Here is a 54,030-nt window from a genome sequence, read left to right on the forward strand (position 1 = left end):
CTACTTGCCATTTCGGCAATAGTGTAGGAAAGAGAAAAACCGATTTGGTTAGGGAAGCTTCTTTGTCAGACCTTCGTTTTCGCTCAGGCGCGGCACCGGCCCACTCCCCCTCCCGGCCTCCCACAGGGTACACTTATTGGGAGGTCGGGAGGGGGAGTGGGCCGGTGCGGCGCTCGACCGCCAGCTCGAGTCTGACGAACTAAGCCGCCGGCGTGTTCGTAAACATGCGCGGGAAGGTCGCGCGCAGGTCTTCCACCTTCTCGACGTCATGCGCGAGAATATAAGGGTGGCGCGGGTTCCGGTTCATGAAATCCTGATGATAGTCTTCCGCGCGGTAGAAGCGGCCGCTTTCGAGCCGCGTCGCGATCGGGCGGGAGAAACGGCCGGATTCGTTGAGCAGCGCGATATAGCGCCGCGAGACGCTGCGCTGGGCGGCGTTTTGCGGGAAAATCGCCGAACGATAGTCGGGGCCGACATCCGGACCCTGCCGGTTCACCTGGGTCGGATCGTGCGCGACGGAAAAATAGATCCGCAAAAGCTCGCCATAGGTCACGACGCTCGGATCATAGACGATGCGCACCGCCTCGGCATGGCCGGTCCGGCCCGTGCCGACCTGTTCATAGGTTGCGGTTTCCGCGCTGCCGCCGGCATAGCCGGAGACGACGCTGCGCACGCCGCGCACATGCTGGAACACGCCTTCCATGCCCCAGAAACAGCCGCCGGCGAACACGGCGACCTGATTGCCCTCGGTCACCACGACATTGGTGCGGGGCGGTGGGATCGTCACGGCCGCTTCGACCGTCTGCTGTGTGGTCGGCAGGGAAATCGCGGCCACCGCGGCGATCACGGCGGCGGCGCCAATGGCGAAGGAAACGCGCTTTTTCATAATCATGACTACTAACTCCTCGCGGGGACGAAATCCATCGCCACGCCATTCATGCAGTAACGCAGACCCGTAGGACGCGGGCCATCGCGGAACACATGGCCGAGATGGCCGCCGCAATCGGCGCAATGGACTTCGGTGCGGACCATGCCGAGGCTGCGGTCCATGCGCGTGCCGATCGCGCCGGGCAGCGGGCGATAGAAGCTCGGCCAGCCCGTCCCGCTGTCGAACTTGGTCGCCGAGCTGAACAGGCGGTTGCCGCAGCCGGCGCAGGTAAAGGTGCCGCGGCGGCTCTCATTATCGAGCGGGCTGGTGAAGGGCCGTTCGGTGCCATGTTCGCGCAAGATGCGATATTCTTCCGTCGTCAGCCGCGCGCGCCATTGCGCGTCGGTGTAGCGGACCGGGAAATTGCCGCTGTTGGTCGCGTCGGCCCGGCTGCCACAGCCGGTCAGCGTCGCCAGCGCACCAATCGCACCGCCTGTCAAAATCGTTCGTCGATCAATCGTCATACGCATACCTCTTCCATACACTCGAAGCTTTCCCGTCCGGCCACACTGCAAGGCAAGCCGGACATCGGCACCTCATGCCGTCATTCGGCACAATGGCGCTTTCCGTTACACGCAGCGGCCAATTCCATTTGCATTTAGCATGCGGACCGGCTTTTGTGCAGTGCAATGCAGCACGGAAAATCTTCATGAGCGCGATGAACGCGCCCGATTTCCAGCGGATCGGACTGGTTGGCGCCGGCCTGATCGGCGGCTCGATCGCCGCCCGGCTTGCCCATAGGCTGCCGGACAGTGCGCTACGCGTGCATGATGCAAGCCCGGGCAATGCGGCCTATGTCGCCGAGCGCCACCCCAAGGCCGAGATTGCGACCACGCTGGCCAAACTGGCGGATTGCGATGCGATCTTCGTCGCAACGCCGGTCGCGACGATTGCGAAACAGGTCGTAGCGCTACTCGAACTGCCGGACAGCGACGCGCTGATCATCGATACAGGATCGGCGAAACGCGCAATCGTCGAGACTGTCGCCGAAGCCGATGTCGACGCGGCGCGCTTCGTGCCCGGCCACCCGCTGGCCGGCGGCATTTCGGCCGGGCCCGGGCGATCCAGCGGCGATATCATTGCCGCTCGGCCGTTCGTGCTGACGCCGACCGATGCCACCGATCCCAACGCTGTCGCCGCCGCGAAAACGCTTCTGGAGACGCTTGGCGCGCGGGTCGTAGAGATGGTGCCGGACGCGCATGACCGGTTGCTCGCAACGGGTTCCCATCTGCCGCATCTGATCGCCTATGCGTTAGCCGGACTGAGGACCGATGAGCCATCCGACCTCCTCCCCGCTTCGTATCGCGGGATCGCCTCCTTTGCCGGATCGGACGCGCAGATGTGGGCCGATATCTTTCGCGCCAACGCTGCGGAGCTGACGGCGGCGGTGGCGGAATTCAAAAAACGGCTTGATCTGATCGCCGCCATGGCCGACGAGCCTGTGCCCGCCGTTTTGCTGGAGACGCTGGTCGAAGCGAAACGCCGGGTCGACGCGCTGGAGAATGAGGAATGACCGCAGAGACAATCGCCTATCTGGGTTCGCCCGGGACTTACAGCTATCAGGCGGCGATCGGCATGTTTCCCGATGCCGAGCATGTCGGCCTGCGCACCTTTGGCGAGATCATGGAAACGGTCGAGGCGGGCGCGCACAAGACGGCCGTGATCCCGATCGAGAATTCCACGAGCGGCCGCATCCCGGACGTCCACCGCCTGATGCTCTCGACCGAGATGGCAATCGTGCAGGAGCATATGCAGCGGATCGAACATTGCCTGATCCAGGCGCATTCCGGCCCGCAACCCGTGTCCGAACCCGGCAGCATCACGCGCATCCTCAGCCATCGCCAGGGTTTCCTGCAAAGCTCGGGCTTCATCGAAGCGCATTGCCGGGATGCCGAGCAGGTGGAAACGGTGGATACGGCAACGGCCGTCAAGCAGGTGGCGGAACTCGGCGATCCGCATGTCGCGGCGATCGGATCGTCGGTCGCGGCGCAGGTGTTCGGCGGGGTCGTGATCGAGCGCGATATCGCCGACCAGAAGAATAATTACACGCGCTTTCTGGCGCTCGAAAAACCGGCGCTCAATCCCGACTATGCGGGCGCGAATATCACAACGCTGATCTTCCAGATCGATCACCAGCCCGGCGCGCTGATCGAAGCGCTCGCCGTGTTCCGCGACGCCGGCATCAATATCACCACGCTCGAAACCTATACGATCTCCGAAGAGACCGCTCTGCCGACCTTCTATATCGACATCGGTGGCGGGCTCGAGGACGAGGCCGTGCAGGCCGCTCTGCGCGCGCTCGAAGAGAAGGCGCGTTACGTCAAACTGCTGGGCAGCTATGTCGCGAGCGACGTCCGCAACGCCAATTCCGGTTTCCTGCCCGTTAAATCGGTAAGCCCGTAAGGATCAGCCATGTTCGACCAAGCCGTCGCCCGCCCGATCGACCAGATCATCGCGATCAGCCGCGCCTATCAGGAGGATCCGCGCGACGACAAGGTCGATTTCGGCATCGGCGTCTACAAGGACGCCACCGGCCTGACGCCGGTCATGCGCGCCGTGAAAGCGGCCGAACAGCGGCTGATCGATACGCAGATGACGAAAACCTATGTCGGCGTCGGCGGCGATCAGAAGTTCGTCGAGCTGCTCGCCAATGCGGTGCTGCCGGATCATGCCTATGGCACCGATATGATCGGCATCCAGTCGATCGGCGGGTCCGGCGCGGTGCGTGTGCTGGCGGAGCTGGCGCTCAGCCTCAATCCGAAGGCGACCTTCTGGATGCCCGATCCGACATGGCCGAATCACCGCGCGATCTTCGGCGCGGTCGGCGCGGCGATGGCGACCTATCCCTATCCGAAATTCACGGCGGAAGCGGATGTCGACGCGATATTGCAGGCGCTGGACGCGGCCGCACCGGGCGATGTCGTCGTCATCCATAGCGGCTGCCACAACCCGACCGGGATCGACCCATCGCCGGACGATCTGGGCCGGCTGACCGAGGGCGTGGTCGCGCGCGGGATGATCCCGTTTGTCGACTCTGCCTATATCGGCTTCGGCCAGGGCTGGGAGGAAGATGCCGCGCGCGTCGCAACCATCGCCGAGCGTACGCCGGAAATGCTCCTCGCGCTCAGCTGTTCGAAGAATTTCGGCCTGTACCGCGAGCGCACGGGCGCCGCACTGCTCGTCGGCAAGAGACATGCGAATCTGGCGGCGGCCAATTCCGCATTGCTCTCGCTCGCCCGTGCCAATTATTCGATGCCGCCCGATCATGGCGCAGCCATCGTCCGCACGATTTTCGAAGACCCCGAACTCAAAGCCGCCTGGCTCGCCGAACTCAAGGAAATGCGCGAGACGATCAATCACAGCCGCACGGCCCTCGCGCTCGCGCTGGCCCGCGCGAAACAGGATCGCGACTGGACGTATATCGATAAGGGCCATGGCATGTTTTCGCTGATCGATGTGACGCCCGAGGCGGCGCAGCAACTGCGCGAGGAGCATGGCGTTTACATCATTCCCGACGGGCGCATGAATATCGCCGGCATCGATCTCTCCAAGATCGACGAGATCGCCGCCAAGCTCGTCACGGCTGTATAGGAGCGCATCATGGCTTCGCTTCCCAATGTCCCCAATCTCTTCCTCGACAGCGAGAAGGCCGAGTTCGACGCGGCCGTCGCCGATATCGCATCGGGCGAGGCGAGCGTTTTCGCGCTGCGCTGCCACAACCTGCCGGCCAGCGCCGAGCTGACCGAGACGCTGGCGACGGCGTTCCTGTTCACCAACGCGATCCTGATGGCGCGCTCGCAGCGCAAGATCGTCAAGCTTGTAACCCTCGACGTCGCCGACGAAGCATTGCGCTACAGCTATGCCAACAGCTTCCGCGCGCTATTCGACAGCGAATTTTCGAGCCTCGAAAATGTCGAACGCTGGCACGGTTATCTCGAAGCGCGCCAGCATGTCGCCGTCGGCGCGCTCGAAGACACGCAAAAAGCGATCGAATTCTTCCGCCATGCCGGAATCAGCCGCTCGGCCAGCGCGCTGCACCGGGCGGACGTCTATATGGGCATCGAAAATGTGCCCGCGACGGATAGCGCCGGCGGGCAGTTCGCGTTCGACGATGCGAATATCTACGCCCCGAAACTGGCCGGCGCGCACAGCGATACGGCTATCGCGCTCAAAAGCGTGTTTCTCGCCGATGGCGTGAAAGTGCGCACCGGGCGGCGCGGCCAGAATGTCGTGATCGAGCTGGACTGCGCGGAGGCGGATACCGGCATTCGCGAATGGCTTGCGCATATCGAACGCATCCTGGCGCTCGATTTTTACCGGCTCGGCGTCTAGGCGAGCCGCGCCTTCAGCAGGCCGCGCACGGCATTGCCGACCAGGAAACCATTGGCAAGATCCGTGCGCGTCAAATCCTGTTCGACGGCCCGGCCCTCTTCAAGCAGCGTCTGGCGGAGGATACCGGGCAGCAGGCCCCGCGCGGCGGGCGGCGTGAGCAGCGTGCCCTCTCGCTCGACGAACAGGTTGGTGAAACAGCCTTCGGTAAGGCACCCGTCCGCATCTTCGAGCAGCGTATCGAACGCGCCGGGTACGAAGGCGTCGGTATAGATCGACCGTGCCGTCGTCTTGTGATTGAGACGAAAATCCTCGGCGACCGCCGTGCGCGCCGCAATCGCGAGGGGCACCGGCTCGTCGGGCGCATCGGGCAACGGCCGTATCTCGATCGCGAGCCCGCCCCGCCGCGACGCCAGCAGGCGGACTTTCGACGGCGCATCGACCCGGAAAGTCGCCGCCTGTAGTTCGTTACGCGCGGCATGGCGGTCGAACTCGAACCCGAACAGGCGCGCGCTTGCCTTCATCCGGTCGAGATGCTTTTCGAGCCAGGCGATGCCGTCCACCGGATCGAAGCGCATCGTCTCGATCAGATCGAACCGGTCTTGCCCCTCAGTCACAAATGCGCCCTTGGCCAGGCATTCGCGCCATTCGTCCCCCGCATCGCTGTCCGCGACAACGCCCGAACCGAGCCCGAGCGTCGCGCTGCGGGCGCCATCTTCGAGGACGAGCGTGCGAATGGCAACGTTCAACGCCGCATCGCCCTGGGGATCGAGCCAGCCGATCGAGCCCGTATAGGGCCCGCGCGGCGTGCTCTCGAGCGTATCGATAATCTCCATCGCGCGGATTTTGGGCGCGCCCGTGATAGAGCCGCAGGGATAGATGGCGCGGATCAGATCGAGCGCCGAACTGCCCGGCGCGAGATCGGCGGTGACCGTGGAGGTCATCTGGTGCACGGTTGGATAGGATTCAACGTGAAAGAGCGAGGGCACGGCCACGCTGCCCGGCGCTGCCACGCGGCTGAGATCGTTGCGCAGCAGATCGACGATCATCAGATTTTCGGCGCGCTGCTTCGGGTCCGCGACAAGATCGTCCCGCGCCGCGCTATCGGCGGCCGTATCGGCGTGACGCACCGCCGTACCCTTCATCGGCCGCGCCGTGACCTTCCCATAGGCGAGCGAGAAAAAGAGTTCCGGCGAGAGCGACAGCAACCAGTGCGTGCCGGTCCAGACCACGCCGCCATAACCGGCCAGCGATCCGGCACGCAGCCGTGCGTAGATGGCAAGCGGATGCCCGGCGAGCGGGACATCGCAGGCGAAGGTCAGGTTGGTCTGATAGATATCGCCGGCCGCGATAAAGCGCTGCGCGGTTTCGAACATCGTGCCATAGCCGCTCTGCGTAACGCGAGGCCGCGGCGCGCCCGCCCAGGCGCCGTCCGGATCGGGCAAGTGCGCGAGTATCTCATCGGCCGGAATACGCTTTACGTCTTCGAACAGCCCGAACCAAAGCAGCGGCGGTTCGCTATCGGCCGGATCGCCGCGCAAGGGCGCGAGCTTCTCTTCAAGCGCGAAGCCTGCCTCGTAGCTCAGGAAACCGGCGGCATGCAGTCCGTCCGCCTGCGCCTCAGCCAGCCGATCCAGCGCGGCATCGACCGCATCGTGCGATCTTGCCTCTATGGTCTCGACCGGTCCCGCAAAAAGTCGTGCGGCCGCGCCATCGGGCCTGGCATCGTCGAGGAGCACGAAGGGCGTGTCGGAGGAAATATCGCCAGTCACCCCCGCCCCATGCCAAGCCTTGGTCCGTTTCGCCAGTTGCAAGCGTGCGGCGCAATTGCCATGTCACCGGACATGACTGACACTGCCCCTCTCAAGGCGGCGATCATTCCGGTGACGCCGCTCCAGCAAAACTGCACCCTGATCTGGTGCACCAAAACCATGCGCGGCGCGTTCACCGATCCCGGCGCCGATCTCGACAAGCTCAAGGATGCGGCGGCCAAGATGGGCGTTACGGTTGAGAAATTGCTGATCACGCACGGTCATCTCGACCATTGCGGCCAGGCGAAAATCCTTGCCGACGAACTCGGCGTGCCGATCGAGGGGCCGCACGAGGCAGACCGCTTCTGGATTTCGCGGCTCGAGGATGATGGGCGCAAATGGGGTTTTGCGGGCAAGACATTCGAGCCCGATCGCTGGCTCGACAATGGCGACCAAGTGACCGTCGGCGAGCTGACACTCGACGTCTATCACTGCCCCGGCCACACGCCCGGTCATATCGTCTTCCACCATCCCGAATCGAAGCTCGCCATTGTCGGCGATGTGCTATTTCAGGGGTCGATCGGACGGACGGACTTTCCGATGAGCAACCATCAGGACCTGATCGACGCGATCACGCAGAAGCTCTGGCCGCTCGGCGATGAAACGGCCTTCGTGCCGGGCCATGGGCCAATGTCGACCTTCGGCCGCGAGCGCCAGACCAACGGCTTCGTCGCCGACCGGATATTAGCGTCGGCTTGAGTTTGTCTGTCAGACTCGACCTGACGGTCGAGCGCCGCACCAGCCCGCTCCCCCTCCCGACCTCCCAACTAGGGTACACTCATGGGAGGTCGGGAGGGGGAGCGGGCCGGTGCCGCGAACTTCCGATAGGAAGTTTCTGACAAACTACGCCGAGCCGTCGGTCGGGATATCGAGGCTTTCGAAAACGGGCCCGGTATAGGCGATAACCAGCGCGTAGATCGCGAGGCCGAGCAGGACGAGCAGGGTCGAAACGGTCCCGAATGCGCGCAGCTTGTCATTGCCGTCCATGCCGAAACCATGGGCGATCCGGCCGAGAATATAGATAATCGCAGCGCCCCAGAGCCAGATATTCGCGCCCCAGGCCAGCTCGACAAGGGCGAGCAGGATCAGGAAGAAGGGTGTATATTCGGCATAGTTCGCATGGGCGCGCATCCGGCGCGTCAGCATCTCGTTGCCGCCATCGCCGACCGAAACTTTCGCCGATGTGCGTACGCGGCCGACCCGCACGGCCAGCCAGATATTGAGCAGCGCGGCGGCTGCGGCGATGATCAATGTGATTTCGAGTTTCATGATGCGTCCCGTTTTTCGGCCCCGATGACCGTCATTTTGGCCCTCGCATGCGCGCACAAAGGTTGCAAGCGCGCGCAAATTCGCTATATGCGCCCGACTTCACCGCTAATCGGATCGGGACCATGCGGCAGCCTTGATGGCCGCCGGAGAAGCTCGTAATGCCGGTAGCGACAGAGTTTTTTGGCAATTGCTAGCAATTAAGGTGCCGACATGGCCGTTCCGAAGAGAAAAGTATCGCCCTCCCGCCGTGGCAACCGCCGCGCGCATGACGCGCTGAAGGCCGAAGCCTTTGTGGAGTGCCCCAATTGCGGGGAACTGAAGCGTCCGCATCACATGTGCCAGGCATGTGGCTATTATAACGGCCGCGAAATCCTGCCGATCGACGCCTAAACGAGGGCCGGAGCGGATCGCATGAACCGAGCCCCCCGTATCGCCATCGATGCGATGGGCGGCGATGTGGGGCCTGAGGTGATGGTGGGAGGCGCAGCCGCCTCCCGCGCCGATTTTCCCGATCTCTGTTTCACCTTTTTCGGCGACGAAGCCGCGATCCGCACCGAGATCGCGAAGCACAAATCGCTCGCCGGCAATGTCGAGATCGTCCACACCGACGGCGTCATCGCCGGCGAGGACAAGCCGAGCCAAGCGCTGCGCCGATCGAAAGACTCCTCCATGGGCCTTGCTATCGCGGCCGTTAAAGCGGGCGAGGCCGAAGCTGCGCTCTCCGCGGGGAATACCGGCGCGCTGATGGCAATCGCCAAGGTCGCGCTGCGCACCATGGAAGGCATCGAGCGCCCGGCCATTTCCGCGCTCCTGCCGACGCTCGGCGATACCGATGTCGTGATGCTCGATCTCGGCGCCAATGCCGAATGCGATGCGGAGAATCTCGTTCAGTTCGCGGTGATGGGCGCCGCCTATGCGCGCACTGTGCTCGATATCCCGAAACCGCGCACGGCGCTCCTCAATATCGGCACCGAAGAATTGAAGGGCACGGGCATCCTGCAGGATGCGGCCGCCCAGCTGCGCGCGGCCGATACGCTGCCGCTCGAATTTACAGGTTACATTGAGGGCGACCGGCTGTCGCGCGGCCATGTCGATGTGATCGTCACCGACGGATTTTCGGGGAATATCGCGCTCAAGACCATCGAGGGCACGGCGCGGTTCGTGGCCGATTTGATCCGCCGGGCCTTTACGAGTTCGCTGCGCTCCAAATTCGGCTTCCTGCTCTCGCGCCCCGCCGCGCACTTGCTGCGCCGGACACTCGATCCGAACAACCATAATGGCGGCGTGTTTCTCGGCCTCAATGGCCTCGTCGTGAAAAGCCATGGCGGCGCGGATGCGAACGGCGTGCGCAATGCGATCGGCGTGGCGGCGAAGATGGCGATGGCCGATATCACGCGCAGGATCGCCAACGATCTTGAAAATTTCCCCAAACACGCGATCGAGGACGCGGCCGAATGACCCTGAGATCGGCGATTCTGGGAACGGGGTCAGCGCTCCCCGCCCGCCGGGTCAGCAATAACGAGCTGTCCGAAACCGTCGACACGTCGGACGAATGGATCATCGAGCGCACCGGTATTCATTTCCGGCATATCGCCGATGACAGCGAAACGACCGCAAGTCTCGGTACGCTGGCGGCCGAACGCGCGATCGCGGCGGCGGAGCTCGCGCCAAGTGATATCGACCTGATCGTCCTTGCGACATCGACCCCGGACCAGACCTTTCCGGCATCGGCAACCATCATCCAGACCAATCTCGGTATCGACGATTGCATCGCCTTCGACGTCCAGGCCGTCTGTTCGGGCTTTCTCTATGCGCTGACCGTGGCCGACAATATGATCCGCAGCGGCAGCGGGCAAAAGGCGCTGGTCATCGGCTCCGAGACGTTCAGCCGCATCCTCGACTGGGAGGATCGCGGCACCTGCGTGCTGTTCGGCGATGGCGCGGGCGCGGTCGTGCTGGGCACCGAAGAAGGCGAGCGGGGCATCCTCTCGTCCAAGCTCCACGCCGACGGACGGCATAACCAGCTGCTCTATGTCGATGGCGGGCCGTCTACGACCGGCACGGTTGGCAAACTGCGCATGAAGGGCCGCGAGGTATTCCGGCATGCGGTCGTCAATCTGTCGGCCGTCCTGCACGAGGCGCTCGGCGCGGCCGGCCTGACCGCGGCTGATGTCGACTGGATCGTGCCGCATCAGGCCAATCGCCGTATTCTCGACGCCACGGCGAAGAAACTCGGCCTGCCGCCGGAGAAAATCGTGGTGACCGTCGATCAGCATGCCAACACATCAGCGGCGTCGGTGCCGCTCGCGCTCGATACGGCGGTGCGCGACGGCCGGATAACGCGCGGCGACGTGCTAGCGCTTGAGGCGATGGGTGGCGGCTTCACCTGGGGTGCTTCGATCGTGCGTTACTGATATGCTGGGTGTTCCTGGCGATTGCCCGATGGACTACAGTGAGTTAAAGATTGTTACAGAAAAACGACAAGTTGGGGGAAGCAGATGAGCGAAACAGGAACATTGACCCGGGCCGATCTGGCCGAACAGGTACATGACAGCCTCGGCCTGTCGCGGGCGGATTCGGCGCAACTGGTCGAATCGGTGCTCGGCCATATGTGCGACGCGCTTTCGGATGGCGAAAATGTGAAGATTTCGGGCTTTGGGAGCTTCGTGCTTCGCGACAAGGGCGAACGGATCGGCCGCAATCCCAAAACCGGCGTCGAAGTGCCGATTGCGCCGCGCCGTGTGCTGACCTTTCGGGCGAGCCAGTCGATGCGGGAAACGATCGCGCAGCCGAGCTGAACGGGAGCGTTATGCCCAAAGACGCCGATGCTTTTCGCACGATCGGGGAATTGTCCGACCAGCTTGGCGTCGCCCAGCATATCCTGCGCTATTGGGAAACGCGCTTTCCGCAGCTCCAGCCGCTGAAACGCGCGGGCAACCGCCGCTATTACCGGCCCGAAGACGTGGCGCTGGTCGAGCGGATCAACCGGCTGCTCAATGACGATGGCTATACGATCCGGGGTGTCCAGAAGGTGCTGGCGGGGAAGACCGACGAGCGGCCGGCGCCGAAACCGGTCGATAAAGCGCCGCAACTGGCGCTGGAACCGGGTCTGCTCGCCGATTTGAAACAGCTTCGGGCGAAGCTCGCCGACGCGCTGAGCGCCTAGGCTATTCGGCCAGCGCCTCGGCGATCAGCGTGCGGACATTGTCGATACCGTACAGCGCGGTGAAGCTGCCCATGCGCGGGCCCTGGCTTGCGCCGAGCAGCGTTTCGTAAAGCGCCTTGAACCAGTCGCGCAGCGGCTCGAACTCGTGGCGCTTGCCGACTTCGAACACGGCATTCTGGATCGTCTCCCCGTCCGCATCCTCGGGCATATCGGCAAGCGCCGCATCGAGATCGCGCAGCGCATCGACCTCCTTGCCCTCGGGCGCGCGCCGTTCGAGCGTATCGGCCACAAAATCGCGGAAATAGGCGAGCGCATAGTCGATCCGCGCGTCGAGCGCAGGATGGGTTTCGGGCGAGGCGCCGGGCGCATAGCGCTGCACGAAACCCCAGAGCAGCGCCTTGTCGTCCGTGTTTGCCACGCCGACCAGGTTGAGTAGCAGCGCGAAGTTGATCGGCATATCGACCTGCGGCGGATCGCCGGCATGCACATGATGCACGGGATTGGGCAGCTTCTGCTCGATCGGCTGATCGGGATAGGCGTCGAGGAACCGCTGATACTCGTCGACCGCCTTGGGGATGATCCCGAAGCTGAGCTGCTTCGCCTTTTTCGGATCGCGATAGATGTAGAAGCTGAGGCTCTCCTCGGGCGCATAGGTCAGCCATTCGTCGATGGTGACGCCATTGCCCTTGGTCTTCGAAATCTTCTGGCCATTCTCGTCGAGGAAGAGCTCATAGTTGAACCCCTCGGGCGGCTTCGCGCCGAGCACGCGCGTGATCTTCGAACTTTGCGTCACCGAATCGATCAGATCCTTGCCGGCCATCTCATAATCGACGCCCAGCGCCACCCAGCGCAGCGCCCAATCGACCTTCCATTGCAGCTTGGCCGCACCGCCGAGAATGCAATGCTCGACCGCCTCGTCGGTTGCCGGATCGACAAAGCGAACTAGGCCCTTACCCGGATCGACCACCTCGACGGGCACCTGCAGCACCTTGCCGCTCACAGGCGAGATCGGCAGCACCGGCGAATAGGTCGCGCGCCGTTCCTCCCCGAGCGTCGGCAGCATCACGTCCATGATCTTGTCGTAGCGCGCGAGCACTAGCTTCAGCGTGTCGTCGAACCGGCCGGAACCATAGCAATCCGACGAGGCGAGGAACTCGTAATCGAACTCGTAACGGTCGAGAAACTGACGCAGCATCGCATTGTTATGCGCGGCGAAACTCTCATGCTCGGTGTCGAACGGATTGGGCACGCGGCATAGTGGCTCGTCCAGATGCTCGGCCAGCATGTCGCGATTGGGCAGGTTTTCGGCGACTTTGCGCATACCATCCATATCGTCGGAAAAGGCGATGAGCTTCGTCGGAGTATCGCTCATCTCGCTGAACGCATGGCGCACCATCTCAGTCCGCGCGACTTCCTGGAAGGTGCCGAGATGCGGCAACCCGCTCGGCCCGTAGCCGGTTTCGAACAGGATCGGCGAGCCGTCCGGCTTGCCGTCCGGATAGCGTTTCAAGAGCTTGCGGGCCTCCTCATAGGGCCAGGCCTTGGACTGTAATGCGGCGTCGCGCAGCGCGTTCATGTTGCTCTTTCGTTCTCTTTGGGCGAAGGATGAAAACCCGTGTCGAAACCCGCTCCTCTACCCTATCGCGCGCTCCATGCCACCCATGGCGGCATATGGATAGCCTCGGGCGATGGCGAAATCGGCGAAGTTGCGCGCGGCGAAGCGATATCGGCGGCGGCGGAAACACCGATGATCGTTCTGAACGCGCCGATGACGGGCCAGCGGCTCGGCTATCCCGAACTCTCCGGCCTCGACCTGCTCGAGCTGTTCGCCTTCGTCCATCCGGCGCGCTTCACCGTACCGACACCCGCCGGCATCGCCCGCACGCTCGGCCTGCACGTGCCGGACAGCGACGAGGATGCGGCGATGCTGCTGCTCGAAGCCGCGAAGCATCTGCTCGATACGCTGCAATGGGAGGGCTGGGGCGAGCGCGAGGGCGCGTGGAATAGCGCACAAAGCTTGTTTCGCCTGCGCTGGCCCTGGGCCGCCGCAGTCGCCGAGCGGATCGCCAAGCCGGCGAAGGCCGAACGCTGGCTGTTCTCGCGCCTGCCCGAATGGGAGGACCAGCCGCCCCGCCCGGCTCCGCGCACCGTAACGATGGACGAACACCGCGCGGTCGACCGTCTGGAGACGCTGGTTGGAAAGGATGCCGAGCGACGCGAGGGTCAACGCGATTATACGCGCACCGCCGCCCGCACATTCGATCCGCGCCCGGCGGCGGGCAAACCCAATATGCTGATCGCCGAGGCGGGAACGGGGATCGGCAAGACGCTCGGCTATCTCGCGCCTGCCTCGCTCTGGGCCAAAGAGGCGGACGGCACGGTGTGGCTCTCGACCTATACCAAGGCGCTGCAACGCCAGCTCGACCGCGAGACGGAGAAGCTCTTTCCCGATCCCGCCGAGCGCCGCGAAAAGGTCGTCGTCCGCAAAGGGCGCGAAAATTATCTCTGCCTGCTCAATCTCGAGGATGCACTGCAAGGCGGCTTTGCAGGCCGCGCGGCGGTGCTCGCGCAGCTGGTCGCGCGCTGGGCTGTGTACACCAAAGACGGCGATATGGTCGGCGGCGACCTGCCGGGTTGGCTGCCCACACTGTTCCGGCGCGCGGGCGCGACGGCGCTCACCGACCGGCGTGGCGAATGCGTCTATGCCGGTTGCCCGCATTATCGCAAATGCTTCATCGAACGCTCGGCGCGGTCCGCCGAGGGCGCGGACCTCGTCATCGCCAATCATGCGCTGGTGATGATCATGGCCGAGCGGCGGCGCGAGGACAGCGCAGCCCTCTCCCGCATCGTGTTCGACGAAGGCCATCACCTGTTCAACGCCGCCGATTCGACCTTCTCTGCTGCATTGACCGGGCAGGAAGCGATCGAGCTGCGCCGCTGGATCATCGGACCCGAAGGCAAGCATCGCGGGCGGCGGCGCGGCCTGTCGGCGCGGCTGATGGATGTCGCCTCCTACGACCAGGCGGGGAGCGATGCGATCGAGGCGGCCAATGCGGCGGCCGCCGCGCTCCCCGGCGATGGCTGGCTGGGCCGCATCGCCGAGGGCATACCGCTCGGGCCGATTGAGAAACTGCTGGCCGCCGTGCGCGGCACGGTGTCCGCCCGCGCCAAGGCGCAGGACGCGGGATACGGGATCGAAACCGAGGTCGCGGAGCTGGACGGCGCGCTGATCGCCGCCGTCGGCGCGGCCACCGAAGCGCTCGAAGCACTGCACCGGCCGCTCGCGAGCCTGCGGCAGAGGCCCGAGGCGGTGCTCGAAGACGCGCCGGATTGGGTCGATAGCCAGGCGCGCGCGCGGATTGAAGGTGCGATGATGGGGCTGACGATGCGCGGGCAGATGCTGGCGAGCTGGATCGCCCTGCTAGCGCGGCTCGGCGGCCCGGCCGATCCCGATTTCGTCGATTGGCTGGCGATCGACCGTTATGAGGGGCGTGAGTACGACATAGGCCTGCACCGCCACTGGCTCGACCCGACCAAGCCGCTCGCGGAAACCGTGATCAAGCCCGCGCACGGCCTGATCGTCACCTCGGCGACGCTGAAGGGTGGCGAGGATTGGGATGCGGCCGAGGCGCGCGCCGGTGCGCCCCATCTCGATTTCGCGCCGGAACGGTTCGAAGCGCCGAGCCCGTTCGACTATGCGGCGAACAGCGAGGTGCTGATCGTTACCGACATCAAGAAAGGCGATATCCCGGCGCTGGCCGGCGCCTATGCGCGGCTGATCGAAGCGGCGAATGGCGGTACGCTCGGCCTGTTCACCGCCATTGCACGGCTGAAAGCCGTCCATGCGCGAATCGCGGACCGGCTGGCGCGCGGCGGCCTGCCGCTGTTCAGCCAGCATGTCGATCCGATCGATACCGGCACGCTGATCGATATCTTTCGCGACGACGCGCGCGCCTCGCTGCTCGGCACGGATGCCCTCAGGGACGGTGTCGATGTGCCCGGCCATTCGCTCCGGCTCGTGCTCTTGGAGACGGTGCCCTGGCCGCGGCCGACGGTGCTGCATGCGGCGCGTAAGCTCGCCAATGGCGGCAATGCCTATGTCGACCGGGTCGTGCGCGCCCGGCTCGCCCAGGCCTTCGGCCGCCTCATTCGCCGCAAGGACGATAGCGGCATGTTCGTCCTCCTGTCCGCGGCCACGCCCTCCCGGCTACTCACCGCCTTTCCCGAAGGTACGCCAGTATCGCGGGTGCCGCTCGACGAAGCCGTTGCGCGGATAGAGGCCCGTCTTTTTTCTGTCACGGAATTGGGGCAACAAGGGGCGCAGTCGAGTCCTGCGGAGACTTCATGAAGCGCCTCATTCTTCTGCGCCACGCCAAATCGAGCTGGGACGACCCGGTGAAGCGCGACTTCGACCGCCCGCTCAATGAGAAGGGCAAGCGCGCGGCGAAGATGATGGGCGAACATATGCAGGAAGACGGCATCATGTTCGACGCTGTGATCGCCTCGCCGGCGATCCGCGTGGTCGAAACGCTGGAGAGCGTCGCCCAAGGCTACGGCGAACCGATCGAGCCGGAATGGGATCGCCGCGCCTATCTCGCGTCCAATATGACTTTGCTCGACATCCTCCACGAGGCGGACGATGCGGCAAGGTCGCTATTGATGTCGGGCCATAACTCGGGGCTCGAAGACCTGGTGTTGCTGCTCGTGCCGGACAGCAAGGGCGACAAGGCGCGCGCCAAGGTCGAGGAAAAATTCCCGACCTGCGCGCTGGCGGAAATGGAATTCGATGTCGATAGCTGGGCCGATATCGCGCCGGGCACGGGAAAGCTCCTCCGCTATGTCCGGCCGCGCGATCTCCACGCCGATCTCGGACCCGACGACCCGCAATAGGCATCTTCAATCATCGGCGATTTGGGAATATTCCCATTGCCACGGAATGCCGGTACCGCCGAGCAACGCTTCGAAAATCTGCGGAAAAACCAAATGCCCGTTCGGCGCATTGGCCATCGCCAACACGCAGATATCCCGGTCCAGCAAGCAAACCAGCATGTTGTCGCCGCCGCGATCATGCCCGCCCTTGAAAAAACCGCGGCCCTGCGGACCATCCCAGAGCACGACTCCCAGCCCGGCCGAAAGATTGACGGCTGCGAGGCTCTCGTCGCGCTTGTCGGACCAGGGCGGGAACTGATGCGCCGACCGAATTTCGATCTGCGGCGACACGAGCTCCGCGCGCGCAGCGTCCGAAATCAGATCACCCTCCATGAAGGCGGCAACCAGTTGCGCGAATGCGCGGGGAGAGCTGTTCAGCGAACCGGCCGCGTCGAATTCGCGGCGCACCGGATGGCCGAGCGGCGCGCCATCCGTGTCATGGCCGGCATCGTAATCGTCTTCAAAGGAATCGCGCCAGGATAACCCGATATCGCTATTGCCGAGCGGCGCGAACAAGCGACGTTCGAGATCGGCGGCAATATCGATATCGAGCGCCTCGGAGACGATGAGCTGCGCAATTTGGAAGCCTTCGCCCGAATAGGCGTACGAGGTACCCGGATCCTGGAAAAAGGCGAGCGGCGCCTCGGCATCATAGTCGCTATTCGGCGGGAAGAAACGGAAATTGGGAAAGCCGCTCTGGTGCGACAGCAGCAGACTAAGCGTCAGCGCACGCCAGCGATCATCGCCTTCGAGATCGGCATAATCTTCGTAAGCGGGAAGCGGCTGCGGCAGATAATCGCCGATCGGCCGGTCAAGATCGATCCGGCCCTCCGCCGCCAATTCAGCAACATAGGCCGCGAAGACGAATTTCGTCCATGACATGCCCGACATGACGCTATCGGCATTGAGCGGTGCGCCGGTCCGCATATCCCGGATGCCATAGGTCGCAAGGCCGGCAAGCTCGCCGTTCCGGACGACGGAAAGGGCAAGGCCGGGTACATGATGTTCGCTCATGAGCCGCTCGACCAGCGGGTCTATACGCGCGAGATCAGCACCTGCGGCGACAACGGACATTTCGGATGGAGGTTCAGCAGTGCCGGCGCTTGCCGCCAGCAGAACTGCTGAACCCAATAGAAACAACGGAGTGGAAATCGCTCAGTCGCCCGCCACCTCATAATCATGCACGGCCATCAAATCGATGCCGCCGGGGCGTGTCCCGCCATTCGCTTCGATCCAGTCATAGATCTTGTCCTCGAGTACAGCCATCGGCAGGGCACCGGTATCGAGTACCTGTTCGTGGAAGCCGCGGATGTCGAAATTATCGCCCAGCGCTTCCTCGGCTTGTGCGCGCAGCGCCTGGATCGTGAGCGAACCGATCTTATAGGCCAGCGCCTGGCTTGGAATCGCGATATAGCGCTCGACTTCGCTCGTCGCCTCGACATTGGTCATGCCCGAATTGTCGAGCATATACTGGATCGCCTGTTCGCGCGTCCAACCCTTGGCGTGCAGGCCCGTATCGACGACAAGCCGCATCGCGCGCAGCATCTCATCATTCAGATGCCCGAAGCGCTGATAGGGATCGGTAAAGATGCCAAGTTCCGGCCCGAGCGTCTCGGTATAGAGCGCCCAGCCCTCGACATAGGCGGTGTTGCCGCCAAAACGCATGAAGTTCGGCAGGTCCGCATTTTCCTGCGCAAGGCTGATCTGGAAGTGATGGCCGGGTGCCGCTTCATGTAGATACAGCGTCTCCATGCCCGGCGTCAGCCGCTCGTCGAGATTATAGGCGTTGTAATAGAACACGCCCGGGCGCGAGCCATCCGGCGTGCCGGGCTGATAGGAGCCGCCCGCAGCCGTCGCCTCGCGGAACGGTTCGACGGCGCGGATTTCGAGCGGGCTGTTGGGAATCGTCGAAAACAGCTCGGATATGCGCTGATCGACACGCTCGCCGATCCGATAATATTCCTCGGCCAGCCATTCGCGCGATTCCGGCTTGAATTGCGGGTCGGTGCGGATGTGTTCGAAAAATTCCTGCAGCGTGCCCTCAAAGCCGACCTCGTCGCGAATTTCCTCAAAACCGCGGGTGATCCGCGCAACCTCGGCGAGGCCGAGATCGTGAATGAAATCGGGTGTCAGATCGAGCGTCGTCGTATCGCGCACCATCTGGGCGTAGACCACATCGCCGCCCCGCATATGGACAAGACCGACGCCTTCGCGCGCGACGGGCAGATATTCGTCGCGCAGGAAATCGCGCATCCGCGTATAGGCATCGAAAATCGCCTGGGTGGATTCGCGATAGGCATTCGTCAGCCGCGCCTGATCTTCCTCGGAAAAACCCTCGGGAAAATTGAGCGCCGGCCGGAAATAAGGCGAATCCGCGATTTCCTCGGCGAGCTGGGTATCGAGCTGTTCGACCACGCGGCCGATGGTCAGCTGACTTTCGAACACACCCGACTCCATGCCTTGGCGAAAGCGTTCGATCGACCGATCGCTGATCGTGATGAAATCCTGATGGCGGCTGAGATTATTCTCATAATCCTCCACCGTGTTGAACGGCGCCGCGCCTTGGCCGGACGCGAACGTCGGATAGAAGGTGTGAAAGCCGGAGAAATGGTTGACCGGGCGGACGACCGTCAGCGCCATCAGTTCGGGCGATACGTCGCGGAGATTTTCCTCCTGCTGCAGCCGGAAGATGTCATAGGCGATCTGGTTGGTCTGGCTCAGCGCGGACCGGTCGATCTCGGCTAGGGCCGCGAGATTGGCTTCGGCCGCCGCACGTTCGCCGTCGAAATATTCATCGCTGATGAAATCGCCGATCCGGTCAGCATAGCGCATATCGCCGCGGAACAGCGCCATGATCGGATTGCGGCGCAGATTGTCCTCGTCGCTCGCCGCGAATAGCGCGCGCAGGCGCTGGTCTTCGGTCATTTCAGCTTCGGCCGCCGGGGCCTCGGCATGGTGATCGGCATAGGCCGGCGTTGCAAATAACGGCAGCGCGGCGGCCGAGGCGAGCATGAGGAGCTTACGTTTCATGGGTGGTTCTCTCCGAAGGAAGTCTGATGCACCTAGTGTATTATTACACTAATACAGAAGATGGTGGATAGCAATCCTTGGCTTCATCGCCGCTGTCCATCGCTTTTGGACAAGCCGCTATCGCGTTTCTGCCAAATGCAGATCGCTGAACGATCAATATTGGCTGGGCTGACCGCCATAGGCCCAGGGAAGTTCCCGGAACCATTTGGTGATGATATATTTGACGCCCTTGCGCACTTTCATGCCCTGATGCAGCGACCATTCATTGGGTACGCCCTCATGGGTGAGGTTGTTCCAGCACAATAGCTTGCCCTTTTCGGCGTGGAACATCTTGCCCAGCCGCTTGAAGCGTGTCGCGCCGCCGACCTGCGTATCGTTGAGAAAGACCATGGCGGTCCAGGTGCGCTGTCCGCCCTGATCCTTCTCCGTCTTCCAATAATCCTGATTGTCGTAGAACCAGTCATTATGCGGCTTGAACTGCTGGCCGACTTCGTAGCGCTGGCCCTGGATGGTTTCGCCATTCTCCTTGGGAATGCCCATGAAGCGGACGATCTTCTCCTCGATCGCATCAATGGCCGGTTCTTGGCGATCGAAATCCGTGCTGGAGCTTGTGCGGAACTCGGTATCATCCGTGGTCGACAAAAGCGTCGATGGACGAGCGTCGCGGTCGATTTTCTCGACCAGCAGCTGGCATTCCGCATCGTTCAGAAAATCGCGGCACTGATAGATATCGATATTGCGCGTTGGCACACGCTGAATATTGTCGTGGCTCTCGATATGCGCCATGATTTCGCGGTTGCGCGCGGCAAGAACGGACGGTTCGGTGAGACTCATGCGCGCTCCGCTATCAAATCGCGCGATTCGTGCAAAGCCGTTTCATATGCGCCGGGCATAAGAGAAGGCGGCCCCGGGCGCGATGCCCGGAGCCGCCTGATGCTTCGCTTCCGTCCGGCTTTACCAGAAGAAGTCGTGGATCACATCGACGACATAGCCGTCCCGCGTATCGATCAACAGAACATCGTCGAAATAACGGATCCAGCGATACGGGCCATAGGCCGCCGGCAGCCGGTACCGCCACGGATCGTTCAGCCAATAGCGCGATCCGAAGAAGGCGGCGCCGATCACGAGACCGACATCGAACCGGCGATAGCGATAGCCGCGATAGGGCGCATAATAGCGTCCGAGCCGGAAGATATTGCGGTTGTAACTGCGGTGGTGCCGCCAGTTATACCGACGGTCGGCCCGCCAGGCCTGGCGATTCCACCGCCGCCAGTCGCGACGCGCTTCGCGGCGATCCCAGCGACGTTCGGCACGACGATCCTGGCGCCTGTCCCACCGGCGCTCTGCCCGACGGTCTTGACGCCGATCGAAGCGACGCTCCGCTCTGCGGTCCTGACGCCGATCAAACCGACGCTCGGCGCGACGGTCCTGCCGACGATCGAAACGGCGCTCCGCCCGGCGATCCTGCCGGCGGTCGAAGCGGCGTTCGGCACGACGGTCCTGACGCCGCTCGACGCGACGATCCGCCCTGCGGTCCTGACGACGGTCAGCCCGGCGCTCCTGCCGCTGCGCGACACGACGCTCGGTCCGGCGGTCCTGCCGGCGATCGGCGCGGCGTTCTTGCCTACGTTCCGCACGGCGCTCGGTTTGGCGCTGGGCGCGACGTTCGGTCCGGCGCTCGGTTCGGCGTTCGGCACGGCGGTCCTGGCGGCGGTCGATCCGCGCCTGGCCGCGATTGTTGCGATTGGCGGCCCGGTTGGCCCGTCGCTCGCTCCGGTTGGCGCGGCGTTCCTGCCGGTTCGCCCGGTTGCCGCGATTGGCGCGCCGGTCCTGCTGCTGCATGACCATCGCCATCTGCACCGGCGCGGTGTTCGCGCTGGACATTGCGCCTTCTCGGAAATTTTGTGCCTGTGCCGGGGCAACGAGGGCTGGTGTTCCCGCAGTCGCCGCCAGCAACAAAGCGATCAGTTTGATACGCACTGTTACATCTCCATCTGTGGCGGCTCGGGAATGGCCACCGGTGCAGCCCTTCTAGAGAGCCCGCGATGAGGCGAGCCTGAACTTGCGAGTCAGGAAACAGCAAGATTTCATTAACACGTACATTTCGGACACCGGAACGCTGTCATTCACTGACGATCCGCCCCGGTTCGTCGCCCTCGCCATCTTCTGGCGGCGTCAGCGCTTCGACATTGGCGGCCGCATCTTCCGGGTCGATACCGGGCGGCGGGGCCGACGCCAGGCGCTCCTCGCCGCGCGACACACGCGCTGCCAGCCGGATCGCTTCGCGCATGCGCGGATAGGTTCCGCAGCGGCAGATATTGGTAATCGCCTCGTCAATCTCTTCGTCGCTCGGGTTGGCGTTACCGTCGATCAGCGCGGCAGCGGCCATGATCACGCCCGACTGACAATAGCCGCATTGCGGAACCATATTTTCGATCCAGGCCTGCTGAATGGGATGATCCCGCCCGCGCGACAGCGCTTCGATCGTCGTGATGAAGCTCCCTTCCGCGTCCGCGATGCTGAGCTGGCAGGACCGCACGGCCCGGCCATCGAGATTGACCGTGCAGGCACCGCACACGCCGACACCGCAGGCATATTTGGTGCCGGTCAGATTGGAGGCGTCGCGCAACGCCCATAACAGCGGCGTACGCGGGTCCATGCGGTAATGGACGGGCTGGCCGTTAACGGTCATCCGGGTCATGGCGCGGCTTTAGCGCGGTTTCGGAGAAATGGCAGGGGTTTATTCGTCAGACTCGACCTGATGGTCGAGCGCGGCACCAGCCCGCTCCCCCTCCCGGTCTCCCACAGGGTACACTTAATGGGAGGCCGGGAGGGGGAGCGGGCTGGTGCCGCGATTTTCCGCGAGGAAAATTCTGACAAACAGAATCTACCCTATTCCCGCCAGCTCGTATCGATCCGATCGACCTGCCGCACCCAGGCGTCGAATTCCGCGCGGCCCGGTTCGGCCGAGGCTTGGGTCTGCGAGATATCGCGCTGGTGCACATCGATCACCTCTTGCGGGATAACGATCGGATCGCCGGCATTCATGGTCGCGACCTGGATTTCGCAGGCGCGTTGCAGCGCCCAATATTGGATGAGCGCGATCGGCAGCGTACGCCCGATAACCACCGGACCATGATTGCGCAGCATCAGTATCCGGTTCTTGCCGAGATTGGCGAGCAGCCGTTCGCCTTCTTCCTCGCGCACGGTCACGCCTTCGAATTCGTGATAGGAGAGCCGGCCGATGAAGTTACACGCGTAGAAATTCACCGGCTGCAATCCGCCCTCCATTGAACAGACGGCCATGGTCGCGGTCGTATGCGTGTGGATGATGCAATGCGCATCGCTGAGATGCCGGTGGAACAGGCTGTGCTGGACGAAGCCTGCCTTGTTCACCGGAAATTCGCTGCCATCCAGCTTGTTGCCGTCGATATCGATCTTGACGAGGTTCGATGCTTTCACTTCCGAGAAGTGCAACCCGAACGGGTTGATGAGAAACGCACCCTCCTCATTCGGCACCTTCACGGTGATGTGATTGAAGATCGCCTCGTCCCAGCCCATCATCGCGAAAATCCGGTAGCAGGCGGCAAGCTCCTGCCGCGCCGTCCATTCCTCTTCGGTCATCTGGTCGTTCGAGGACGCGAGTGTCGTGGCCATTATTGTCTCCATGGATAGCGGATTTGCCGGTATTTTCGCCCAAGGACGGGCGAAAGTCGAGTGCGGCACGGGGCGCTTTTTGCTTGAAATCCCGCCAATCCAGCGCTAGTTGCACCCCCGAAGCGCTGCGGAATGCGATTCTGCGGTGAAATCGCTATTGTGAGAATATTCGCTATCCGCCGGCTATATACGGCCTGCGGGACAAGATGGTTCGATTGGAGACAGACGGGTTTATGCAAGTTTCAGTCCGCGATAATAATGTCGATCAGGCGCTCCGCGCGCTCAAGAAGAAGCTGCAGCGCGAGGGTGTGTATCGCGAAATGAAGCTGCGCCGGCATTATGAAAAGCCGTCCGAAAAACGCGCGCGCGAACGCGCCGCCGCCATCCGCCGCGCCCGCAAGCTGGAGCGCAAGCGCATGGAACGCGACGGCATCTAAACGAGATCGAACAATCGATATGCGAAAAGGGCTGCCTCCGGGCGGCCTTTTTTGTGGGAGATTCCGTTTGTCAGAATTTCGCTAACGCGAAATCGCGGTGCCGGCCCGCTCCCCCTCCCGACCTCCCAATAAGTGTACCCTGTGGGAGGCCGGGAGGGGGAGCGGGCTGGTGCCGCGATTTTTCCGCTCAGGAAAAATTCTTACAAACAAACCCCCTACCCCCAGGCGATAATCCGCCAGCCATTTTTCCGCGCGATTTTGCGCAGCTTCGAAGTGGGGTTGGTCGCGACCGGTTGGTCGGACCATTCGAATACGGGGCGATCCGTTGGGCTGTCCGAATAGAAGCGGACGGCGATATCGTCCTTCGCGAGGCCGTTCTCCGTTGCCCAGGCCTCGACGCGGGCCAGTTTCGCCGGGCCATAGCAATTCTCGCCATCGATCTCGGCGAGGATGCGATCCTCTTCGTCGCGCTTGACCAGAGTGCCGATCACATCGTCGAAGCCCAGCCGGCGGGCGAGCGGCTCCACGTAAAAAGCGTAGGAGGCGGTGGCGAGGACGAGCCGGTTGCCCTGCGCCTTCTCCGCCGCGATCTGCGCGCGCGCCTGCGGGTGAACATTGTCGTCCAGCGTCGCCGCCGCGAAGCTTTCCGCGATCTCGGCCATCTTGTCCGCATCGATCGGCGAACCGAGCAGCATGTCGTGCATACGCTCCTTCAACGTCGCGCGGTCCAGCGCCCGCAACAGATAGCCGCCGAAGAGGAATAGCAGGCCGGGCAGGAAGAGCAGCCGCCAGCGCTCATGCCGCCATGCCGCGTGCAAAAGAAAGGGCATGAAGGTCGGCCGTTTCGTGATCGTCTTGTCGAGATCGTAGAGCGCGATTTTCGTCATCGGCCCGTCTCATAGCATGAAGCAACGCCTTGCCGAGCGTGGATTTTCGCCGCACAAGGCACGCCGATGACTGTCGAGGCGGATTTCATCGAATTGGAGGAGGGAGGGGAGCGCATCATGCGCTTTTCCGGCCGTCTGACCATCGCCCGTATCGGGGATGTACCGCAACGCCTTTCCGAATTGCCGTATAGCCCGGCCCGGATCGATATCTCGAATGTCGAACGCGTCGACACGGTCGGCGCCTGGGTCGTCCACAAACTCGCGCGCGATCACGGAGCGCAGATCGTTGGAGCGAGCGACCATGCCGACCGTCTGCTCCGTCAAGTGAGCATCGCCGACGATCCGGCCAAGAGCTTTGACGAAGATGAAGGGCGCCTTCACCGCATTATCGCACGGATCGGCGCCTCGACGTTGGAAGCGCTGTCGGGCCTCAAAGGCCTGCTCGCCTTTTTCGGCGGCCTTCTGATCGCGACGGCCAGCGTCATCCGGCATCCGGGCCGCATGCGCTTCAACGCGGTCGTGCAGCGCTTCGAAACGGTCGGCGTTTCGGCGCTCGGCATCATCGGGCTGATGAGCTTTCTGATCGGCATCGTGATCGCGCAGCAGGGCGCGGTGCAGCTGCGGCAGTTCGGCGCCGAGGTCTTCACGATCAACCTGATCGGCCGGATCACGACGCGCGAACTGGGCGTGTTGATGACCGCGATCATGGTCGCGGGCCGCTCGGGCAGCGCCTTTGCCGCGCAGATCGGCTCGATGAAACTTGCCGAAGAAGTGGACGCCATGCGCACGATCGGCGTGCCGCCGATGCAGGCGCTCGTCCTGCCGCGCGTTCTGGCGACGACGCTGCTGATGCCGCTGCTCGGTTTCTATTCGACCTTCCTGATGATCGTCGGCGGCGGGCTGTTGTGCTGGATCGGCCTCGGCATTCCGCCCGAAACCTTCATCCTGCGTTTGCGCGAAGTCGTCCCGATGACCGATCTTTGGGTCGGGCTGATCAAGGCGCCGGTCTTCGGCATGATCATCGGGCTCACGGGCTGCTATCAGGGCATGCAGGTGCGCGGCAACAACGAGGAAGTCGGCAACCGTACGACCACGGCGGTGGTCCAGGCGATCTTCCTCGTTATCGTGCTCGACGCCTTTTTCGCCGTCTTCTTCTCATCGGTGGGTTGGGGCTGAGGCCGATATGAGCGACGAACCCATCATCTCGATCCGCGGGCTGCGCAACAGCTTCGGCGACAATGTCGTGCATGAGAATCTCGATCTCGATGTGCGGCAGGGCGAGATATTGGGCGTCGTCGGCGGATCGGGCACGGGCAAATCGGTCTTGCTGCGCTCGATCATCGGTCTGCAGGAGCCCGATACGGGCGAGATCAGTATCTTCGGCGAGCGTATTGACTGTGCGACGGCCGAGGAGAATCTCGACCTGCGCCGCCGCTGGGGCGTGCTCTTTCAAAATGGCGCGCTCTTTTCGACGCTGACCGTAGCGGAAAATGTCCAGGTGCCGCTGCGCGAATTCTACAAGAATATCGACGAGGATCTGCTTTGCGAAATCGCGACCTTCAAGATCGTGATGAGTGGGCTGAAGGCGGAGGATGCGCCCAAATATCCATCGGAACTGTCGGGCGGCATGCGCAAGCGCGCGGCCCTCGCCCGGTCGCTGGCGCTCGATCCGCTGCTGCTGTTCCTCGACGAGCCGACGGCCGGACTCGACCCGATTGGGGCGGCCGCGTTCGACAATCTGATCCTCGAACTCAAGGAAGCGCTGGGGCTCACCATCTTCCTGATCACGCACGATCTCGATACGCTGCACACGATCTGTGACCGGGTCGCCGTGCTCGCGGACAGGAAAGTGATCGCCTGCGCGCCGATCGAGGAATTGCTTGCGCTCGATCACCCATGGATACAGGAATATTTCAACGGGCCGCGCGGGCGTGCTGCGCTCGCTGCCGGCTAGGAGGGACGGATGGAAAACCGATCGAATCAGATATTAGTCGGCAGTGTCGTGCTCGGCCTGATCCTGCTGGTCGTTATCTTCACCGTCTGGCTGGCGCGCATCGGCGATGGCAGCGACAATGCCTACGACATCTATTTCGCCCAGTCGGTGGATGGTCTGGCACGCGGGTCCGGCGTCACCTATTCGGGCGTACCCGTCGGCCAGATCGAGGATATCGCGCTCGTGCCCGACAATCCCGAATTCGTGCGTGTGCGCATCCGCGTCAACGAGGATGTGCCCATCCTCGAAGGCACGACGGCTACGATCGCTGGCATCGGCTTTACCGGCGTCTCGCAGATTTCGCTCGATGGCGGCGTCCAGGGCGCCGATCCGATCGACGATGCAGGACCCGAGGGCGCACCCGTCATCCCGACCCGCCCGGGCGCGTTCGGCGAATTGCTGAACAGCGCGCCACAGCTGCTCGAACGGCTGACGACGCTGACCGAGCGTTTGACCGAACTGTTGGGCGACCGGAACCAGAATTCGATCGCCGCGATCCTCGAAAATACCCAGCGCCTGACCGAAGAGCTCTCGGCCCAGGGCCCGGAAATCACGGCGACGCTCACCGAGAGCCGGATCGCGATCCGCGAGGCAGGCATCGCGCTCAACGAAATCGGCGAACTTGCCGATACCACCGACAATCTGCTCGGCACCGAAGGCGAGGCGCTGATGCGCGACCTGCGCTCCGCCGTACGCTCGGCGGAATCGAGTATGGAAGCGCTCGACCGCACAATCACGGCCGCCGAGCCCGGCCTCAACGCCTTTTCGCAACAGACCATCCCCGAGATCGGACAGCTGGTGCGCGATCTGGGCGAAATGTCCGAGGCGCTGACCGCCGTATCCGCGCGTATCAATCGCGAGGGTGCCGGATCGCTGGTCGGCACGACGCGCCTGCCTGAATATGAGCCGCAATAGGAGCCGATGATGAAACGGTTTTTACCATTGGTAGCGCTGGCCACCTTGACCGGCTGTGTGAGTTTCGGATCCGAACCGCCGCCCTTTCTGATGGCGCTGAGCGCGGATGAGCAGGTCGCCGGCGGATCGAACCGCAGCGCATCCATCGGCCAGGCGATCACGATCCAGCGGCCCGAAGTGCCGCAAAAGCTGATCACCAACCGCCTGCCCGTGCAGACCGGCGAGACGACGATCGCCTATCTCGCCGATGCGCTCTGGGTTGATACGCCGAACGAACTGTTCCGCGCGTTGCTCAGCGAGACGCTGGCCGCGCGGACCGGACGCGTCGTGCTCGATCCGGCGACCTATTCCGCCGATCCCGGAACCATCGTCAACGGACAGCTCCACGAATTCGGGCTGGACGCCCGCACTGGCGAGGCAGTCATCGTCTATGACGCGGCGATCACCGATGCGAACGGCGTGCGGACGCGGCGCTTCGAGCAGCGCGAACGCGTCTTCGCGCAGGACGCTCAAACCGTCGCGCAGGCGCTGAACCGCGCCGCCAATCGTATAGCCGTTGAGTTTTCCGACTGGGTGAGCGCCTAGGCTACCAGGGCTTGCCCATCAGATCGATGGTCCCGGATCGCGGGGCGGGCTGGGCGCCGTCCCGCACCATGGCACTGCCATCCGGAAAAGCGATCCGCTTGCCATGCTGGTCGACCATGACCGTGCCGGCGAAAACCCGCCAACCGCGTTTTTCGTAAAATGCACGGTTATGGGTTTCGACGAAGATCAGAGTGAAGTCCGGCGCCATCTGGCCGTCGATCAACGTACATGTCACTTCGAGGATATGCGATGCATGGCCGCTTTTCTGATGATCGGGATGCGTCTTCACCCCACCGATGCCAGCAATGTTTGCGGGCTTGCCGTCGACATGAACCGCCCGCCGATGAATGCCGGCGCTGGCCACGAGATCATCGCCCAAATATCCAAGGACCCAATGCTCGGCGTCCGACCAGTCGACATCGTGAAACTCGCTATGCGCGAGCATTTCCGGCGTATAGACCGCTTTTCCCAAGGCTTCGACGGCGGGCCACACGGCATCGCCATCGTGCCGCTCGATGCGTAGCGTCTCAGTCAAGGCTTTTCGACGCCTGTTCGAACACGTCTTTAGACAGGTTCGGCGCGGCGAGGATGCGTTCGAGCTCGGCGCGCATCATTACGCCGCGATCCTCGTCGAAGCGCCGCCATTTGCCGAGCGGCGGCAGCATGCGCGCGGCGGTTTGCGGGTTGATCGCATCCGCCTTCAAGATGAAATCGGCGAGGAAGCGATAGCCCCGGCCCGAGGCCGCATGAAAGGCCCGCTGGTTCGCGCCGAATGCGCCGATAAGCGAGCGAAAGCGGTTCGGGTTTTCGATACTGAAATCCGGATGCTTGGCGAGCGTCTCCACGGTATCGACCGTGTCCTCGCGGATCGACAGGGCCTGCACCGTGAACCATTTGTCGAGCACGAGCGTGTCATCCCGATAGCGCGTGTAGAAATCCTCGATCGCCACATGGCGCTCGGGCCAATCGCTGTTGGAGAGCACGCCGAGCGCGGCCTGGCGGTCCGTCATATTGTCCGCATCGCCATATTGGCTCGCCGCGAGCCGCGCCGCATCCTCGGCCCCGCTGACCGCGATATAGCCAAGCGCCACGCCGCGCAGCCGCCGCAACGCTTTCGCCGCCGGGCTATACTCATAGGCATTACCGCTCGACGCCGCATAGGCGGCGCGCCAGTCGGCTTCCAGCGCCGTCGCCAGATCGGCGCGCAACGCCTCGCGCGCTTGGTGGATCGCCTCGGGGTCGACGACGAGCATCTGGTCTCCGACGAAGCTCTCGGTTGGCAGCAACACGGTTTCGGCGATGAACGCCTTGTCGAGATCGGCATCGGCCAGCGTCTTGCGCACCGCCTCGATCACCGGCGCATGATCTGCATCGCGACCGGACACCGCATCGATGATCGTTTCGACCATCAATTGCTGCATCGCCTCGTAGCGCGCGAAGGGATCGTCGTCATGCGCGGAGAGAAAGGCGAGCGTTTCGGGATTCTTCTCGCTGTCGATGGTGACCGGCGCGGTAAAGCCGCGATTGAGCGACAGAACCGGTCGTTCGGCAATCCCTTCGAAGGCAATCTCCTGCGATTCGTCCGTCAGCATGAGGAGACGTTCAGGCGCTATCGGCGCGCCGCTTTCCGAACCGAGCAGCGCGGCTTTGAGCGGGATCGCCATCGGCTCTTTCTCGAGCTGGCCCGGAGTCGCCGGGACCTCCTGCTCCAGGCGCAGCACAGCGCGCGCCGCCTCCGCGTCATGGTCCAGCCGGGCCGTCACCTTGGGGGTGCCGGCCTGGCTATACCAGCGGCGGAATTGCGTGAGATCGACGCCGCTCGCATCTTCCATCGCGGTCACGAAATCTTCGCAGGTCGCTGCTTCGCCGTCATGCCGGTCGAAATAGAGGTCGGAGCCCTTTCGGAAATCCTCCGCGCCCAGGATCGCCCACATCATCCGGATCAGCTCGGCGCCCTTATTGTAGACGGTCGCCGTGTAGAAATTCGAAATCTCGATATAGCTTTCCGGGCGTACGGGATGGGCGAGCGGCCCGGCATCCTCGGGGAATTGCGCGGCGCGCAAAACGCGGACATCACCGATCCGCGCCACCGCTTCCGATCCCTGATCGGCCGAGAATTGCTGGTCGCGAAATACCGTGAAGCCTTCCTTCAGCGAGAGCTGGAACCAGTCCCGACACGTGACACGATTGCCTGACCAATTGTGAAAATATTCATGCGCAACGACACCCGCGATCGCATCGAAATCGGCATCTGTCGCGGTCTCGGCATCGGCCAGAATGTAGCGCGAGTTGAAGATATTGAGCGACTTGTTCTCCATCGCGCCGAAATTGAAATCGGAGACGGCGACGATGTTGAACTGGTCGAGATCATATTCACGGCCATAGACTTCCTCGTCCCAAGCCATGGAATCCTTGAGCGCCTGCATCGCATGTCCGGTCTTCGGCAGGTCCGTTTCGCGCACCCAGATAGCGAGCGCCACTTCCCGGCCCGAACGCGTGACGAAGCTGTCGCGATTGGCCGCGAGATCGCCAGCGACCAGCGCAAAAAGGTAGCACGGCTTGGGCCAGGGATCTGCCCAGCGCGCCCAATGCCGTCTGTCCTCGCCGTCCCCGCTCTCTACACAATCGCCATTGGCAAGCAGCACGGGAAAACGCGCCTTGTCCGCTTCCATCCGCACGCTGTAGCGGCTCAGCACATCGGGCCTGTCCGGGAAGAAAGTGATCCGGCGGAAGCCTTCCGCCTCGCATTGGGTGCAGAGAATGCCGCCCGATGCATAGAGCCCCATCAACTGGCTGTTCTTTTCGGGCGCGATTTCCACCAACGTCTCGATGGTCGCTGCATCGCCGGCGATCGGGATAATCAGGCTCTCATCGTCGAGCTGCCAATCGCCATCTTCCAACTTCTCGCCATCGCGCCACACTTCGAGCAGTTTCAGACTCTCGCCATCGAGCCGCAGCGGTGCGGCATGTTCGCCATTCCGGGCAACGGACAACCGCGCCCGCACCAATGTCCGCGCGGGATCGAGCTGGAAATCGAGCGCGATCTCGGGAACGAGCCAATCAGGCGGGCGATAATCCTCGCGGCGGGTGACGGGCGGCGTGGCGGCGGCAGATTGCATATCGAGCATTATTGCCGTCTAGTCTTCAACGCCCCGCGGCACAATCGCAACGATGCGCGGGGGCAGGGAGACGGTAACCATGCCTCATATGCTGATCTTCGGCCTCGGCTATACGGCCGGACTGCTCGCTGAGCGGTTGCGCCGCGATGGCTGGACGATATCCGCGACGCGGCGCGAAACTGCTTCCGGCGTGATCGCCTTCGAAGACGGGGACGGCGTGACAGCCGCGCTCGGCGAAGCGACTCATATCCTGTCGTCAGTACCGCCTGCGGGCGGTAGCGATCCGGTGCTCGACAGCTATGGTGACGCGCTGAAGGACGCGCCCGCCCAATGGATCGGCTATCTCTCCTCGACCGGCGTCTATGGCGATACCGGCGGCGCCTGGGTCGATGAGACCGCACCAATCGGTGGCGGGCGGCGCAAGGCACGCGCCGAGGCGGATGCCGCCTGGCAGGCGCTGCGCGACGATGTGCGCGTGTTCCGCCTGCCCGGCATTTACGGCCCCGGCCGCTCGATCCTCGACCGAATCCGGCAGGGCAAGGCGCACCGGATCGATCTTCCCGGCCAGGTGTTCAGCCGCGTTCATGCCGACGATATCGTCGCGGGCGTGATCGCCGGGATCGACGGTCCAGCCGGCGTCTACAACCTATCCGACGACCGCCCGGCGCCGCATAACGATGTCGTTTCCTATGGCTGCCAGTTGCTCGGCGTCGACCCGCCACCACTTCAGACCATGGACGAGGCCGGGCTCAGCGACATGGCGCGCGGCTTCTATTCGGAAAACCGGCGGGTAGCGAACGGCAAGGCGAAGCGGGCGCTGGGCTGGGAACCGGCCTATCGCGACTATAAAGCCGGCTTGCGCGCCATCTTCGCCAACTTCGCCTAGCCTGGAACGCGCGGTACTTTTGGCCGCCGCGCCGCCATCGCGATGGCGAGCCCGATCAATCCCAGCGCCGCGCCACCAATCGCCAACAAGGACCAACGATATCCCTCGAAAATCGTCGAGAATACCATGGCTACGATCGGAATCAGCAACCCGGTATAGGCTGCCCGCCCAGCGCCGATCTCACGCACGAGCCCAAAATAGACCGGAAAGGTCGCCGTCGAACCGATGACGCCCAGATAGATCAGTCCAACAAAATAGGTTGCGCGCGCCTCGACAACGGGCGGGCCAGCGGTCAGAATCGCCGTAGTTAGATTGAACAGCGTACCCCAGAGCATCGCCCAACCGAGCAAGGTGAGGATCGGATAGCGTTTTGCGCCTTCGGTCGCTTGGATGATGTTGGCGCTCGACGCACTCAATATGCCGCCGCACGTCAACGCGACGCCGATCAGAACGGCGGCGAGCCCGATATCGGCCTGGCGATACTCCTGAACGAAGAGCAGCGCGACCCCCGCACCAGCAACGATCGAACCGATCACGAAAGCGCCCGTGATTCTCTGCTTGAGGAATATCCGCGCCAATATGGCATTGGGCACCATCAACAGCGCAAACATAACCGCAACGAGGCCGGAGGTAATGTACAGCTCGGCCCGATAGACGAAGTTGAAGTTGAATACGAACTGCGTCAGCCCCAGCACCAGCGCCCAGACGTGCCCGCCCCTGTTCAACAGCAGCGGCTGCCCGCGCAACGCCGCGAGCGCGAACATGGCCAGCGTGGCCGCGATGAAGCGGTAACTGATCGACCAGACGGGCGGAACTACGCCAAGCTGGTCCTTGATCACAATCCACGTCGATCCCCAGATCAGCGATAGCGCAAGGAAGGAAAGGATGATCCGAGGCGTCCAGACATTGACATCGGCCACCGCGCCGGGCGGCTGGTTCATAGCTCGGCGATCGCTTCGGCAAGCGGGCGAATCTGTTCTTCGCGCTGGTCCCAACTCATCACCAGCCGCGCCTCGCCGACACCCCAGTCGTAAAAATCGAACCCTTTGGCGCGCAGCGACGCCGCCTCATCCGCGCTCAGCCGGATGAACACTTCGTTGGCCTCGACCGGATAGACGAGCCGATCGGGCGCCGCCTCCGCGATCAGCTTAGCGCCGGCATTTGCGGCCCGCGCATTGGTGAGCCAGAGGTCGTTCTCCAACATCGCGAGAATTTGAGCGGCAAGATAACGCCCCTTGGATAGGAGATGCCCGCCGCGCTTGCGCCGATAGTGAATCTCCGCAGCCTTCTCGCGCGCATCGCCGAACAGGATCATCGCTTCGGCCGACATGCCGCCATTTTTCACGCAACCGAAGCTGAGAATATCGACGCCCGCGCGCCATGTAATGTCGGCGGGCGCGCAATCGAGATGGGCGATTGCATTGGCAAAGCGCGCGCCATCCATGTGCAGGCCCCAGCCGCGCGACTGGCACAGATCGCCAAGAGTTTCCACTTCGTCGGCCGAATAGATCATGCCATATTCGCTGGCCTGGGTGATGGAGAGCACATGCGGCTGCATCTGGTGAACATCGTCGCGGATCGATGCCGTGATCCGCTGAACCTCCTGCAGCCTCAGCTTGGCGCCATCGCCCGTGCCGAGCAGCAGCTTCGCGCCATGCGTATAGAATTCCGGCGCACCGCATTCGTCATTCTGGATATGCGCTTCTTCATGGCAGATAATCGCCCCATGCGGCGGGCAGAGCGCCGCCAGCGCCAGTGCATTGGCCGCCGTGCCGGTCGAGACCCAGAGCGCCGTCACATCCGTCTCGAAAATCTCCGAGAATGCGACCCCGAGCCGCTGGCTCAGCGCATCCTCGTCATAGGCGGTATCGACGCTGTTCGCGGCCGCCAGAGCATCGAGCACGGGCTGGCTGACAGCAGCGGCATTGTCGGAGAAGAAGCGCATTCAGGGCGTTTGCGCGGTGATCGCTATCAGGTCAACCGGTCGATCTTCGCGGGCGCAAGGTCACCGACGATGGCCGGCACGCCCGACGCGATGTCGAAACGGCCATGCGCCAACGGCCGCGCCACCAATCTTCGAGGACGCATCAGCCCCAGGGCGTTACCAGATATTTCTCGCCCGTCTTCATCGCGCGATAATCGGTCACGGCATCCTTGGTCAGCATCTCTTCGAGATTGACCCGCTTCTTGTAGCTGCTCGCGAAAGTAGTGGTCAGGCTGTCGAGCACGCGTTGGCGCATGCGCATGACAGTTTCCATGCCCGCCTGTTGCAGAAACGGTGTCAGGAGCCAGCCGGACAGCGTCCAGCCGAAACCATAGCTCGGCGTGAGGATCGTGGGACCAAGGTCGAGCCGCCCATAAATGAACATGCGCTTCGCCTGGTCCGATCCGTAGCGCGAATATTCGGTCATCTTGCCGACCGCGACCTGCTCCATGGCCTTGAAAACATTGTCGGTCGCCTGGCCGCCGCCGATCGGATCGAAGCCGTAAAACGCGTCAGTCTCGTCGATTGCTTTGCGGAGCTGGTCCATGAAATCGTCATCGGAGGAATTGACGACATGCGTCGCGCCTAGGCCCTTGAGAAGCTCGACATGTTCGGCCTTGCGCACGATATTGACAAGTTCGAGGCCGTCCTCCTGGCAAATCTTGATCAGCATCTGGCCGAGGTTCGACGCGGCTGCGGTGTGGACGATGGCATTCTGCCCATCCATCTTGGCGTTCTCGACAAAGCCCAGCGCAGTCATCGGGTTAACGAAAGCCGATGCGCCGTCTTCGGCGGAATGATCGCCGAGTGGCAGGCACATCGCCGCGTCCGCAATGCAATACTGGCTATAGGCGTTACCCGGCACACAGGCGACGCGCTGGCCGTCAAGCGCCTTGGCCATGTCGCTATCGCCGGTCGCGACAACCGTACCCGCACCTTCGTTGCCGGCCGGCAGCTTCTGCCCATGACGCGCTTTCGAACCAGTGTTGAACGGTTCGGGCATGGTGGCGACATATTTGCCCGGCGAATAATCGGCATTCTCAAGATCGGCCGCACCGGTCAGGATCGCGAGGTCAGACGGGTTAATCGGCGCCGCCTCCATCTTCACCAGCACTTGATTGCCGGTCGGATCGGGAAAGGTCACATCTTCGATTTCGACTGTGAGCGTGCCATCACTCTCCAATGTGGTGAACAATTGTTTGCCAGTGGCACTCATTTCGCGATCTCCAAGCTTGCGTTCAGAAGGCAGAGCCTGCACTGGCCACACCCGCGAATCCGGGTTCCAGGGCGGAAACTCGAATTGCGGTCTAGTATTAAACACAAGCGCCGTCGAGGCCGACGGCGGGCACGATCCAGCAGACTGTCGCCATATCGGTTTCAGACCGTTGAAAATGGTGCTGCTGGAGAGAATTGAACTCTCGACCTCACCCTTACCAAGGGTGCGCTCTACCACTGAGCTACAGCAGCGTACCAAAGTGCGGAAGGCGGGCGAGCCTATGCGCGGATACGGGGCTGAATGTCAAGAACGGGCTTGGCTTTTCGCGCCAGTTTCGCCAGCCTTTCCGGCATGGCGGACAAGGACGAACGCGCGAAACGATTGGCCGAGGAGCTGCGCAAGAATCTGCGCCGCCGCAAGGGGCAGGCGCGCGAGCAGCAAGACGCGGATAAAGCTGACAGAAAGTAGCGCGCGGCGCTAGAAGATCAGCGTTAGCAGGATCACGATCAGCAATATTTTCGCGACGATAACCGCGGGCCAGAGCATCTTGCGGTTGAGCTCTGAGCGCGTCATCCGTCGAGCGGCGCGCAGACTTCGCCGAGCCAGGCCGCCGTCGCATCGTCGAGCTGCGGGCCGATCTTCGCGACGACATCGGCGTGATAGCCGTTGACCCAGTCGATTTCGGCCGGGGTGAGGAGGCTGGCGTCGATCAGCTTGTGGTCGATCGGCGCGAAGGTCAGTGTTTCGAAGCCGAGCATGGTCGCCTCGCCGCCCTCGATCTCGCGCTCTTCGATGGCGACGAGATTTTCGACCCGGATCCCATAGTCGTCGGTCTTGTAATAGCCGGGCTCGTTGGAGAGGATCATCCCGGCATGCAAGGGTTCGTCCCAACCGCTGCCCGGATAATTGGCGGCGCTGATCCGCTGTGGCCCTTCATGCACACCGAGGAAGCTGCCGACGCCATGGCCGGTGCCGTGCATATAATCGATGCCGGCCTGCCACAGATATTGGCGCGCGAAACTGTCGAGCTGGCTGCCGCGTGTACCCTTGGGGAAGACGGCCGTGGCGAGCGCGATATGGCCCTTGAGAACGCGCGTGAACCGGTCGCGCATTTCGGCCGTCGGCGTGCCGATGATCACCGTGCGCGTCACATCGGTCGTGCCGTCCGGATATTGGCCGCCGGAATCGACGAGATAGATCTGATCCATCTCGAGCGGAATGCTGGACTCTTCCGTTACACGATAATGCGGGAGTGCGGCATGCGGGCCAGCGCCTGAAATCGTGTCGAAGGAGAGGTCGCGCAGCAACTCGCTCTCGCTGCGAAACTCCTGCAACCGTTTAGCGGCGGACATTTCGGTGACACCGCCCTTGGGCGCTTCCAGCGAGAGCCAGTGCAGGAAACGGACGAGCGCCGCCCCGTCGCGCAGGTGCGATTCCCGGGCCCCCTGCAGCTCGACCGCGTTCTTGATCGCCTTGGGCAGGACGGCGGGTTCCTGTTCGGACACGATCGTCGCCCCGCCATCGTCGAGCGCCTGGAAGATTGCCGAGACCGCGCGTTCGGGATCGGCGATGACCTTCTTGTTCTTGAACTCCGTCAGCGCGTCCTTGAACGCGCTACGCTCATGCACGCGCACGCCATTGCCGAGATGGCGCAGCACATCCTCGTCCATCTTGTCGGGCTCGACATAGAGATCGGCCGTCGCATCCTTGTGGACAATCGCATAGGCGAGCGCGACGGGCGTGTGATCAACATCAGCGCCGCGGACATTGAGCGTCCAGGCGATCGAATCGAGCGCGGCCAGCACGGCGGCGTCGACATCCTTTTCGGCCATCGCATCGGCCATGTCCTGCCGCTTCTCGGCGGAGCTTTTGCCCGCATAGCTGTCATCATGGACGATCAGCTTGGCATCGGACGGCATCGGCTTGTCGGGCCAGATCGCATCGATCGGATTGGTATCGACCGCGACAAGTTCCGCGCCCTTGTCGGCGAGCGCCTTTTCCGCCGACTGCACCCATTGGCGTGTATGCAGCCACGGGTCATAGCCGATCCGCGCGCCATTATCGGCATGTTCGGCCAGCCATTCGGCGATGCTCGTGCCCGGCACACCGACATATTCCCAATGCTTGCCGTCGACCTGCTCGCGCACCTGGATCGTGTAGCGTCCGTCGGTGAAGATCGCGGCCTCTTCGGGCATGACCACCGCCGAGCCGGCAGAACCCTGAAAACCGGTCAACCAGGCGAGGCGCTGCGCATAGGCGCCCACATATTCGCTCATATGCTCGTCGGTGAGCGGGACGACGAAGCCGGTCAGTTTGCGGCTCGCCAGCTCTTCGCGCAGGGCTTTAAGACGGTCTTCATAGCTAGACATGGCAATTGGCCTTTTTGATCGTTACTAGCGTGCATCATAGCCACAGGCGCCTCCCGGCGCCACTGCCTGAAAGGTCATTCCATGCTGTCACGCCCGTCGCTCGCCGCCGCCAGCCTCTTCGCGCTGGCCGTTTCCGTCTCCGCTCCCGCTATTGCCCAGGAAGAAAGCCTGTCCGTGTCCGAAACCGCCCTACCCGAACCGCCCGTCGCCGATCGCCGCCCGCGCAGCTTCACTATGCACGGTATAACGGTCGAAGACCCGTATCACTGGCTGCGCGATCAGGGCTATCCGGAGATCGACGACGAAGATGTGCTCGAATATCTCAACGAAGAGAATGCCTATTTCCAGGCGGTGATGGCGCCGCATGCCGAGCTGGTCGAAACGCTCTATGATGAGATGCGCGGCCGGCTGCCCGAAAATGATTCGAGCGTGCCGATCCCCGATGGCGATTACGAATATTGGTATGCCTATAATGAGGGGCAAGAATATCGGCTCTGGTACCGCCGTCCGCGCGCGGGCGGAGAGGATGAGCTGCTGCTCGACGAAAATGCGTTGGCAGAGGGGCATGACCAGTTCAGCCTCGGCACGATCGCGATCAGCCCCGACGCGCGCCTGCTCGCCTATTCGACCGATACCGACGGATCGGAACGCTATGTGCTGCGCTTCCGCGACCTGACGACTGGTGAGGATCTGCCGGACCAGATCCCCGGGACGCTGGGCGGCGTCATCTGGGCGGCGGACTCGGCCAGCATCGTCTACACCCCGGTCGACGATAATTGGCGCAGCAAGGTCGCCATGCATCACACGCTCGGCACGGACCCAAGCGCCGATCGCGAAATCTACCGCGAAACCGAAGAAGGCATGCAGCTCGGGATCGATCAGACCCAGTCGCGCCGTTTCCTCACGATCAGCGCCGGCGACAATGTCACCAACGAAGTGCGCTTGGTGCCGCTCGACGATCTCACGGCCGAACCCGTCCTCGTGTCGCCGCGCGTGACCGACCGGCAATATTCGGTCGAGCATTGGCCGGGCGGGGATGCCGAAGAACGGCTCTACATCGTCTCCAACCAGGATCATGTGAATTTTGCGGTCTATACCGCGTCGCTCGACGATCCGGGCACATGGGGCGAAGCGATCGGCGGCAGCGACGATTACTACATCACCGGGCTGACCGCCTTTCAGGATTTCTTCGTGCTCGAAGGCCGGGACCGCGGGCTCGACCAGATCGATATCTGGCCGCACAGTTTTGCACCGCCAACCCGTATCGAATTTCCCGAAGCAAGCTATGACGCCGGCCTCGGTCCAGTTGCCGAATTTGATGTCGATACGATCCGCGTTGACTATGAATCGATGGTCACGCCGGACACCGATTACAGCTACGATGTGACGAGCGGGGAACTGACCACGCTCAAAGTGCAGCAGATCCCGTCCGGCTATGACGCCAGTCAGTACACGACCGAGCGGCTCGAGATCGAGGCGCGTGACGGCACGATGGTGCCGGTCAGCCTCGTCTATCGCCGCGATACCGAGATCGGGCCCGATACGCCCGTTCATCTCTACGCCTATGGCGCCTATGGCTATGCCGTGCCGCCCGTCTTCTCGACGCGGCAGCTGAGCCTCACCAATCGCGGCTTCATCTTCGCCATCGCCCATATCCGCGGCGGCGACGATCTCGGCTATCAATGGTATCTCGATGGCAAGCTCGACCGGCGGACCAACACCTTCAACGATTTCGTGGATGTAGCCCGCGGGCTCATCGCGCGGGGTTATACGAGCGCGGGCCGGATCGCAGCCTCGGGCGGTTCGGCGGGCGGCGAGCTGATGGGTGTCGTCGTCAATACCGATCCCGATCTCTGGGGCGCGGTCGTCGCCGAAGTACCGTTCGTCGATGTGCTCAATACGATGCTCGACGCGACTCTACCGCTGACGCCCGGCGAATGGCCCGAATGGGGCAATCCGATCACGAGCGCCGACGATTTCCGCCTGATCCAGGGCTACTCGCCCTATGACAATGTCAGCGCGCAGGACTATCCACCGATCATGGTGACGGCGGGCCTTAACGATCCGCGCGTCACCTATTGGGAACCGGCGAAATGGACGGCCCGGCTCCGGCACCTCAGGACCGACGACGACCTCACCGTGCTGCGCACCAATATGGGCGCGGGCCATGCCGGCCAGTCCGGCCGCTTCCAGGCGCTGCGCGACGAGGCCGAAGCCCAGGCCTTCATGATCACGCAGCTCGGGGTGGAGGAATAAAAAAAACCTCCTCTCCCATCTCGGGAGAGGAAACGAGACTTGGCGAGGCACGAGCCTAGTCGCAGTTGGAGAGGGCTTCGCCGGCCGGCGCGTACGAAATTTACGCTTCGCTCTACACCCTCTCCCTGCTGCTGCTTCGCACCAGCTTTCCCTCTCCCGTGAAGGGAGAGGGGATTAAGGAGTTCCAATGCCTTTCTCCCACACCGTCACCGCGCACGCAGAGCATATTGACGAGCTCGGCCATGTGAACAATGCGGTCTGGGTCCAGTGGATCCAGGACCTAGCCGTCGCGCACTGGAATGCGGTCGCCGATCCGGCGCATATCGCCGCCTATATCTGGGTCGTTATCCGGCATGAGATCGACTATCTGCGCCCGGCGCTCGAAGGCGATGAGGTGACTGGAACAACCTGGATCGAAGAGGGGCCGAAGGGCGCGCGCTTCAACCGCTATATGGAATTTGCCGGCGCGGACGGGAAACTGCGGATCAAGGCGAAGACGACCTGGGCGATGATCGACCGGGAGACCGGGCGACCGGCGCGCGTCACGCCCGATATCGCAGCACCCTTTCTGCCGGACGCCAAGCCCTAGAAATTGCCCTCGCCGGCGATCACGCGGAAGCTGCCGCCCCATTCGCCATGATCGAGCGAGGCGATGCCGAAGCGCATCGAGCCTTGATATCGCGCCCGGCCGACTTCGCGCCGTACGATGACGATCCCGCCGCTCTCGCCGATCACGCCGCTATGCGCCGCGGCCCGGCAGATACGCGATCCGTCCGTATAGACGCCCGTGCCCCAGACCGTCCCGTCGCGGCTGTCGATGCCGAGGCAGCGGCAGCGGATCGCTTCGCCGATCGCGATATTGCGCGCCGTATCGGGGCAGCGCAGCGCGCGAATATTGTCGCGCTCGTTCGACCAGAGGAAGCGATAGCTGGCCGGCCATTCGCCGAAGGATCGCGAGACGAGCCCCTGCCGCTCGCTGCCCCGGTAGCGATTGCGGCCCGGCAGCATTTCAAGCCGCACCATGCCGCCATTGCGCGTGATCGCCCCGGCATGGACGGCCGCGCGGCAGATCCGCGAATCGTCGGTATAGATCACGCTGCCCCAGATGCCGCCGCCATTGGTATCCTCGGCCGGGCAATGGCAGGCCAGCGTCTCGCTCGTCCCGCGCAGTTCGCTCGCGTCGAACGGGCAGGTTTCGGCGCCCAGCGGCACCGTGTTCGATAGGCTGCGCGGCGCGAAAATCGCTAGCGCGAGCAGCAGCATGGCGGCAATGAGCAACGGTCTCGAAATGGCGACGTCCGTCCTTTCGCGGCCAACCCTATCGCAAAGCGCCCGGCGCCTTCAATCGCCGCCTAGCGCCCGAAGCGGAAGCTGTAATCGGCCTGCCCGGCGTTCAGCGTCATAACGCCGTTGCGGCTGGACCCGCGAAACGAACTTTGCCCGCCACCGGGAAAGATCGTGACGACGCCGCCATCGCGCCCCACAGCCCCGGCATGCAGGGCCGCGCGGCACACGGCGGAGCGTTCGCTATATACGTTGGTGCCGAACACCTGGCCGGCGCTGACGCCGGTGCGCGTGCAGCGGCATGTCACCCGGCCCGGCGCCGCGCGCAAGGCGAAGCCGTAGCCCGGACAATTGCTGACCTCGCCACCCGAAGGCGGGCGTAGCGGCGGATAAGGCGTGTTGGGCGGCACATAGCCGCCGCTGCCGCCACTCCCGCCGCCGACAAACACATAGCTGCCGCTCCACCGGCCATAATCGCTCGTGCGGACGCCGTTACGGCGGCTGCCGCGATAGGATGACCGGCCGCCGCGCGTTTCCAGCGTAACGACGCCGCCCCGATTGCCGATCACGCCGGCATGCAGGGCCGCACGGCATATCCGCGAATCGTCGGTATAGGTTTCGGTACCCCAGACGCTGCCACTGCGCGTGGCGCCGGCATCGCAATAACAGCTGCGCCGGTCGCGGCGACCACGCCATTGCGTCGCATTGGACGGGCAGTCCTCGACCCGGTCGCCGCCCGGGTATCCACTTCCGGGCTGACCGCCATAATTGCCGCTCGCGAACCGGAAGCTGCCCGGCCAGCGGCCATAATCGCTCGTTCTGACCCCGTTACGCCGCGATCCCTCAAAGCGGTTCTGCCCGCCGAGAAAGACGACGCGGACATTCCCGCCGCGCTCGCTGATCCGTCCGGCATGGACCGCGGCGCGGCAGACGCGCGAATCGTCCGTGTAAATATCGGTACCCCAGACCGTCCCGCTAGACGCGGCGCGCGCGTCGCAATGGCAGGTCATCGCGCCGGTGCGGCCGCGATATTGGACGAGCGAACCCGGGCAGTTGTCGATCCGCTGATACATCGCTTCGCCGGGGCTCGTCACGGGGAGCGAGAATAGCGCGAACAGCGCGAGCAGAAATGGAATGGTGATACGGATCATGAAAACACCCCTTGGAGCGCCCCGCGACAGCGCGAGACAACGAGACAAATGGCTGCGACCCGAATTGCCAGCGTACATCATCGCCCGGCGCGCTCCGAATCGCAACCGGCGTCTAGCGCGCCAATGTTTGGAGAATGGCCGCGAGCGAGCGGCGGTCGGACGCGAAGTCCATATGCCGGCAATCCAGTTCGATCGTACGATCCGCTTCGCCGGCTGCGCCGCGCGCGCAGTCTCCGGGAATCACGCCGTCGCGGCGGGACCAGAGCGCGGTCGTCGGCACCGGCGGCTTTTCGTGCAGGCGTACATCGATCGGCGGCTTGTCCACCGGGTGGCGGGCGATCATTTCGTAGAGCCGCCAAACGCGGTTATGGCGCGGATCGCCGGAAAAGGGGCTGCCAAGTGTGATGACCTGGCGCACGGCCTGCGGCGAAACCTTTGCAAGTTCGCGCGCATAAAGGCCGCCCAGGCTCCAGCCGACCAGCGCGACGCGCTGACCGGTAACGTCCGCCAATCCCAGCACCGCATCGTTCATCCGGCCGAACAGTTGTGCACTGAGCCGCAGATTCACGCCATGGCCCCAGCCATGCGCGGCATAGCCCGCCGCTTCCAGCGTCCGGCGTAACCGCGTCGTCGACTGGTCGGAGGCGAGAAAACCGGGCAGCACGATCACGGGCCGGCCATCGCCGGCAAAGTCTTGCGCCACCGCATGATCGACGCCGCGTTTGCGGACGGCACGGACCAGCGCCACGGCTTCGCTCGCGAAGCTGCGCAGGCTGGGCATGGCCGATGTCTGGCCGAGAGGCTGGCTGACCTGATTCATTGCACTTTTATTACAGACAGAAGCTTAACCTTCAATTGCACTTTTTCGGGCGTGGCCGCACAACCATCCCATGGCGGCACGGCGGGCGATCATCATCGGGGCGGGGCATAATGGGCTGGTCTGCGGCTGGTATCTGGCCCGCGCGAGCTATCAGGTCGAAATCCTCGAAGCGCGGAGCATCGTTGGCGGTGCGGCGGTTACCGAGGAATTCCATCCCGGTTTCCGCAATTCGACGGCAAGCTATACGGTCGGGTTGCTTGACCCTGATATCGCGGCCGCGATGCGGCTCGCCGAGCATGGCCTGACCATTGTCGACCGGCCCGTATCGAATTTCCTGCCGCTCGATGCGGACAACTACCTCCTGATGGGCGGCGGCCGAAGCGCGGAGGAAGTCGCCAAATTCTCGCGCGCCGATGCGGCGATGCTGCCCGAATATGCGCGGCGTCTCGATGCGGCTGCCGGACTGCTCCGCCATCTGACCAAGATGGTCCCACCCAATGCCGGGGGCGGGCTCGACGATCTGTTCCGCGCCGTGGGTCAGGCGCGGAGTGCGCTCAGGCTCCCGCTGGAAGCGCAGCGCGACGCGATCGATCTGTTCACCCGCTCGGCGCGCGAGTTTCTGGACGGATTTTTCGAGAGCGACGCGATAAAGGCCGCATTCGGGTTCGACAGTGTGGTCGGGGCCTATCACAGCCCCGACACGCCCGGTTCGGCCTATGTGCTGCTCCACCATGTCTTCGGCGAAGTGAATGGCAAGCCCGGCCAATGGGGCCATGCGATCGGCGGGATGGGCGCGATTACCCAAGCGATGGCGGCCGCCTGTCGCGAAGCGGGTGTGACCATTCGCACGGATACGCCGGTCGCCAGAGTGCTCGCCAGCAATGCCCGCGCCGATGGGGTGGAAACCCAGGCCGGTGAGCGCATTGCGGCCGATCTGGTTATCGGCAATGTGCATCCCAAGCGGCTGCTGCTTGAGATGCTCGATCCCGGCTTGCTCGATCCAGCACTGCGCAAGCGGATGGAACAACATGTATCCGGCTCGGGCACGTTCCGGATGAATGTCGCGCTATCCGAACTGCCGCGCTTCGCCTGCCTGCCCGAACCGGGACCGCACCTGTCTAGCGGCATCATAATGGCGCCAAGCCTCGACTATATGGACCGGGCCTTTCAGGACGCGCGCGCGAAAGGCTGGTCCAAAGAACCGATCGTCGAAATGCTGATCCCCTCGACGCTCGACGACAGCCTCGCGCCAGAAGGTCAGCATGTCGCGAGCCTGTTCTGCCAGCAATTCGATCCCGCGCTCGATTGGGATACGCACAAGGATGCGGCGGTCGATACGATCCTCGATACGGTTGAAGCGCATGCGCCGGGCTTTCGCGCAAGCATATTGGGCCAGCTCGCTTTATCGCCACTCGATCTCGAACGCCGGTTCGGCCTGATCGGCGGGGATATTTTCCATGGCCGGATGTCACTTGATCAGCTCTGGGCGATGCGCCCGATGCTCGGGATTGCCGATCATCGCATGCCGGTGCCCGGCCTCTATCTGTGCGGGTCGGGCGCGCATCCGGGCGGCGGCGTCACCGGCCGGCCCGGGCGCAACGCCGCGAGTGTCGTGATCAAGGACGGGCGGCGGCTCTTCTGAGCCGCCGCCCGCCATTAGCCCCAAAAGGCGATTGCTGTGCCTAGCTGGCGTCTTCGAATTCGAAGCTGCCGGACCACGCGCCATAGTCGCGCGTTTCCACGCCATTGGCTTCCGAGCCGCTATAGCTTTCGAGGCCATCGACGAGGTTGATCGTCACATTGCCGCCACCGGCGTCGATCACGCCGGCATGCACGGCGGCCTGGCAGATGCCCGAATCGTCGGTATAGGTTTCGGTACCCCAGACCGTCCCGGCTTCTGTCGCTTCCGCAGAGCAGCTGCAGGTCAGGCTTTCCTCGCCGCCGCGCAATCCGCGGGCATTGGTCGGACAGGCTTCGACGGCAGCGACTTCGTCCTCGGGCTCGCCCAGTGTTCCGCCTTCGAATGCGAAGCTACCGCCCCAACTACCCCAGCGGCGCGTTTCGACGCCATTGGCTTCGGAGGCCGTGTAGGATTCGCGGCCGTCCATGAAGTTGATCGTCACATTGGCCGGTTCGTCGCCGACAAGGCCTGCATGCATCGCCGCGCGGCATACTGCGGAATCGTCCGAATAGGGCCCGGCGCCCCAGACGGTTCCGGCTTCGGCTGCCTCGGCCGAGCAGGAGCAGGTAAACGGATCGGCGGAGCCGCGCATATCCTGTACCCGGTCAGGGCACGGATCGGCGAGCGGTTCGGCTACTTCTTCCGGTTCTTCTTCGGCCGGCTCTTCTTCGGTTGCCCCGCCGCCGCAAGCGGCGAGCCCGATCGCGGCGACCGCCACGGTGCTCCAACGCAAAATCGACTGTCTTTTCATCAAAACCCTCCCAAGTTTCCCAATGGCGAACGCAGGCGCGACTCGCGGCCCCTCGTTCCGCTGCAGACTATCGTTGAAACGCCGCCGCGGTGCAAATCCCGACCGCTCTGGCCTTCGCCGCCATAGCGGCTATAGGGGCGGGACAGAATACAGGCAGCGGAGCCGATCGATGATCGAAGTGGAATGGTGGGAATTCGAAGACAATGACACGCTGGCGGGCGAAGTCGCCGGCGATATCGGATTCATCATCGAAAAGGCGATCGAAACAAACGGCAAGGCGGAGCTCGCCCTGCCTGGCGGCCGGACGCCCGTGCCGATTCTCGAAACGCTCGCCAAGCGCGATTTCGACTGGTCCAAGGTGCGCGTCTTCCCGACCAATGAGCGGATCGTGCCGGAAGGCGACGCACACAGCAATTACGAGATGCTCAAGCGGATTCTGGGCGCGGTCGGCGCGACCGTCGAGCCGCTGATCGATCATGCGCAGAATTGGAGCACCAAGGAGGCCGGCCAGAGCGCCGACGCCCGGGTCGCCGGATTCAGCTGGCCCGTGGATCTGGTCTGGCTCGGCATGGGCGAGGACGGTTCGACCGCCTCGATCTTCCCCAACCAGATGGACGATGCGATCAACGCGCCGAAAAGCCGCCGCGCCGTCGGCGTATCGCCCGATCCCGCGCCGCCCAGCGCCCCGTTCGACCGCGTAACCCTCACCCGCAGTGCTTTGCTCAGCGCCCACACAATGATCGTCACGCTCGCCGGTGCGAAGAAGAAAGAAGTGCTCGAAAAGGCGATCGAAGACGGTCCGCTCTCCAACGTCCCCATCGGCCGCATACTCGCCGAAGTCGAAGTGCCCGTCGATATCTATTGGAGCGCGAAATAGAACTGGGGCGCGCGGGCTAACAGGCCCTACGGAATCATGGGTTGCCAACAAGCTCGAGCTTGGATTGGTTCCCGGCCGTAAGATCGATTTCCAGCAGGGACGTGGTCGTCAGCGACGCGCTTTCCTTCACGACCGGGATCGTATTGAGCTGTTGCAGTTTCCAGTAAGGGTTGGCCAATCCGCCAAGCGGGCGATCGTCCAGACCGTTGATCGCATAATAGTTATTGGCGCTGGCTGTGCCGAAGAGCGTGTCGTCGATCGGATAGACCATGCGGCGCATGCCGGGCAGCAAGGCATGCTGATCGAGCACCAAAATGCCGTCCGGCACGCCAAGAGCGCCCGAGACATAACCGATGAGCACCGCGGCATGGCTGGTCATGTTTCCCGGCGCGCCGATGCCGACGGCGCCATCATAATAGTCGCTGTCCCGCCCTTCCCGATCCATGAATGTCGCGATCGGCGTGCCGACCGGCATGCGGCGCGAAAGAATGGAATCGCCGCGCCGCCAATCGACGACCGTCGCCTCATCCTCCACTGCCAGTTTCGCCAATGCTACGCACTGCCGGTTGTTCATCTTGTGCGCATTCGCACGCAGGCGATGGAAAAGCTCGCGCTCCGCCTCGCCCACCGGAATGGCGTCGATATGCGGGTTCAGAACGGCTTCATGCCCCATCGTCGGTTAACTCCGCGTGAGGCGCCTCGGCCGGATCGAACACAGCTGCAAGCCGGACCAGATATTCGAGCGGCGTAATATCGAGATCGCGCAGTTTCGGATGGACGGCGTAGAAGCGTTCGCTATCGAAGCCGGCAGCCGGTTCGAGACCACCCCGCGCACCATGGGCCAGATAATGGTCGAGCGGATCAAGGTCCTGCTTACCGACATCCGGGTTCTGCGCCATATACCAGTCGGGGTCGAACAAGCCGGATAGCGCGATCGCGTTTTTCCAATCCGCAGCTTCGTTGTCGAGCGGGAGGTCGGCGACCGTTGCGAGATAATCGACCAGTGTCCGATTCCGCATCAATGATTTTTCGAGTGCGCGCTCCAGCTGTTCGATCCGGCGCTCTTGCCGCCGTTCCTTCATCTCGTGAAGGGCAACGCTTTCCCATTGTTCGTCAGCCTCGCGGGCTAGCATCTCGAGATAGCGCGCGACCGATCTTTTGCCGGCCCTGCGCACCGGAGCGTTCATCGCAAATCTGTAGAGCGATTGCAGATCGTCGATGGCCCGATCGATGGAGAAACGCGCGCGCACATCGGCAGTCACCCGTCCGATATCCTCGGGGTGATAGGCGTCAAGCTGACGCGCCAGCCAGTCGGCGCTCACTTGTTCCGACGTGGTGAAATAGCGCGGGCTGAAATTGCAGTTCGCCCAGTCCTCAAAATTGGTGGTCGTTACGAGTTCGCCAGCGAGAGCGGGCACGATCGGGATCGTCGCGCATCCGCTCGCCATGGCTTCGATCGCGCAGCGCCCGATGGCAAAAGCGATGTCATAATCCGGCAGGTCAAGCTCCGGATTGGGGTTCGGATTGCCATAGGCGCCGCCAATCTTGTCGAGCGAGATACCATGCGCATGACAGGCGTGCTCGAGACTGGTCTGCTCATCGGGCGAAAATCCATTCTGTCCGAACAGCACCGCGCGCCGTAGAGGTTTGGAGATCGGTTTTCGGGCACGCGAAAACCGTTGCGTATCGACAAAATTGGGTATGATCGAAATCCGATTCTTCGCCAAGCTATAATGGGTGGCCAGGTAGGTCGCCATCTTTCCCGAAATGGCGACATACTGTTTGATATTGTGATGCCGAGGCGGTCGTTCGACCCAAGGCCTTGTCCCGTTGCATACATATATTGCAGGCGTATCCGGATAGCGGGCCAAAGCGGTCATGGCCGGAAGATGATGGTGTGCATGAATGACATCTGGCCGCCAATGCACATCTTCGATATCGGCATGGCATGCGATACCATTCGCCGAAAGAATGCCAACGAGCTTGCCCGGCCGGGGGCAATAGACTGCGACATCATGGCCTGCCGCCTTCAATCCTCTCGCCAATTCCAGTGTGATGGTTTCAGTGCCGCCGAAACCATTGAGCTTACGTTGCGTGAAGAGCAGCTTCACACTAACCCGGCGAAAGGGCCTGCGGCCCTTTCTTCATTGATGCGGGCAATGCCCTCATATCCGCTGCTTAACCCCGAAATCCCCCTGCTCTTCGGAAAACTAGCCTGCACCATTTTCCAGAGTCAATCTCGTAGCGGGGAGCAGCTGGCGGACACACCGGGATTTGACAGCCATAACAGTCTCATCGATTTTTGAATCGCCAGTCGTCGAGGCGAGAGTGTCGTTCACCGACGATGTCTTCCAGTTCAATTGAGCGAGCTTTTCTACGACGATCGCGCCTATCATCTTGCCCGAAAGCTTAGCCGTCAGTTTGTTCTCGGCTCCGAAACGCTCCGATCGGCCGGCGGCTAGAATTGCCCGAAGATGGGCGGGCCATTTCGCTGATCTGGGTAAGCTCTTTCTTGATGCCGTCGAAGGCTGGAGCGATGCCGTCTGTGATCTGATCGTCCGCAGCCGGCCGGTCGATCAAATGTGCCACACTGATCTCGGGCAGCATAGCTTCCCAATCAGAGACTATCTCTGAAATCTCGGACCAAACGATAGGCCAGAGATTCCCAGCTAGCCGAACTATCATCAACGCCCGTTTCGATCGTCACGCAACCGAATTGTCGTTCCTGCCCGTAGATCGGGAAACCCGCTGATCCGATGGGGAAAATCGCGCCATACCAAAGATGAGGTATGACCGGGTGATTTCGGCCAAACATAGTCGCCACTATGAGTGTTTTTGGTTTGCTCCCGGCATTTCCGGGTCGCAGAGGCCGACGTTCAGCCCCCCCGGACTTGAGCGTCGGCCTCAAAAATCGGGGGAAGCGGGGAGATTAGAATGCGGAGGAAAAGTCAGAATGTCGGCGCATGGGTGAGACGGACCTATGGAAGAGAGAGCGGAACGTAAGAAAGCTGGTATTCGTATCGATTATCGACGGCGCGGACTGCCGCGATCGCGAGCAGATCTTGTGGATATTTCGAAGACCGGCTGCTTGATCGACACGTCGGCTTCAGTCCGGATTGGCGAGAGTATTTCGATTTACTTGGGCAATCTGCAACCATTACGGTCAAATGTTGTACGAGTAGCCGGCTTTCAAGTTGCTTGTCAGTTTGAGCGTCCGATTGATGACGCGGTGTACGAACATTGGGCATCAAAGCTATAATCATGGTGCTCGTCCCATTTTATACGGAAGGTGACGATGAGTGTCTTGCCAGGGTTCAATGGAGCCATTCTGAAACCAGGGGGCGTATGGCTTGCCGTTACGCCACGAAGACCAGCGCAGAAGAAGGTTTGCAAGAGGGCTTGGTCTTAGTCTCCTTGTCGAGTCCTAAGGCCACGCTCTTGCGTCACCTAAAGCACAACGTGTCAAGCTGAGCAGAGTTTGAAGCGTCTTACCAACGTACGAGCATTGCATAGACCGAGATTGTGGAAGAAACCGAAGACCAGTCAGGGACAGACCCTTCAGAGCTGGCAGTCGATCTTGAGATTGTGGCAAACAGCTATCGCCTCGCGAGCGACGAAGGCGCTTTCCACGATTTGCTGGCCGCATGGGAGAAGAAACTCTCGATCGCCGAGAGTCGGAAGCCAGACGCAACACAGATCGATCCCGGCGGAGTCGTAAGTAAACATCTGCACCGCGCGCGCGAAGTAATTGCCAAGTTGCACACAGCACCCCGCGAAGACGCGCTGGACGAGGCTGTGAGTGCCGTCGCTTCCGCTGCGATCGTTCTAACACCTCGATGTATTGTCGCGGCAGCAAACGCCGCTGCAGGAATAGAGTTTGCGGCTACACAGGGAAAACACAACTCTCTGGAGTGGATCGATCCGACGTCAATTGACGATTTCAAAGCCGTCCAGCGCAGCGCAAGTAACCACGGGAACAGGCGTCACGCCATAATCTGGACAATCGATCCTCAGGGGGAGCGCGGACTGGCCGAGGCCTATGTCTTGGAGCCAATTGAGGGCCACGCCTCGTATATCGTGGTTCGATCGCTCGAAACCGGATGGGCAAGTGAAATCGATACGGTTTTGGAGCAGGCTTTTGGGCTAACCCAAGCGGAACGGGAAGTGGCAAAGCTGCTCCACGAGACTTGTGACAGCGGACGGATCGCGGATCGTCGCGAGACCAGCATTCAAACCGTTCGGACACAAGTGCGGGAGATACTCGATAAGACCGGTACGAACTCTCAGGTTGAGCTCATACGGCTTCTGGGGCTGCTCTCTGCGCGCGCCTCGCACGGCGAACGTTCCGAAAATGACAGGTGGCGGGACCCTTGGGGGCATGAGCAAATACTGATCATGCCGAACGGAAACCGGTTGGCTTACAGTTGGACGGGCTCAAGCCGCGGCCAGCCTGCAGTGTTAATCCATGGCAACACTCTCGGCTATATCCTCGGCGAGCGCATAGAACGAGACATTCGTGAAGCCCGGATCAAATTATACGCCATTTCGCGCCCAGGCTTTGGAAGATCCCAGAGCGATCGCAGCGTTGAACCTTTCGCTGAGCATTGTGATGCGATCGAGTGGTTCATGGATCGGCTTGAACTGTCGCAAGTGACGGGTATCGCCTTAGGCAGCGGGTCTCCCATGCTTCTCGCGGTTGCGGCGAGGAGGCCCGACTTGTTTAGCCGGTTGCTTATCACTGGCATGCTGTTGCCCTTCGATGCCGAACAACTCGCAAACCTGACATTCAATCAACGGATTATGTTCAATCTTGCGCGTACGGCGCCGCGAGCTGCTGAATTGATTGCTGCAGCGGGCGCGCGTCACATCTACCAGAAAGGCCCAGACTGGTTTCTCCAATATGGTTGGGGCAAAGTGCCTGCCGCTCAAAGAGCTATCAAAGACCCGGAAATTGCCCCAATTATCCGCAACGCCTGCCTCTTGACGATGTCGGGCGGTCCGGTCCAGTTTGTTCGTGAATTGCGGCGTGCGTGGTTTGATTATCGGGCCGGTATGAAAAGAATACAATGCCCGGTGCATCATATCAAAGGGGTTTATGACCGTTCAGTCAGTGCGCAAAAGGCGAAGGCCTTTGCTGCACAGAGCGAGCTTTTTTCCACAGAAACGTTTGACGACGCTGGCTATTTTCTTCCGTATGAAAGGCCAGACATTTTTTCGGATCGACTTATCAGGTCTGTGAAGGGCTAATTCGTCTACATACCACATATCAGGTATGACATCCGGTTAGATCTGATCCCACAAGAGCCCAATTGCTTCGACGCTGAGGGCTTTTCGTGTCGCAACGGGACGCCCCAAAATACAGTTTTGAGCACCGTCTAAGGTTGGAAAGAGATCGCGTCATCCGATGCAGATTCGTTTGCTGATCTTTTGGGTAAAGAGGGCTCTTTTCGGAGTGGCTCCACCAAATCAGTGTGCAATGGCTCCAGATGGCCCGGGCTACGATCTTCCGATTGATAGCCGCCCAAGGTTGCACTCGTTGCGCCTTCGGAAAAACTCAGAAAACTCCTACGCCCGAACCTGCCTCAGGGATGGGCTTTTTACGCCGACGGACAAGAATTTCGATCGCTTGTCGATCGCGCCAGTCGAGCTGAACCTCATCGCATGGTCAGATGGGAAGAGCGCGAATTTCTGCGACCGAGTGTGCCAGGATTCAAGAGGGCGGACGCCAGATCACATAAAGGAAGAGAAACGATCATGAGACGGATTTATCGCACCACAACCGCACTGACATTGGGCCTGGCCGCTGCAATCCTGCTGCCAGCTGAAGAAGCAAGAGCCGAAGCGTGCCTGCTCGACACCAATGAAGATGGCGACGCTGATTCCGGTATCGATACGGTCGGGCCTGGCACGCTGTCCGACACCGGTGATGCGGAACTCGCCTGCGGCGTTGGCGCCCAGGCCACCGGCGCATCGAGCACTGCAATCGGAGCCTCGGCAATTGCCAGCGGGACCGATGCGACTGCCATAGGCAACAGCGCCGATGCCACCGCCGCCGATACCACTGCGGTCGGTGCTGATGCACGAGCCGTTGGCGCACGATCGACTGCAGTGGGCGATCTAGCAAATGCCGACTTCGACGATACAACCCTGCTTGGCTATAACACCGATGTCGGTGGCAACGGTGCAACGGCAATTGGCGCCAATGCCAATGCCAACGCCTCTGGGAACGTTGCGATTGGCGCCGGAAGCGATGCGACGGGCGCGGGCAGCCTGGCTATTGGCGGCAACAGCAATGACGGAAATTCGCTGGGCGCACAGGCGACAGGCGCTTTTTCGACCGCGATCGGCTCTGATGCCACCGCCAGCGGACTCAACACTGTTGCAATCGGCGAAGGCGCTCAAGCAACAGACACCAATGCTCTCGCAATCGGAACCGAAGCGCGGGGGATAAGTGATAACGCCACCGCGATCGGCGTCTCTGCGCAAGCGAGTGCAAGCCGCGGTACAGCAGTGGGTAGCAGCGCCCAGGCAACAGGCGCGCAGTCAACCGCAATAGGCGTTCTCGCAGTCGCTGATTTTACCGACTCGATAGCTATTGGCGAGAACACAGATGTCGGCGGTATCGGGGCAATAGCGTTCGGTGCAGACGCGAATGCCGACGCCCTTTCTGCCATTTCCATTGGCGGTCAGAGCGGCGCGACCGCAGCAGGCTCCATCGCAATTGGAGGCGATGGCTCGGATTCGGGGAACAGCGGCGCGCAAGCTGGCGGTGAAGGGGCCATTGCAATTGGTCAGGACGCTTTTGCTCTTGAGATTGGCACTACAGCGATCGGCGATGGCGCGGCAGCGACGATCCTTTTCGACACTGCCTTTGGCTCCGATGCCCAAGCGACAGGCGGTGGAGCACTTGCCTTGGGAGGGGCATCAAGAGCAAGCAGCACTTCCAGCATCGCTATCGGTCTCTCTGCCAATGCATCAGCGACGGATGCGATCGCGCAAGGATCCTCGGCTGCTGCGTCAGGAGCCCAGTCGATTGCCCTCGGTTCCAGCACCGATGCGACTGCCGCCGGCGCCATCGCCATTGGCGGCGATGGTTTCGATGCGGATACGGACGGTGCGCAGGCCACGGCTGAAGGCGCGGTTGCGCTGGGTTCTGATACCGAAGCGAGCGGCGTCTTTACGACGGCCCTGGGCCGGGGTGCGGGTGCTTCTGGCGGCAACGCGACAGCGATCGGCAATGGCGCGCAGGCGACCAATGTGCGTGCGATGGCTGTAGGCCGCGGGACGGTCGCTTCGGGCATCAATGCGCTGGCGCTCGGTTCGGATGCCGATGCGACGGGTAATTCCTCCGTGGCGATCGGTGTCGATGGCAATGACGGTGATACGCTGGGCGCGCAGGCGACGGCCGGCCATGCGGTGGCGATCGGGGCGGATGCGACGGCGACGGAGATCCATGCCGTCGCCATCGGCACGCGGGCCGTGGCGAGTGGCACAACCTCTTTTGCGCTGGGCCGGGATTCGCAAGCAAGCGGATCGGGCTCGATCGCCATTGGCCGCCTGTCGGTGGCAAGCGCCTCCTCTTCGCTCGCGATGGGTCCGCTAGCACAGGCGATGTTCAGCAACTCGATGGCGATCGGCTTCGGCGCGCAGACCACCCGGATCAACCAGATCGTGATCGGTAATGCGGCCGCGACGGTAAC

Annotated in this window: 52 protein-coding genes, 1 tRNA gene and 1 pseudogene; 27 read left to right on the plus strand and 27 right to left on the minus strand. The window is 62.6% G+C overall.

Annotation, left to right across the window (positions count from 1 at the left end; translation table 11 throughout):
* Positions 1-199: 199 nt before the first annotated feature.
* Entirely contained in the window at positions 200-886 is a 687-nt protein-coding gene (gene msrA, locus Q0974_RS16000) for a peptide-methionine (S)-S-oxide reductase MsrA (RefSeq protein ID WP_299329727.1), read from the minus strand.
* A gap of 11 nt (positions 887-897) precedes the next feature.
* Positions 898-1,392: a peptide-methionine (R)-S-oxide reductase MsrB gene (gene msrB, locus Q0974_RS16005; RefSeq protein ID WP_299329631.1), complete on the minus strand. Its 495-nt coding sequence runs from the start codon at positions 1,390-1,392 to the stop codon at positions 898-900.
* A gap of 185 nt (positions 1,393-1,577) precedes the next feature.
* Here msrB and Q0974_RS16010 point away from each other — a divergent pair, with 185 nt between their 5' ends.
* The 4 genes from Q0974_RS16010 to Q0974_RS16025 are packed head-to-tail and all read left to right on the plus strand — an operon-like array spanning position 1,578 to position 5,260.
* Entirely contained in the window at positions 1,578-2,441 is an 864-nt protein-coding gene (locus tag Q0974_RS16010) for a prephenate dehydrogenase/arogenate dehydrogenase family protein (RefSeq protein WP_299329633.1), read from the plus strand.
* On the plus strand, positions 2,438-3,331 hold the full coding sequence (locus Q0974_RS16015) for a prephenate dehydratase domain-containing protein (protein WP_299329635.1): 894 nt from the start codon (positions 2,438-2,440) through the stop codon (positions 3,329-3,331). Before Q0974_RS16010 ends, Q0974_RS16015 begins: the two co-directional genes overlap by 4 nt.
* A 9-nt stretch (positions 3,332-3,340) precedes the next feature.
* Complete coding sequence (locus Q0974_RS16020; RefSeq protein WP_299329637.1) at positions 3,341-4,519, plus strand: aromatic amino acid transaminase; 1,179 nt, start codon at positions 3,341-3,343, stop codon at positions 4,517-4,519.
* Between the two features lie 9 nt (positions 4,520-4,528).
* On the plus strand, positions 4,529-5,260 hold the full coding sequence (locus tag Q0974_RS16025) for a hypothetical protein (RefSeq protein ID WP_299329639.1): 732 nt from the start codon (positions 4,529-4,531) through the stop codon (positions 5,258-5,260).
* Here Q0974_RS16025 and pabB read toward each other — a convergent pair.
* Positions 5,257-7,029: an aminodeoxychorismate synthase component I gene (gene pabB, locus Q0974_RS16030; protein ID WP_299329641.1), complete on the minus strand. Its 1,773-nt coding sequence runs from the start codon at positions 7,027-7,029 to the stop codon at positions 5,257-5,259. The genes Q0974_RS16025 and pabB overlap by 4 nt on opposite strands.
* Positions 7,030-7,101: 72 nt before the next feature.
* Here pabB and Q0974_RS16035 point away from each other — a divergent pair, with 72 nt between their 5' ends.
* Positions 7,102-7,767, plus strand: a complete 666-nt coding sequence (locus Q0974_RS16035) for an MBL fold metallo-hydrolase (protein WP_299329643.1) — start codon at positions 7,102-7,104, stop codon at positions 7,765-7,767.
* Between the two features lie 144 nt (positions 7,768-7,911).
* Here the strand turns inward: Q0974_RS16035 and Q0974_RS16040 are convergent, their stop codons facing one another.
* Entirely contained in the window at positions 7,912-8,337 is a 426-nt protein-coding gene (locus tag Q0974_RS16040; RefSeq protein ID WP_299329645.1) for an MAPEG family protein, read from the minus strand.
* A gap of 210 nt (positions 8,338-8,547) precedes the next feature.
* Here Q0974_RS16040 and rpmF point away from each other — a divergent pair, with 210 nt between their 5' ends.
* From rpmF to Q0974_RS16065, 5 genes are all read left to right on the plus strand, one after another.
* Positions 8,548-8,727: a 50S ribosomal protein L32 gene (rpmF, locus tag Q0974_RS16045; protein WP_299329647.1), complete on the plus strand. Its 180-nt coding sequence runs from the start codon at positions 8,548-8,550 to the stop codon at positions 8,725-8,727.
* 21 nt (positions 8,728-8,748) lie between these two features.
* Positions 8,749-9,795, plus strand: coding sequence for a phosphate acyltransferase PlsX (plsX, locus tag Q0974_RS16050; RefSeq protein WP_299329649.1), 1,047 nt, complete (start codon positions 8,749-8,751; stop codon positions 9,793-9,795).
* On the plus strand, positions 9,792-10,751 hold the full coding sequence (locus tag Q0974_RS16055; RefSeq protein WP_299329651.1) for a beta-ketoacyl-ACP synthase III: 960 nt from the start codon (positions 9,792-9,794) through the stop codon (positions 10,749-10,751). The genes plsX and Q0974_RS16055 overlap by 4 nt, the downstream gene beginning before the upstream one ends.
* Before the next feature lie 84 nt (positions 10,752-10,835).
* Complete coding sequence (locus Q0974_RS16060; RefSeq protein WP_299329653.1) at positions 10,836-11,135, plus strand: integration host factor subunit alpha; 300 nt, start codon at positions 10,836-10,838, stop codon at positions 11,133-11,135.
* Between the two features lie 11 nt (positions 11,136-11,146).
* On the plus strand, positions 11,147-11,503 hold the full coding sequence (locus Q0974_RS16065) for a MerR family transcriptional regulator (RefSeq protein ID WP_299329655.1): 357 nt from the start codon (positions 11,147-11,149) through the stop codon (positions 11,501-11,503).
* A gap of 1 nt (position 11,504) precedes the next feature.
* On the opposite strand, the gene Q0974_RS16070 is transcribed toward Q0974_RS16065, so the two are convergent.
* The gene (locus Q0974_RS16070; RefSeq protein ID WP_299329657.1) at positions 11,505-13,079 is read right to left on the minus strand and encodes a lysine--tRNA ligase; all 1,575 of its coding nucleotides are present in this window, start codon (positions 13,077-13,079) and stop codon (positions 11,505-11,507) included.
* A gap of 39 nt (positions 13,080-13,118) precedes the next feature.
* Here Q0974_RS16070 and Q0974_RS16075 point away from each other — a divergent pair, with 39 nt between their 5' ends.
* Positions 13,119-15,851, plus strand: coding sequence for an ATP-dependent DNA helicase (locus Q0974_RS16075; RefSeq protein ID WP_299329659.1), 2,733 nt, complete (start codon positions 13,119-13,121; stop codon positions 15,849-15,851).
* Complete coding sequence (locus Q0974_RS16080) at positions 15,848-16,393, plus strand: histidine phosphatase family protein (RefSeq protein ID WP_299329661.1); 546 nt, start codon at positions 15,848-15,850, stop codon at positions 16,391-16,393. The genes Q0974_RS16075 and Q0974_RS16080 overlap by 4 nt, the downstream gene beginning before the upstream one ends.
* 6 nt (positions 16,394-16,399) lie before the next feature.
* Here Q0974_RS16080 and Q0974_RS16085 read toward each other — a convergent pair whose 3' ends face one another.
* The 4 genes from Q0974_RS16085 to Q0974_RS16100 form a co-directional block, all read right to left on the minus strand.
* Positions 16,400-17,506 (minus strand): serine hydrolase, encoded by a 1,107-nt coding sequence (locus Q0974_RS16085; RefSeq protein WP_299329663.1) that lies wholly within the window; start codon positions 17,504-17,506, stop codon positions 16,400-16,402.
* An 81-nt stretch (positions 17,507-17,587) separates the two neighbouring features.
* Positions 17,588-19,462 carry a DUF885 family protein gene (locus tag Q0974_RS16090; protein ID WP_299329665.1) on the minus strand — a complete coding sequence of 625 codons (1,875 nt, stop codon included), beginning with the start codon at positions 19,460-19,462 and terminating at the stop codon, positions 17,588-17,590.
* A 153-nt stretch (positions 19,463-19,615) separates the two neighbouring features.
* Positions 19,616-20,296, minus strand: a complete 681-nt coding sequence (locus Q0974_RS16095; protein WP_299329667.1) for a 2OG-Fe(II) oxygenase — start codon at positions 20,294-20,296, stop codon at positions 19,616-19,618.
* Between the two features lie 120 nt (positions 20,297-20,416).
* Positions 20,417-20,587, minus strand: coding sequence for an RcnB family protein (locus Q0974_RS16100; protein WP_299329669.1), 171 nt, complete (start codon positions 20,585-20,587; stop codon positions 20,417-20,419).
* An 87-nt stretch (positions 20,588-20,674) separates the two neighbouring features.
* Here Q0974_RS16100 and Q0974_RS16105 point away from each other — a divergent pair, with 87 nt between their 5' ends.
* A complete protein-coding gene (locus Q0974_RS16105; protein ID WP_299329671.1) occupies positions 20,675-21,511 on the plus strand; it encodes a hypothetical protein in 837 nt (278 codons plus the stop codon).
* A 73-nt stretch (positions 21,512-21,584) separates the two neighbouring features.
* Here Q0974_RS16105 and Q0974_RS16110 read toward each other — a convergent pair whose 3' ends face one another.
* Together Q0974_RS16110 and Q0974_RS16115 are read right to left on the minus strand one after the other, a co-directional pair.
* A complete protein-coding gene (locus tag Q0974_RS16110; RefSeq protein ID WP_299329673.1) occupies positions 21,585-22,163 on the minus strand; it encodes a (2Fe-2S)-binding protein in 579 nt (192 codons plus the stop codon).
* 191 nt (positions 22,164-22,354) lie between these two features.
* Positions 22,355-23,119 carry a class II aldolase/adducin family protein gene (locus tag Q0974_RS16115; RefSeq protein ID WP_299329674.1) on the minus strand — a complete coding sequence of 255 codons (765 nt, stop codon included), beginning with the start codon at positions 23,117-23,119 and terminating at the stop codon, positions 22,355-22,357.
* A gap of 233 nt (positions 23,120-23,352) precedes the next feature.
* Between Q0974_RS16115 and rpsU the strand changes: the two genes are divergently transcribed.
* On the plus strand, positions 23,353-23,556 hold the full coding sequence (rpsU, locus tag Q0974_RS16120) for a 30S ribosomal protein S21 (protein WP_176869605.1): 204 nt from the start codon (positions 23,353-23,355) through the stop codon (positions 23,554-23,556).
* A gap of 215 nt (positions 23,557-23,771) precedes the next feature.
* Here the strand turns inward: rpsU and Q0974_RS16125 are convergent, their stop codons facing one another.
* A complete protein-coding gene (locus tag Q0974_RS16125; protein WP_299329678.1) occupies positions 23,772-24,443 on the minus strand; it encodes an HAD-IB family hydrolase in 672 nt (223 codons plus the stop codon).
* Between the two features lie 66 nt (positions 24,444-24,509).
* On the opposite strand from Q0974_RS16125, the gene Q0974_RS16130 reads away from it, so the two are divergent.
* From Q0974_RS16130 to Q0974_RS16145, 4 genes are read left to right on the plus strand one after another with little or no spacing between them, the layout of a single operon-like run.
* The gene (locus Q0974_RS16130) at positions 24,510-25,619 is read left to right on the plus strand and encodes an MlaE family lipid ABC transporter permease subunit (protein ID WP_299329680.1); all 1,110 of its coding nucleotides are present in this window, start codon (positions 24,510-24,512) and stop codon (positions 25,617-25,619) included.
* Between the two features lie 7 nt (positions 25,620-25,626).
* Positions 25,627-26,397, plus strand: coding sequence for an ABC transporter ATP-binding protein (locus Q0974_RS16135; protein ID WP_299329682.1), 771 nt, complete (start codon positions 25,627-25,629; stop codon positions 26,395-26,397).
* 9 nt (positions 26,398-26,406) lie between these two features.
* Positions 26,407-27,351: an MlaD family protein gene (locus tag Q0974_RS16140; protein WP_299329684.1), complete on the plus strand. Its 945-nt coding sequence runs from the start codon at positions 26,407-26,409 to the stop codon at positions 27,349-27,351.
* Positions 27,352-27,357: 6 nt separating this feature from the next.
* A complete protein-coding gene (locus tag Q0974_RS16145) occupies positions 27,358-27,936 on the plus strand; it encodes an ABC-type transport auxiliary lipoprotein family protein (RefSeq protein WP_299329686.1) in 579 nt (192 codons plus the stop codon).
* A gap of 1 nt (position 27,937) precedes the next feature.
* Here Q0974_RS16145 and Q0974_RS16150 read toward each other — a convergent pair whose 3' ends face one another.
* Both Q0974_RS16150 and pepN read right to left on the minus strand, forming a co-directional pair.
* Entirely contained in the window at positions 27,938-28,471 is a 534-nt protein-coding gene (locus tag Q0974_RS16150; protein WP_299329688.1) for a GNAT family N-acetyltransferase, read from the minus strand.
* Positions 28,464-31,064, minus strand: coding sequence for an aminopeptidase N (gene pepN / locus Q0974_RS16155; protein ID WP_299329690.1), 2,601 nt, complete (start codon positions 31,062-31,064; stop codon positions 28,464-28,466). Before pepN ends, Q0974_RS16150 begins: the two co-directional genes overlap by 8 nt.
* Before the next feature lie 70 nt (positions 31,065-31,134).
* Between pepN and Q0974_RS16160 the strand changes: the two genes are divergently transcribed.
* On the plus strand, positions 31,135-31,941 hold the full coding sequence (locus tag Q0974_RS16160) for an SDR family oxidoreductase (RefSeq protein ID WP_299329692.1): 807 nt from the start codon (positions 31,135-31,137) through the stop codon (positions 31,939-31,941).
* Here Q0974_RS16160 and Q0974_RS16165 read toward each other — a convergent pair.
* The 5 genes from Q0974_RS16165 to Q0974_RS16185 all read right to left on the minus strand — a co-directional run bounded on the left by Q0974_RS16165 (position 31,938) and on the right by Q0974_RS16185 (position 37,510).
* Complete coding sequence (locus Q0974_RS16165) at positions 31,938-32,882, minus strand: DMT family transporter (RefSeq protein ID WP_299329694.1); 945 nt, start codon at positions 32,880-32,882, stop codon at positions 31,938-31,940. The genes Q0974_RS16160 and Q0974_RS16165 overlap by 4 nt on opposite strands.
* Positions 32,879-33,886 (minus strand): low specificity L-threonine aldolase, encoded by a 1,008-nt coding sequence (locus Q0974_RS16170; protein ID WP_299329696.1) that lies wholly within the window; start codon positions 33,884-33,886, stop codon positions 32,879-32,881. Before Q0974_RS16170 ends, Q0974_RS16165 begins: the two co-directional genes overlap by 4 nt.
* 142 nt (positions 33,887-34,028) lie before the next feature.
* Positions 34,029-35,141 (minus strand): zinc-binding dehydrogenase, encoded by a 1,113-nt coding sequence (locus Q0974_RS16175; RefSeq protein ID WP_299329698.1) that lies wholly within the window; start codon positions 35,139-35,141, stop codon positions 34,029-34,031.
* A gap of 176 nt (positions 35,142-35,317) precedes the next feature.
* Positions 35,318-35,392: transfer RNA gene (locus tag Q0974_RS16180), tRNA-Thr, on the minus strand.
* 318 nt (positions 35,393-35,710) lie between these two features.
* Positions 35,711-37,510, minus strand: coding sequence for an aminopeptidase P family protein (locus tag Q0974_RS16185; protein WP_299329700.1), 1,800 nt, complete (start codon positions 37,508-37,510; stop codon positions 35,711-35,713).
* An 81-nt stretch (positions 37,511-37,591) separates the two neighbouring features.
* Here Q0974_RS16185 and Q0974_RS16190 point away from each other — a divergent pair, with 81 nt between their 5' ends.
* Both Q0974_RS16190 and Q0974_RS16195 read left to right on the plus strand, forming a co-directional pair.
* On the plus strand, positions 37,592-39,766 hold the full coding sequence (locus tag Q0974_RS16190; RefSeq protein ID WP_299329702.1) for a S9 family peptidase: 2,175 nt from the start codon (positions 37,592-37,594) through the stop codon (positions 39,764-39,766).
* Between the two features lie 187 nt (positions 39,767-39,953).
* Entirely contained in the window at positions 39,954-40,355 is a 402-nt protein-coding gene (locus Q0974_RS16195; RefSeq protein WP_299329704.1) for a thioesterase family protein, read from the plus strand.
* Here Q0974_RS16195 and Q0974_RS16200 read toward each other — a convergent pair.
* The 3 genes from Q0974_RS16200 to Q0974_RS16210 all read right to left on the minus strand — a co-directional run bounded on the left by Q0974_RS16200 (position 40,352) and on the right by Q0974_RS16210 (position 43,021).
* Positions 40,352-41,044, minus strand: coding sequence for an LCCL domain-containing protein (locus Q0974_RS16200; RefSeq protein ID WP_299329706.1), 693 nt, complete (start codon positions 41,042-41,044; stop codon positions 40,352-40,354). The two genes, Q0974_RS16195 and Q0974_RS16200, sit on opposite strands and share 4 nt — an antisense overlap.
* Positions 41,045-41,118: 74 nt before the next feature.
* Positions 41,119-42,201 (minus strand): LCCL domain-containing protein, encoded by a 1,083-nt coding sequence (locus Q0974_RS16205; protein ID WP_299329708.1) that lies wholly within the window; start codon positions 42,199-42,201, stop codon positions 41,119-41,121.
* 112 nt (positions 42,202-42,313) lie between these two features.
* Complete coding sequence (locus Q0974_RS16210) at positions 42,314-43,021, minus strand: alpha/beta hydrolase (RefSeq protein WP_299329710.1); 708 nt, start codon at positions 43,019-43,021, stop codon at positions 42,314-42,316.
* A gap of 70 nt (positions 43,022-43,091) precedes the next feature.
* Here Q0974_RS16210 and Q0974_RS16215 point away from each other — a divergent pair, with 70 nt between their 5' ends.
* A complete protein-coding gene (locus tag Q0974_RS16215) occupies positions 43,092-44,663 on the plus strand; it encodes an NAD(P)/FAD-dependent oxidoreductase (RefSeq protein ID WP_299329712.1) in 1,572 nt (523 codons plus the stop codon).
* Positions 44,664-44,703: 40 nt separating this feature from the next.
* Here Q0974_RS16215 and Q0974_RS16220 read toward each other — a convergent pair whose 3' ends face one another.
* Positions 44,704-45,453: an LCCL domain-containing protein gene (locus Q0974_RS16220; protein ID WP_299329714.1), complete on the minus strand. Its 750-nt coding sequence runs from the start codon at positions 45,451-45,453 to the stop codon at positions 44,704-44,706.
* A 169-nt stretch (positions 45,454-45,622) separates the two neighbouring features.
* Here Q0974_RS16220 and pgl point away from each other — a divergent pair, with 169 nt between their 5' ends.
* Positions 45,623-46,330, plus strand: coding sequence for a 6-phosphogluconolactonase (gene pgl, locus Q0974_RS16225; RefSeq protein ID WP_299329716.1), 708 nt, complete (start codon positions 45,623-45,625; stop codon positions 46,328-46,330).
* Between the two features lie 34 nt (positions 46,331-46,364).
* Here the strand turns inward: pgl and Q0974_RS16230 are convergent, their stop codons facing one another.
* Entirely contained in the window at positions 46,365-47,003 is a 639-nt protein-coding gene (locus Q0974_RS16230) for a hypothetical protein (protein ID WP_299329718.1), read from the minus strand.
* Entirely contained in the window at positions 46,993-48,210 is a 1,218-nt protein-coding gene (locus tag Q0974_RS16235; RefSeq protein ID WP_299329720.1) for a hypothetical protein, read from the minus strand. The genes Q0974_RS16230 and Q0974_RS16235 overlap by 11 nt, the downstream gene beginning before the upstream one ends.
* A gap of 21 nt (positions 48,211-48,231) precedes the next feature.
* Here Q0974_RS16235 and Q0974_RS16240 point away from each other — a divergent pair, with 21 nt between their 5' ends.
* Positions 48,232-48,636: a hypothetical protein gene (locus Q0974_RS16240; protein ID WP_299329722.1), complete on the plus strand. Its 405-nt coding sequence runs from the start codon at positions 48,232-48,234 to the stop codon at positions 48,634-48,636.
* Here Q0974_RS16240 and Q0974_RS16295 read toward each other — a convergent pair.
* On the minus strand, positions 48,541-48,795 hold the full coding sequence (locus Q0974_RS16295; protein ID WP_366943612.1) for a hypothetical protein: 255 nt from the start codon (positions 48,793-48,795) through the stop codon (positions 48,541-48,543). The two genes, Q0974_RS16240 and Q0974_RS16295, sit on opposite strands and share 96 nt — an antisense overlap.
* Positions 48,740-48,937 (minus strand): hypothetical protein, encoded by a 198-nt coding sequence (locus tag Q0974_RS16245; RefSeq protein WP_299329724.1) that lies wholly within the window; start codon positions 48,935-48,937, stop codon positions 48,740-48,742. The genes Q0974_RS16295 and Q0974_RS16245 overlap by 56 nt, the downstream gene beginning before the upstream one ends.
* Before the next feature lie 373 nt (positions 48,938-49,310).
* Here Q0974_RS16245 and Q0974_RS16300 point away from each other — a divergent pair, with 373 nt between their 5' ends.
* From Q0974_RS16300 to Q0974_RS16255, 3 genes and pseudogenes are all read left to right on the plus strand, one after another.
* Positions 49,311-49,589 (plus strand): PilZ domain-containing protein, encoded by a 279-nt coding sequence (locus Q0974_RS16300; protein ID WP_366943611.1) that lies wholly within the window; start codon positions 49,311-49,313, stop codon positions 49,587-49,589.
* A 263-nt stretch (positions 49,590-49,852) separates the two neighbouring features.
* A complete protein-coding gene (locus Q0974_RS16250; protein ID WP_299329726.1) occupies positions 49,853-51,577 on the plus strand; it encodes an alpha/beta fold hydrolase in 1,725 nt (574 codons plus the stop codon).
* A gap of 507 nt (positions 51,578-52,084) precedes the next feature.
* A pseudogene (locus tag Q0974_RS16255) lies at positions 52,085-54,030 on the plus strand (hypothetical protein); the annotation flags it as partial.

This window comes from Parasphingopyxis sp. (assembly GCF_028279465.1).
GTDB lineage: Bacteria > Pseudomonadota > Alphaproteobacteria > Sphingomonadales > Sphingomonadaceae > Parasphingopyxis.

Coding starts and splice junctions, on each gene's coding strand:
- pepN (WP_299329690.1), bottom strand. CDS start 31,064: ATGCTCGATATGCAATCTGCCGCCGCCACGCCGCCCGTCACCCGCCGC.
- Q0974_RS16175 (WP_299329698.1), bottom strand. CDS start 35,141: ATGAGTGCCACTGGCAAACAATTGTTCACCACATTGGAGAGTGATGGC.
- rpsU (WP_176869605.1), top strand. CDS start 23,353: ATGCAAGTTTCAGTCCGCGATAATAATGTCGATCAGGCGCTCCGCGCG.
- Q0974_RS16145 (WP_299329686.1), top strand. CDS start 27,358: ATGATGAAACGGTTTTTACCATTGGTAGCGCTGGCCACCTTGACCGGC.
- msrA (WP_299329727.1), bottom strand. CDS start 886: ATGAAAAAGCGCGTTTCCTTCGCCATTGGCGCCGCCGCCGTGATCGCC.
- rpmF (WP_299329647.1), top strand. CDS start 8,548: ATGGCCGTTCCGAAGAGAAAAGTATCGCCCTCCCGCCGTGGCAACCGC.
- Q0974_RS16205 (WP_299329708.1), bottom strand. CDS start 42,201: ATGATCCGTATCACCATTCCATTTCTGCTCGCGCTGTTCGCGCTATTC.
- Q0974_RS16245 (WP_299329724.1), bottom strand. CDS start 48,937: ATGCTGCCCGAGATCAGTGTGGCACATTTGATCGACCGGCCGGCTGCG.
- Q0974_RS16135 (WP_299329682.1), top strand. CDS start 25,627: ATGAGCGACGAACCCATCATCTCGATCCGCGGGCTGCGCAACAGCTTC.
- Q0974_RS16070 (WP_299329657.1), bottom strand. CDS start 13,079: ATGAACGCGCTGCGCGACGCCGCATTACAGTCCAAGGCCTGGCCCTAT.
- Q0974_RS16125 (WP_299329678.1), bottom strand. CDS start 24,443: ATGACGAAAATCGCGCTCTACGATCTCGACAAGACGATCACGAAACGG.
- Q0974_RS16235 (WP_299329720.1), bottom strand. CDS start 48,210: ATGACCGCTTTGGCCCGCTATCCGGATACGCCTGCAATATATGTATGC.
- Q0974_RS16020 (WP_299329637.1), top strand. CDS start 3,341: ATGTTCGACCAAGCCGTCGCCCGCCCGATCGACCAGATCATCGCGATC.
- pgl (WP_299329716.1), top strand. CDS start 45,623: ATGATCGAAGTGGAATGGTGGGAATTCGAAGACAATGACACGCTGGCG.
- Q0974_RS16210 (WP_299329710.1), bottom strand. CDS start 43,021: ATGAATCAGGTCAGCCAGCCTCTCGGCCAGACATCGGCCATGCCCAGC.
- Q0974_RS16160 (WP_299329692.1), top strand. CDS start 31,135: ATGCCTCATATGCTGATCTTCGGCCTCGGCTATACGGCCGGACTGCTC.
- plsX (WP_299329649.1), top strand. CDS start 8,749: ATGAACCGAGCCCCCCGTATCGCCATCGATGCGATGGGCGGCGATGTG.
- Q0974_RS16300 (WP_366943611.1), top strand. CDS start 49,311: ATGGAAGAGAGAGCGGAACGTAAGAAAGCTGGTATTCGTATCGATTAT.
- Q0974_RS16215 (WP_299329712.1), top strand. CDS start 43,092: ATGGCGGCACGGCGGGCGATCATCATCGGGGCGGGGCATAATGGGCTG.
- Q0974_RS16040 (WP_299329645.1), bottom strand. CDS start 8,337: ATGAAACTCGAAATCACATTGATCATCGCCGCAGCCGCCGCGCTGCTC.
- Q0974_RS16080 (WP_299329661.1), top strand. CDS start 15,848: ATGAAGCGCCTCATTCTTCTGCGCCACGCCAAATCGAGCTGGGACGAC.
- Q0974_RS16090 (WP_299329665.1), bottom strand. CDS start 19,462: ATGAAACGTAAGCTCCTCATGCTCGCCTCGGCCGCCGCGCTGCCGTTA.
- Q0974_RS16065 (WP_299329655.1), top strand. CDS start 11,147: ATGCCCAAAGACGCCGATGCTTTTCGCACGATCGGGGAATTGTCCGAC.
- Q0974_RS16185 (WP_299329700.1), bottom strand. CDS start 37,510: ATGTCTAGCTATGAAGACCGTCTTAAAGCCCTGCGCGAAGAGCTGGCG.
- Q0974_RS16055 (WP_299329651.1), top strand. CDS start 9,792: ATGACCCTGAGATCGGCGATTCTGGGAACGGGGTCAGCGCTCCCCGCC.
- Q0974_RS16220 (WP_299329714.1), bottom strand. CDS start 45,453: ATGAAAAGACAGTCGATTTTGCGTTGGAGCACCGTGGCGGTCGCCGCG.
- Q0974_RS16195 (WP_299329704.1), top strand. CDS start 39,954: ATGCCTTTCTCCCACACCGTCACCGCGCACGCAGAGCATATTGACGAG.
- Q0974_RS16060 (WP_299329653.1), top strand. CDS start 10,836: ATGAGCGAAACAGGAACATTGACCCGGGCCGATCTGGCCGAACAGGTA.
- Q0974_RS16165 (WP_299329694.1), bottom strand. CDS start 32,882: ATGAACCAGCCGCCCGGCGCGGTGGCCGATGTCAATGTCTGGACGCCT.
- Q0974_RS16170 (WP_299329696.1), bottom strand. CDS start 33,886: ATGCGCTTCTTCTCCGACAATGCCGCTGCTGTCAGCCAGCCCGTGCTC.
- Q0974_RS16115 (WP_299329674.1), bottom strand. CDS start 23,119: ATGGCCACGACACTCGCGTCCTCGAACGACCAGATGACCGAAGAGGAA.
- msrB (WP_299329631.1), bottom strand. CDS start 1,392: ATGACGATTGATCGACGAACGATTTTGACAGGCGGTGCGATTGGTGCG.
- Q0974_RS16130 (WP_299329680.1), top strand. CDS start 24,510: ATGACTGTCGAGGCGGATTTCATCGAATTGGAGGAGGGAGGGGAGCGC.
- Q0974_RS16110 (WP_299329673.1), bottom strand. CDS start 22,163: ATGACCCGGATGACCGTTAACGGCCAGCCCGTCCATTACCGCATGGAC.
- Q0974_RS16010 (WP_299329633.1), top strand. CDS start 1,578: ATGAGCGCGATGAACGCGCCCGATTTCCAGCGGATCGGACTGGTTGGC.
- Q0974_RS16230 (WP_299329718.1), bottom strand. CDS start 47,003: ATGGGGCATGAAGCCGTTCTGAACCCGCATATCGACGCCATTCCGGTG.
- Q0974_RS16035 (WP_299329643.1), top strand. CDS start 7,102: ATGACTGACACTGCCCCTCTCAAGGCGGCGATCATTCCGGTGACGCCG.
- Q0974_RS16240 (WP_299329722.1), top strand. CDS start 48,232: ATGAATGACATCTGGCCGCCAATGCACATCTTCGATATCGGCATGGCA.
- Q0974_RS16140 (WP_299329684.1), top strand. CDS start 26,407: ATGGAAAACCGATCGAATCAGATATTAGTCGGCAGTGTCGTGCTCGGC.
- Q0974_RS16085 (WP_299329663.1), bottom strand. CDS start 17,506: ATGTCCGTTGTCGCCGCAGGTGCTGATCTCGCGCGTATAGACCCGCTG.
- Q0974_RS16025 (WP_299329639.1), top strand. CDS start 4,529: ATGGCTTCGCTTCCCAATGTCCCCAATCTCTTCCTCGACAGCGAGAAG.
- Q0974_RS16190 (WP_299329702.1), top strand. CDS start 37,592: ATGCTGTCACGCCCGTCGCTCGCCGCCGCCAGCCTCTTCGCGCTGGCC.
- Q0974_RS16095 (WP_299329667.1), bottom strand. CDS start 20,296: ATGAGTCTCACCGAACCGTCCGTTCTTGCCGCGCGCAACCGCGAAATC.
- Q0974_RS16015 (WP_299329635.1), top strand. CDS start 2,438: ATGACCGCAGAGACAATCGCCTATCTGGGTTCGCCCGGGACTTACAGC.